Annotated in this window: 49 protein-coding genes and 1 riboswitch (1 of these 50 running past the window's edge); of the genes, 15 read left to right on the top strand and 34 right to left on the bottom strand. The window is 41.5% G+C overall.

Going from position 1 to position 57,671, the window contains the following annotated elements:
- Positions 1 to 111 precede the first annotated feature (111 nt).
- The 4 genes from ACR65F_RS02995 to ACR65F_RS03010 form a co-directional block, all read right to left on the bottom strand.
- Positions 112 to 1,806, bottom strand: a complete 1,695-nt coding sequence (locus ACR65F_RS02995; RefSeq protein WP_440503217.1) for a methyl-accepting chemotaxis protein — start codon at positions 1,804 to 1,806, stop codon at positions 112 to 114.
- A gap of 811 nt (positions 1,807 to 2,617) precedes the next feature.
- Positions 2,618 to 4,306 (bottom strand): methyl-accepting chemotaxis protein, encoded by a 1,689-nt coding sequence (locus ACR65F_RS03000; protein WP_440503218.1) that lies wholly within the window; start codon positions 4,304 to 4,306, stop codon positions 2,618 to 2,620.
- Between the two features lie 197 nt (positions 4,307 to 4,503).
- Positions 4,504 to 6,033, bottom strand: a complete 1,530-nt coding sequence (locus ACR65F_RS03005; protein WP_440503219.1) for a Na+/H+ antiporter NhaC family protein — start codon at positions 6,031 to 6,033, stop codon at positions 4,504 to 4,506.
- An 866-nt stretch (positions 6,034 to 6,899) separates the two neighbouring features.
- Positions 6,900 to 7,991 carry a CotH kinase family protein gene (locus tag ACR65F_RS03010; RefSeq protein ID WP_440503220.1) on the bottom strand — a complete coding sequence of 364 codons (1,092 nt, stop codon included), beginning with the start codon at positions 7,989 to 7,991 and terminating at the stop codon, positions 6,900 to 6,902.
- A gap of 384 nt (positions 7,992 to 8,375) precedes the next feature.
- Here ACR65F_RS03010 and ACR65F_RS03015 point away from each other — a divergent pair, with 384 nt between their 5' ends.
- The gene (locus ACR65F_RS03015; RefSeq protein ID WP_440503221.1) at positions 8,376 to 8,603 is read left to right on the top strand and encodes a hypothetical protein; all 228 of its coding nucleotides are present in this window, start codon (positions 8,376 to 8,378) and stop codon (positions 8,601 to 8,603) included.
- A 745-nt stretch (positions 8,604 to 9,348) separates the two neighbouring features.
- On the opposite strand, the gene ACR65F_RS03020 is transcribed toward ACR65F_RS03015, so the two are convergent.
- The 4 genes from ACR65F_RS03020 to ACR65F_RS03035 all read right to left on the bottom strand — a co-directional run bounded on the left by ACR65F_RS03020 (position 9,349) and on the right by ACR65F_RS03035 (position 13,052).
- A complete protein-coding gene (locus tag ACR65F_RS03020) occupies positions 9,349 to 10,248 on the bottom strand; it encodes a DMT family transporter (protein ID WP_440503222.1) in 900 nt (299 codons plus the stop codon).
- A 54-nt stretch (positions 10,249 to 10,302) separates the two neighbouring features.
- A complete protein-coding gene (locus tag ACR65F_RS03025; RefSeq protein WP_440503223.1) occupies positions 10,303 to 11,529 on the bottom strand; it encodes an amidohydrolase in 1,227 nt (408 codons plus the stop codon).
- Positions 11,522 to 12,778 carry an amidohydrolase gene (locus ACR65F_RS03030; RefSeq protein WP_440503224.1) on the bottom strand — a complete coding sequence of 419 codons (1,257 nt, stop codon included), beginning with the start codon at positions 12,776 to 12,778 and terminating at the stop codon, positions 11,522 to 11,524. Before ACR65F_RS03030 ends, ACR65F_RS03025 begins: the two co-directional genes overlap by 8 nt.
- A 67-nt stretch (positions 12,779 to 12,845) precedes the next feature.
- Positions 12,846 to 13,052: a hypothetical protein gene (locus tag ACR65F_RS03035; RefSeq protein WP_440503225.1), complete on the bottom strand. Its 207-nt coding sequence runs from the start codon at positions 13,050 to 13,052 to the stop codon at positions 12,846 to 12,848.
- Here ACR65F_RS03035 and ACR65F_RS03040 point away from each other — a divergent pair.
- A complete protein-coding gene (locus tag ACR65F_RS03040; RefSeq protein WP_440503226.1) occupies positions 13,042 to 13,494 on the top strand; it encodes a hypothetical protein in 453 nt (150 codons plus the stop codon). The genes ACR65F_RS03035 and ACR65F_RS03040 overlap by 11 nt on opposite strands.
- A 121-nt stretch (positions 13,495 to 13,615) precedes the next feature.
- On the opposite strand, the gene ehuA is transcribed toward ACR65F_RS03040, so the two are convergent.
- The 13 genes from ehuA to ACR65F_RS03105 form a co-directional block, all read right to left on the bottom strand.
- Positions 13,616 to 14,392: an ectoine/hydroxyectoine ABC transporter ATP-binding protein EhuA gene (ehuA, locus tag ACR65F_RS03045; RefSeq protein WP_440503227.1), complete on the bottom strand. Its 777-nt coding sequence runs from the start codon at positions 14,390 to 14,392 to the stop codon at positions 13,616 to 13,618.
- 41 nt (positions 14,393 to 14,433) lie between these two features.
- Positions 14,434 to 15,120: an ectoine/hydroxyectoine ABC transporter permease subunit EhuD gene (gene ehuD / locus ACR65F_RS03050; RefSeq protein ID WP_440503228.1), complete on the bottom strand. Its 687-nt coding sequence runs from the start codon at positions 15,118 to 15,120 to the stop codon at positions 14,434 to 14,436.
- A complete protein-coding gene (locus ACR65F_RS03055; protein ID WP_440503229.1) occupies positions 15,117 to 15,785 on the bottom strand; it encodes an amino acid ABC transporter permease in 669 nt (222 codons plus the stop codon). The genes ehuD and ACR65F_RS03055 overlap by 4 nt, the downstream gene beginning before the upstream one ends.
- 96 nt (positions 15,786 to 15,881) lie before the next feature.
- Positions 15,882 to 16,748, bottom strand: a complete 867-nt coding sequence (gene ehuB / locus ACR65F_RS03060; protein ID WP_440503230.1) for an ectoine/hydroxyectoine ABC transporter substrate-binding protein EhuB — start codon at positions 16,746 to 16,748, stop codon at positions 15,882 to 15,884.
- A gap of 531 nt (positions 16,749 to 17,279) precedes the next feature.
- Positions 17,280 to 18,779 (bottom strand): carboxypeptidase M32, encoded by a 1,500-nt coding sequence (locus tag ACR65F_RS03065; protein WP_440503231.1) that lies wholly within the window; start codon positions 18,777 to 18,779, stop codon positions 17,280 to 17,282.
- A 25-nt stretch (positions 18,780 to 18,804) separates the two neighbouring features.
- On the bottom strand, positions 18,805 to 19,716 hold the full coding sequence (opp4C, locus tag ACR65F_RS03070; protein ID WP_440503232.1) for an oligopeptide ABC transporter permease: 912 nt from the start codon (positions 19,714 to 19,716) through the stop codon (positions 18,805 to 18,807).
- 11 nt (positions 19,717 to 19,727) lie between these two features.
- Positions 19,728 to 20,693: an ABC transporter permease gene (locus tag ACR65F_RS03075; RefSeq protein ID WP_440503233.1), complete on the bottom strand. Its 966-nt coding sequence runs from the start codon at positions 20,691 to 20,693 to the stop codon at positions 19,728 to 19,730.
- Positions 20,694 to 20,762: 69 nt separating this feature from the next.
- Positions 20,763 to 22,526: an ABC transporter substrate-binding protein gene (locus tag ACR65F_RS03080; protein ID WP_440503234.1), complete on the bottom strand. Its 1,764-nt coding sequence runs from the start codon at positions 22,524 to 22,526 to the stop codon at positions 20,763 to 20,765.
- A gap of 27 nt (positions 22,527 to 22,553) precedes the next feature.
- Positions 22,554 to 23,582 carry an ABC transporter ATP-binding protein gene (locus ACR65F_RS03085; RefSeq protein WP_440503436.1) on the bottom strand — a complete coding sequence of 343 codons (1,029 nt, stop codon included), beginning with the start codon at positions 23,580 to 23,582 and terminating at the stop codon, positions 22,554 to 22,556.
- Positions 23,583 to 23,587: 5 nt separating this feature from the next.
- On the bottom strand, positions 23,588 to 24,568 hold the full coding sequence (locus ACR65F_RS03090; RefSeq protein ID WP_440503235.1) for an ABC transporter ATP-binding protein: 981 nt from the start codon (positions 24,566 to 24,568) through the stop codon (positions 23,588 to 23,590).
- 460 nt (positions 24,569 to 25,028) lie between these two features.
- Positions 25,029 to 25,481 carry a hypothetical protein gene (locus ACR65F_RS03095; RefSeq protein ID WP_039042488.1) on the bottom strand — a complete coding sequence of 151 codons (453 nt, stop codon included), beginning with the start codon at positions 25,479 to 25,481 and terminating at the stop codon, positions 25,029 to 25,031.
- A complete protein-coding gene (locus ACR65F_RS03100) occupies positions 25,481 to 26,278 on the bottom strand; it encodes a DUF3100 domain-containing protein (protein ID WP_440503236.1) in 798 nt (265 codons plus the stop codon). Before ACR65F_RS03100 ends, ACR65F_RS03095 begins: the two co-directional genes overlap by 1 nt.
- Positions 26,279 to 26,577: 299 nt before the next feature.
- Complete coding sequence (locus tag ACR65F_RS03105) at positions 26,578 to 26,763, bottom strand: DUF4177 domain-containing protein (protein WP_440503237.1); 186 nt, start codon at positions 26,761 to 26,763, stop codon at positions 26,578 to 26,580.
- A 136-nt stretch (positions 26,764 to 26,899) separates the two neighbouring features.
- Between ACR65F_RS03105 and ACR65F_RS03110 the strand changes: the two genes are divergently transcribed.
- The 4 genes from ACR65F_RS03110 to ACR65F_RS03125 all read left to right on the top strand — a co-directional run bounded on the left by ACR65F_RS03110 (position 26,900) and on the right by ACR65F_RS03125 (position 32,769).
- Positions 26,900 to 27,814, top strand: a complete 915-nt coding sequence (locus ACR65F_RS03110) for an NADP-dependent oxidoreductase (RefSeq protein WP_440503238.1) — start codon at positions 26,900 to 26,902, stop codon at positions 27,812 to 27,814.
- 909 nt (positions 27,815 to 28,723) lie between these two features.
- Entirely contained in the window at positions 28,724 to 29,302 is a 579-nt protein-coding gene (locus tag ACR65F_RS03115) for a hypothetical protein (RefSeq protein WP_440503239.1), read from the top strand.
- Positions 29,303 to 29,407: 105 nt separating this feature from the next.
- Positions 29,408 to 31,162 carry a sulfatase family protein gene (locus ACR65F_RS03120; protein WP_440503240.1) on the top strand — a complete coding sequence of 585 codons (1,755 nt, stop codon included), beginning with the start codon at positions 29,408 to 29,410 and terminating at the stop codon, positions 31,160 to 31,162.
- 182 nt (positions 31,163 to 31,344) lie between these two features.
- Positions 31,345 to 32,769: a VWA domain-containing protein gene (locus tag ACR65F_RS03125; RefSeq protein ID WP_440503241.1), complete on the top strand. Its 1,425-nt coding sequence runs from the start codon at positions 31,345 to 31,347 to the stop codon at positions 32,767 to 32,769.
- A gap of 148 nt (positions 32,770 to 32,917) precedes the next feature.
- On the opposite strand, the gene ACR65F_RS03130 is transcribed toward ACR65F_RS03125, so the two are convergent.
- The 3 genes from ACR65F_RS03130 to ACR65F_RS03140 all read right to left on the bottom strand — a co-directional run bounded on the left by ACR65F_RS03130 (position 32,918) and on the right by ACR65F_RS03140 (position 38,745).
- Positions 32,918 to 33,466 (bottom strand): signal peptidase I, encoded by a 549-nt coding sequence (locus ACR65F_RS03130; protein ID WP_440503242.1) that lies wholly within the window; start codon positions 33,464 to 33,466, stop codon positions 32,918 to 32,920.
- Between the two features lie 39 nt (positions 33,467 to 33,505).
- Entirely contained in the window at positions 33,506 to 34,261 is a 756-nt protein-coding gene (locus ACR65F_RS03135; protein ID WP_440503243.1) for a hypothetical protein, read from the bottom strand.
- Positions 34,262 to 34,557: 296 nt separating this feature from the next.
- Positions 34,558 to 38,745: a S8 family serine peptidase gene (locus ACR65F_RS03140; RefSeq protein WP_440503244.1), complete on the bottom strand. Its 4,188-nt coding sequence runs from the start codon at positions 38,743 to 38,745 to the stop codon at positions 34,558 to 34,560.
- A gap of 530 nt (positions 38,746 to 39,275) precedes the next feature.
- Here ACR65F_RS03140 and ACR65F_RS03145 point away from each other — a divergent pair.
- Positions 39,276 to 40,541: a helix-turn-helix domain-containing protein gene (locus tag ACR65F_RS03145; RefSeq protein WP_440503245.1), complete on the top strand. Its 1,266-nt coding sequence runs from the start codon at positions 39,276 to 39,278 to the stop codon at positions 40,539 to 40,541.
- Positions 40,542 to 40,788: 247 nt separating this feature from the next.
- On the opposite strand, the gene ACR65F_RS03150 is transcribed toward ACR65F_RS03145, so the two are convergent.
- Together ACR65F_RS03150 and ACR65F_RS03155 are read right to left on the bottom strand one after the other, a co-directional pair.
- The gene (locus ACR65F_RS03150) at positions 40,789 to 41,094 is read right to left on the bottom strand and encodes a hypothetical protein (protein WP_440503246.1); all 306 of its coding nucleotides are present in this window, start codon (positions 41,092 to 41,094) and stop codon (positions 40,789 to 40,791) included.
- A 420-nt stretch (positions 41,095 to 41,514) separates the two neighbouring features.
- Positions 41,515 to 42,066 carry a competence protein ComK gene (locus ACR65F_RS03155; RefSeq protein WP_440503247.1) on the bottom strand — a complete coding sequence of 184 codons (552 nt, stop codon included), beginning with the start codon at positions 42,064 to 42,066 and terminating at the stop codon, positions 41,515 to 41,517.
- A gap of 766 nt (positions 42,067 to 42,832) precedes the next feature.
- Between ACR65F_RS03155 and ACR65F_RS03160 the strand changes: the two genes are divergently transcribed.
- On the top strand, positions 42,833 to 43,324 hold the full coding sequence (locus ACR65F_RS03160) for a sigma-70 family RNA polymerase sigma factor (protein ID WP_440503248.1): 492 nt from the start codon (positions 42,833 to 42,835) through the stop codon (positions 43,322 to 43,324).
- Positions 43,325 to 43,831: 507 nt separating this feature from the next.
- Here the strand turns inward: ACR65F_RS03160 and ACR65F_RS03165 are convergent.
- From ACR65F_RS03165 to ACR65F_RS03195, 7 genes are all read right to left on the bottom strand, one after another.
- Positions 43,832 to 44,005 (bottom strand): hypothetical protein, encoded by a 174-nt coding sequence (locus ACR65F_RS03165; protein WP_440503249.1) that lies wholly within the window; start codon positions 44,003 to 44,005, stop codon positions 43,832 to 43,834.
- Between the two features lie 271 nt (positions 44,006 to 44,276).
- The gene (gene srtD, locus ACR65F_RS03170; protein ID WP_440503250.1) at positions 44,277 to 44,876 is read right to left on the bottom strand and encodes a class D sortase, LPxTATN-specific; all 600 of its coding nucleotides are present in this window, start codon (positions 44,874 to 44,876) and stop codon (positions 44,277 to 44,279) included.
- A gap of 182 nt (positions 44,877 to 45,058) precedes the next feature.
- Positions 45,059 to 45,718, bottom strand: a complete 660-nt coding sequence (locus ACR65F_RS03175) for a TasA family protein (protein WP_440503251.1) — start codon at positions 45,716 to 45,718, stop codon at positions 45,059 to 45,061.
- Positions 45,719 to 45,751: 33 nt separating this feature from the next.
- On the bottom strand, positions 45,752 to 46,345 hold the full coding sequence (gene sipW / locus ACR65F_RS03180; RefSeq protein WP_440503252.1) for a signal peptidase I SipW: 594 nt from the start codon (positions 46,343 to 46,345) through the stop codon (positions 45,752 to 45,754).
- A complete protein-coding gene (locus tag ACR65F_RS03185; protein WP_440503253.1) occupies positions 46,311 to 46,940 on the bottom strand; it encodes a hypothetical protein in 630 nt (209 codons plus the stop codon). Before ACR65F_RS03185 ends, sipW begins: the two co-directional genes overlap by 35 nt.
- A gap of 164 nt (positions 46,941 to 47,104) precedes the next feature.
- Positions 47,105 to 47,701 (bottom strand): TasA family protein, encoded by a 597-nt coding sequence (locus tag ACR65F_RS03190; protein WP_440503254.1) that lies wholly within the window; start codon positions 47,699 to 47,701, stop codon positions 47,105 to 47,107.
- Complete coding sequence (locus tag ACR65F_RS03195) at positions 47,691 to 47,921, bottom strand: hypothetical protein (protein ID WP_440503255.1); 231 nt, start codon at positions 47,919 to 47,921, stop codon at positions 47,691 to 47,693. The genes ACR65F_RS03190 and ACR65F_RS03195 overlap by 11 nt, the downstream gene beginning before the upstream one ends.
- Before the next feature lie 391 nt (positions 47,922 to 48,312).
- Positions 48,313 to 48,395: riboswitch (cyclic di-GMP riboswitch) on the top strand.
- 53 nt (positions 48,396 to 48,448) lie between these two features.
- Between ACR65F_RS03195 and ACR65F_RS03200 the strand changes: the two genes are divergently transcribed.
- Both ACR65F_RS03200 and ACR65F_RS03205 read left to right on the top strand, forming a co-directional pair.
- Positions 48,449 to 49,102 carry a LuxR C-terminal-related transcriptional regulator gene (locus ACR65F_RS03200; protein ID WP_440503256.1) on the top strand — a complete coding sequence of 218 codons (654 nt, stop codon included), beginning with the start codon at positions 48,449 to 48,451 and terminating at the stop codon, positions 49,100 to 49,102.
- 1,332 nt (positions 49,103 to 50,434) lie between these two features.
- The gene (locus ACR65F_RS03205) at positions 50,435 to 51,517 is read left to right on the top strand and encodes an S-layer homology domain-containing protein (protein ID WP_440503257.1); all 1,083 of its coding nucleotides are present in this window, start codon (positions 50,435 to 50,437) and stop codon (positions 51,515 to 51,517) included.
- Positions 51,518 to 51,610: 93 nt separating this feature from the next.
- On the opposite strand, the gene ACR65F_RS03210 is transcribed toward ACR65F_RS03205, so the two are convergent.
- Entirely contained in the window at positions 51,611 to 52,810 is a 1,200-nt protein-coding gene (locus tag ACR65F_RS03210) for a hypothetical protein (RefSeq protein WP_440503258.1), read from the bottom strand.
- 45 nt (positions 52,811 to 52,855) lie between these two features.
- On the opposite strand from ACR65F_RS03210, the gene ACR65F_RS03215 reads away from it, so the two are divergent.
- The 5 genes from ACR65F_RS03215 to ACR65F_RS03235 form a co-directional block, all read left to right on the top strand.
- Positions 52,856 to 53,545 (top strand): glycosyltransferase family 2 protein, encoded by a 690-nt coding sequence (locus ACR65F_RS03215; protein WP_440503259.1) that lies wholly within the window; start codon positions 52,856 to 52,858, stop codon positions 53,543 to 53,545.
- A 16-nt stretch (positions 53,546 to 53,561) separates the two neighbouring features.
- Complete coding sequence (locus ACR65F_RS03220) at positions 53,562 to 53,921, top strand: DUF2304 domain-containing protein (protein WP_440503260.1); 360 nt, start codon at positions 53,562 to 53,564, stop codon at positions 53,919 to 53,921.
- A complete protein-coding gene (locus ACR65F_RS03225; protein ID WP_440503261.1) occupies positions 53,918 to 54,289 on the top strand; it encodes an EamA family transporter in 372 nt (123 codons plus the stop codon). Before ACR65F_RS03220 ends, ACR65F_RS03225 begins: the two co-directional genes overlap by 4 nt.
- Positions 54,290 to 54,869: 580 nt before the next feature.
- Positions 54,870 to 56,414 (top strand): S-layer homology domain-containing protein, encoded by a 1,545-nt coding sequence (locus tag ACR65F_RS03230; RefSeq protein WP_440503262.1) that lies wholly within the window; start codon positions 54,870 to 54,872, stop codon positions 56,412 to 56,414.
- Between the two features lie 901 nt (positions 56,415 to 57,315).
- Positions 57,316 to 57,671: the 5' portion of an S-layer homology domain-containing protein gene (locus ACR65F_RS03235; protein ID WP_440503263.1), read on the top strand. The gene runs 1,312 nt beyond the window's last position; 356 of the gene's 1,668 nt are visible here — the first part of the coding sequence; it begins with the start codon at positions 57,316 to 57,318; its stop codon lies off the right edge, out of view.

Consider the following 57,671-nt stretch of genomic DNA (forward strand, 5'->3'; position numbering starts at 1 on the left):
GCCCTTTAGAATTCAGAGCTCAAGCCGCTTAACGATTTTTTATTATTTCCACTGTCTACTTGACAGGGAGCAGTTCATCCAGCGGATGAGCTCTTCTCCAAACTTTTTCCCTTACAACTTAAATTCTCGTACCAATCCATTCAAGTTCTCGGCAAGTTGCGCAAGTTGTGCAGAACTGCCCGCCACTTCTTCCATCGAACTGCTCGTTTGTTGCGAAGCAGCTGCCGTCTCTTGAACGCCAGCAGCCGATTGCTCGGAAATAGCTGCGATTTCTTCAACCAACTCGCTCATCTCTTCGCTTCCAGCTGCAATTTCTTCAAGGTTTTGAGAAATGATACCTATATCAGTAGTCATCTTGTTGACAGCACCACTAATTTCAGCAAACGTTTCACGTGTCGTCTTAAGTTGGGCAGTCCCTTTTTCCACTTCTTCATAACCCGACTCAAGCGACCCTGCTACGCTACTAGATTCTTGCTGAATCGTACCGACGATTCCGGTAATATCTGTCACAGATACAGCAACTTGTTCAGCCAGTTTCCGCACTTCTTCTGCAACAACGGCAAATCCTTTACCGTGTTCTCCGGCGCGCGCTGCTTCAATCGCTGCATTCAATGCCAACAGATTCGTTTGATCAGCAATATCCTTAATCACAACGACAAGCTTCGAAATCTCTTGAGACTGGACATCCAATCCTTTAATTTTCGTAACAGCCTCTTGGACGATCGCGTCAATCCGCTGCATCTGTTCAGTAGATGATTCCATCAATTTGGCACCATTCTCAGTCTGATCTAAAACATTTTTAGACGTCTGTTGGATAGCTTCACCTTTTTGGTTTGCATCCTCAACCCGTTCCACAAAACGTTCCATCATCATCGCCAAATCAGTTGCGGTATTTGCTTCACTTTCGATACCTGAAGTCAATTCTTGCATCGTCACTGCGATTTGTTGTGACGCCGCATTCACTTCCGTCGATGACTGAGTCAGCTCCTCACTATGGGCTGAAACTGATGAAGAAACATCATTGATGCTATTCAGCATTTCACGTGTATGCCCACTCATGTCATTCGTAGCAGCGGCAAGCTGGCCTACTTCGTCACGAGAAGTGACAGCCAATGGTTCATGGCTCAGATCGCCGTCAGCAATCAGTTGCATGCGTTCCATTACCCGCTTAATTGGAACCGTAATCACACGTGCCGTAAACAAGGCTGCTCCAATACTGATTACGAGGACTAGAAGTAGCACGATTGAAATCCAAACAAGTGTCTGTTTTCCACTCGCAATAATCTCTTCCCCATGTTTTTGTGTCAATTTTTCCCGTTCATTTGCAATTCTATGATACTCAGCAATCAATTCTGTGCCTTCAGCAGACAAACCATCCAAATTTTTTGCTGCACGCTCTTTACGGTTTTGGTCATACACATCAATGACATCTGACGCTAACTTCTTCCGCCAAGTAATCATTTTATCAATCAAGTCCCCAAAGTCATCTGAAGCACCTAATTTTTCAGCTTCCCCTTGCAATTCAATACCCTCGTCCGTCAAAGTGAAGAATTCTTCTTTATATTGTTCATCACCAAAAAGAACGTATGCCCGTACTGCAGACATTCGTCCCGCCATCGTATTCGCCAGCTTTAGGTCGACCGCCATTAATTGTGTGTCAAACTCTACAATCTCCTGGGTCTTTTGATTAACTTTATTGACAGAAATAATTGTATAAATCCCTAAAGCCATCACTAGCACCACTACTACACCAAACGTTGTCAACAATCTACTTTTCACGCTTTTAAAGCCCGCTCTTTTCTTCATAACGCTCTCCCTCTCATGATTCCTAAGAATCATTCAATCTTATTTCTTATGAATCAATACCATCCGTCATTATAGTCCGAACAAGGTCTAAGGTCACTCGTTTTTACGAAATTTTAATGTTTCTCATTAAATCAAACCTTGGATATCATCCATCTTGCTTACCTCCCAATAAATCAATACTAAATACCTTGTTCAAAAATATTAAATCACAAATGAAACATGATCTTATATTCTCGATTCACAAACCCCGAAATAAACACAATGACCTACTCAAAGGCATGATTATTGTAACATTCCGCTCTAAACTTCAAATGGACATCCTTTTAAAAAGTGGCGCGGATCTTCCCATACCTGATAAGTCGCAATCCAAGTAAGGGTTTGCCCACTTTTTCAAAAATTGACCAGTGCCATTTGAACCAGCTATACGAACAGTTCCGTTTGATATCACCTTATTTATCGGTTACTTTACAAGAGTTTTTAACTGATCAGCTATGGACTCCCTCTACTTAGCTGAACTCCTCAGTAAATAACTGTTATCTCTAGAATTTATTCACAAAGGAGCGTGACGCTGAATTTACTCAACGACCACGCAACTTTTTCCCATCATTTCACTACTTCACAGAATTGAATTCATCATCCAATTCCTAAAATGCAAGCAACATCAAGCAATTTAAAAATGTATCTAGTAGAAGACTTACGATTGTTCGATAAACTTATGACCAATTTGAATCAACCAAAAAGCAGCCTACTCCATACATATAGAGAGGCTGCTCTTTCTTTAATAGTATTCAAGTGAGTGAAATCAATTCTCTTACAACTTAAATTCATTGACCAGTTCATTTAAATCTTGCCCCAACACGGCAAGTTGTGCTGAACTACCCGCCAATTCTTCCATCGAGCTACTCGTCTGCTCTGAAGCAGCCGCTGTTTCTTGAACACCGGCGGCCGACTGCTCGGAAATTGCTGCGATTTCTTCTACTGACTCGCTCATCTCTTCACTGCCTGCTGCAATTTCAGATAGGTTCTCCGAAATAACGCCGATATTCGTAGCCATTTCGTTGACAGCACTACTTATCTCAGCAAATGTTTCTCGTGTCGTCAATAGTTGCACAGTTCCCTTTTCCACTTCCTCATATCCCGCCTCAAGTGAGCCTGCAACACTACTGGACTCTTGTTGAATCGTCCCGACAATACCGGTAATATCTGTCACAGAAACTGCGACTTGCTCAGCCAATTTCCGAACTTCTTCTGCGACAACCGCAAAACCTTTACCATGCTCTCCAGCGCGTGCTGCTTCAATAGCTGCATTCAAGGCCAATAGATTCGTCTGATCCGCGATATCCTTAATGACAACGACTAACTTCGAAATCTCTTGTGATTGACTATCCAACCCCTTAATCTTCGTAACGGCTTCTTGAACGATTGCGTCAATACGCTGCATCTGTTCAGTGGACGATTCCATTAAAGCCGATCCATTTTCAGTCTGTTCCATGACGTTTTCAGAAGCTTTTTGAATCGCTTCTCCCCGCTCATTCGCACTTTCTACACGTTCCACAAAACGTTCCATCGCCATCGCCAAATCGGTAGCCGTATTTGCTTCACTCTCAATTCCGGAAGTCAATTCTGACATTGTCACGGCGATTTGCGCAGATGCTTGATTCACTTCAGTGGATGACTGAGTCAACTCTTCACTATGTGCAGAAACAGAGGATGACACATCACTAATCCGATTTAACATATTACGTGTATTATCACTCATTTCATTCATCGCAACTGCAAGCTGTCCAGCTTCATCTGCCGACAAAATCTCTAGTGGTTCCTGGCTTAAATCCCCTTCTGCCATCAATTTCATGCGATCTCTTACTTGAATAAGCGGTCTAGTAATGACGCGCGTTGTCAAAGCAGAAGATAAGCCACTGACTATCAATGTCAGAAGTGAGACTGCTAGCACCCATCTTAGCGTCATTCTTCCACTGTAAATGATTTCATCACCATGTTTAACCGTTTGTTTTTCTCGCTTATTCGCGACTCTATGATACTCAGCAATCAATTCAGTACCTTCTATAGATAAACTCTCCAAGTTCTTGATAGCCCGCTCTTTCCGGTTTTGGTCGTACATATCAATAACATCTGTTGATAATCTTTCATTCCAAGTAGTAGTCTTATCTACTAAATCTCCCAAATCCCCCCCTAACTTCTCAGTCTCTCCTTGAAGATTAGTTGCATATTCCGTTAATGACTCGAATTCTTCTTTGTATTGCTCTTCTCCGAATAACATATACGCTCGTACAGCAGACATTCGACCAGCCATCGCATTCGCGAGCTTTAAATCTGCAGCAACTAACTTAGTGTCGTGTTCAATAATGTCCTTTGTTTTCTCGTTAACTCGTTGCACCGAATTCAAGGTGAAAAATCCTAATCCTAGCACTAGTAACATAACAATCCCAAAAGCCCAGTAAAGGCGTGATCTAATGCTTTTAAATCCCATTCTCTTCTTCATAATCATGTCAATCCCCTTCTCACAATTTGTAACAGTACAATAGACGCATGCACTTACAATTCATCCCAATCAACAATTATAGTCTTAAAGACTTCTAAAGTCACCATAATTATAAAAATATACCCATGAATTAAAATAGGACGTTTATATTAAAAAAACAGCCTACTCGCTGTGTTGATTGAGTAGGCTGTTTCTATTCAGGAAATCTGTGTTTGCGCTCGGACTTCCTTTATTTTATTCCTTTTCGATAAAATCCATACCGCCACCACCAGTACACCGCCAGTAAAGATGAGCGTCCATGTACTACCTGTAATTCCAGCGATAATGAAAGAAATCAGTGCAATCGTTGCATTCAACATCGCATAAGGAATCTGCGTCTTTACGTGATCGATGTGATCCGCCCCAGCACCTGTTGAAGACAAAATCGTCGTATCGGAAATCGGAGAACAATGATCCCCGAAAATTCCTCCTGACAATACGGCACCAATACAAACGAGCATATGTGCATCGAGCGCTACTGCCATCGGAATTGCGATTGGCAACATAATTGCGAATGTCCCCCACGACGTCCCGGAAGCCAGTGCCATAACGGCACCTACAACAAAAAGGATTGCCGGGATGATAAACGCAGGTACATTGCCTTGCATAATCTCTACAATAAATGCCGCTGTCCCCATCTCTTCAATCACTTTCCCAAGCGACCATGCAAGAATAAGCGTCGCTGCCACGTAGACCATCTTCTGCATACCTGTAGTATAAATATCGAAGATTTCATTGAACTTCTTCACCTTATAAATGAGCATTAGAATAATAATCGTCACTGCTGCAAACAAATAAGCAGTACTCAACGCTACCCGGAAATCTCCACCCGGGACCGGTTTCATAGGGAAACCTTTTGAGATTAATAGTCCAAATAAGGTAATAAACAATACAGTGAGTGGTAGCCAAATCAGTATCGTTTTACTCCCAGTCGTATACTCTTTGAGTTCTTCAGCCTTCCTAAGCGGTTTAGACTCTGGCCAATACAACTTCCCTGTTTGACGAACACGGTTTTCAGCATTTGCCATCGGTCCAAAATCTAGCTTTGAAAAAGCAATAAGTGGAACGAGAATTACCGTCAACAACGCATAAAATTGAAAAGGGATTACATGGACGAGCGTACTGTATTCCGAATCAGAAATTCCAATCTTATCGAACTCAGCACGAATGAGCCCCATGATATAGACCCCCCAACCTATAAACGGGATGAGGACAGCGACCGGAGATGCCGTTGAATCGATAATCCATGCGAGTTTTTCCCGAGAAATCTTAAGCTTATCAAAAATCTTCTCAAAAACAGGTCCCACAATTAACGGAGTTCCTAAATCTGAGAAAAAGATCAAAATCCCTCCGAGCCAAGCTGACACTTGCGCTTGAGCACGTGTCTTTATGTACTTTACTGAAGCCGCGGCAAGCGCTGCACCACCGCCCGATTTTTCCATCAGCGCAACAAATCCACCGATGAAAAATAGTAGGATCAGCACCGCAGCATTATAACTGTCAGTCAGTTGAGGAAATAGATAATCCCCAATCACGCCTGTTGTCGCCGTCAATGGATTCCCACCCACTAACAAAAGTACCCCCGCAAAAACTCCAGAAAATAAAGCGATGATTACATTTTTACTCACAATCGCCAACACTACCGCCACTAAAGGCGGGACTAACGAAACCAGCCCCATATGCTCCATGCATTCATCTCCATTCGTCTGCCTATACATAATAATGTATTATTATACACAACTGCGTATATCCAAGCAATGGATTTTTTTAATATTGCTTGGAGGGTAGAAGATTCTCCGCGGAGCAGGTTCTTATCCCAATCATAAAGCTGATCCCACTAAAGCCTTCAATAGCCCTCTAAATTCAAGCGAAGCGCACCCAATTAATCCCTTTATGCAGGTGAATTGTGCCTCGTTGCCGATTAATTCCCCAATGTTGCCGATTCTTCGCTTGAAATTGCCGATTCCACTCCTCATAGTTCCGATTCTTCCCCCAAAACTACCGATAAGCGCTGTCATCTTTCCGATTCCCCTTTTACCATGCATTTTCCCACTAGAATCAAGCGTAGCGCTACCAATTAATCCCTTATACCAGTTGAATTGTGTCCCGTTATCGAGAAACTTCGCTGAGTGTCGGAGAAATCTAGAGATGTGATAGAGAAAACCTTACACATGATTGGCAAAAGCTCTTGTGTGATGAACAAATCATCATAAGTGATCAACAACACAAAAAAGACCCATCTCGCCAATGTGAAGATGCACCCGCTTCTCGAATGACTCCATTCCAAAAGTATGTACACAATCCCTGCATCACGATAGCCGTGATAATAGGCAATACCGATAAGATTCGTGTACCAAGTGATTACACCGAGCCTCATTGTTTTTGAAATATGCTGAACGAGAAGTAGAAATACAGAAAACGACAACATCGTACCTGTAATCAGCCACTCTCCGGACCCAATGAAAAGAACAAATCATATACGCCCATGTGCTTGTTCTAATCAGACACGCCGTCCTTACCATTTGGTAAGGACGGCGTAAGATGATGCAGCAACTTATTCTAATGTGTTTAACTTCCCTCTTATAAATTTTGCCCGTGCTTCAATGAAATCCAATATATATTCCGGTTCCTTATCAAATAGTTGTACATCTTCTTTTTTATAAGGATCTTTTTGAATATATGGCCTTATCAAATCATACATATCTTGTATTTTCGGCTTCAAATATTCTACATTAAATTGGTTGTTTAAAATAACTTCTAGCAAGTCTTTGTATTGATGTCGAAATGTTTTTACGTCGAGAATCCTAGCGGTAAGCGTATTAAATCCTTCGATTCGTAAATAGTCTTCCTCCATCACTTTCCCATTTACATCCCTTCCCCATGTTGCATCGTAATCCCACGGGATGATTTCGAATAGCTTTGTTTCGCTATTCTGGTATAGAGCGTAATTATGAACAAAACCATCGAAATTTTGAGTGAAAATAACACCAGCCAACCAGCGTAGATACTGATCAACATTGAGGTATTTCACAATTTCATTTTCAAAATCAGTTTTTGAAATCGTATTAATTTCAATAATCATTTCTTGTAAATGAAATTCATCTTGTTCTGTCCCATATTTTTGTTCATAGCCAAACTTAAGTGATTTCTTTACTTCTTTATCAAGATCACTCATTAACGAAAAGTTAGCATCACCGTCAACCGCATAGAATATTGGTCCTTTCGGTAGTTGTCGATTCGCAAGGAAATGCTCATCAACTGATTCTAATTCCAAATAAAGCCCCTCATTTTTTCCATTCAATTTCATATTTACAAATCGGGACTTTGGCGATAAGCACCCTATTTCATTAAAAAAATCGAGTGATAATTTATTTCTTAGTAAAGAAGGATCTTTGTATTCCGCATTGATATGAATTTCTTTGGCTTTTCTATACGTACTAGGTTTATAAAATGAAATTTGATACGACTTCTTTCGTAAATCCCGGATATGGGAGCCACGATAAGCGACGTCAATATCATACTTTTTCTTGTTAATCGTTAGCTTCGCAGGGACAGGATCGTCACACCAAATATCTTTCTGAAGTTCACTTAAATCTAAAGGATGAATAAAAAGATGATATTCAGGTATTTTTATGTTGTTATCCACACGATTTCTTTCCTTTCAATTTTATATTATTCATATGAAATTAAATTGAATGATGCCACAAAGGGATTCGGAATTTTATTTTATTTTCGAAGAGTATACGATTGTCCCTAACATTTTTAGTACAACCTCATATCTTACATTAGGGGAACGGAATTTGGTGTAGCATGGGTTGAAAAAGGAATACCCATCCCCTCTTTTTCTAATAAAGATGAAAGGAGGTATGAGTATGTCACAATTTGCTTTTGACGATATTCAGAATGCAGTCCAACGGGCTAACAACAACGGTTTAAATAACTTCATGCACCAGGATCCTTTTAGCAACGAACGGCGTACGAGCAGGAAACGACGCTCTTCGCGGAACCAACGACGCACGAGCAGGAATCGTTGCTCTTCGCGAAACCAACGACGCACAAGCAGAAATCGTTGCTCTTCGCGAAACCAACGACGCACAAGCAGAAATCGTTGCTCTTCGCGGAACCAACGACGTACGAGCAGAAATCGTTGCTCTTCGCGGAACCAACGACGTACAAGCAGAAATCGTTGCTCTTCACGGAACCAACGACGTACGAGCAGAAATCGTTGCTCTTCGCGGAACCAGCGACGTTGCTGTAGAAGGAATCCATTTAATTGGAATAACTTCTTATTTTAAAACACTACGAGGTAATTTTCCTCTTACAGAAGAGTATGTCACTTTACGTTCTTTAATGAACTGTTCGGTGCATCCGTATAATAAAGTTAACTAGTTCTTACTAGTTAACTTTTATTCGGGTTATACCTGTCAAAACACAAAGTAGAAATAAAAAAGATGGGTCGACCAAGGCAGATTTCTTCTGATTTGTCCTGGTGTGTTTGCATTTTCAAAAGGCAATAAGTTATTACTTCATCGAGACATCATTCGAAAAAATATTAATAAATAGAAGGACATAACATATTTTAGCTGATGATTGTCATTTGCGACCAACCATGTCCTCGCTACTATTCGACCTCGGTAAGAAGATTAAACCTTTATTCCTATCAATTCTCTGGACTGTTTTTGTTCGTGTTGCCCATTCTCTTACTGATCTACAACTTCGATGCCCTAGAGTTCCTGTTCTTCTTCGAAACTCTGTACGCAGCCCCCGTTCCTCACACCAGTTGAATTGTGTCCCGTTATCGAGAAACTTCGCTGAGTGTCGGAGAAATCTAGAGATATGATGAAGAAAACCTCACGCGTGATTGGTAAAGCCCCATTTGTGATGAAGAAATCATCATAAGTGACCGACAACACAAAAAAGACCTATCTCGCCAATGCGAAATAAGTCTATCTAACTCTAACTAGCATGCATAAATCAAAACTCACTCCCCGCAGTTCCGTAATCTAACTCCTCTCCTGAACCGTCCGAACTTGTTGGGTCCGCAGCGACACGGTAATTCCTGTTATGATGATGAATCCACCAACTAGCTGTGGCAAGCTAATGACATCGTGCAAGATCACATAGCTAAAAATCATCGCGATGAATGGCTCCAAGTTTAGTAACAAGGAAATGTTCGATGCACCTGCTTCACGGATGACTCCATTCCACAAGTATGTACACAATCCATGCATCACGATAGCCGTGACAATAAGCAATACCCAGTAAGTCCAATCAACTTGCATAGTTGACGGAATCGCCTTCCAGGAAACAAACGGCAACAAGCCTATCATGCCAATGAGATTCGTGTACCAAGTAATCACTCTGACGCTCATTGTTTTTGACATATGCTGAACGAGAAGTAGAAATACAGAAAACGACAACATCGTTCCTGCAATCAGCAGCTCGCCGCGCCCAATGGAAGGGACAAACCAAGTTCCCTGGGTAATGACAAGCCATACTCCGCAAAGCCCTATCAGTGCACCGCCCCAAAATATTAGTCGTCTCTTCTCTTTGAAATAATAAACGGAAAGTGATACCGTCACGATCGGAGAGAGCGCTAGAATCAGTGATGCTGTCACCGGATCCGTGTACTGCAAACTTGCATAAAAGCTCCACTGATTAAACGAAACACCGATTATTCCGCCCACTGTGAGTAACAGCCAACCTCTTTTGTCAATTCGAATACCACGAACTTGCCGCCGAGTCACCGTATATAGAAACATCAATATGAACATTAAACGGATGATGGCAATGATTCCCGGATTAAACTGCTTCACTAAAATTGACCCAAAAACAAAGTTACTCCCCCACGCAGTAACACAAAACAATCCGATCAGATACATCTTCATTTGACTGCGTTCCAATAGTTTCACCTACTATCTAAAAAGGGATGGCTATACTCAGCCATCCCTTACTAATTACACTGCTAGATTTACAATTTTACCTTTCACCATCACACAGCGGTCGACCGGTTTCCTTGCTACCACTTCAGCTGTTGACGCCGCATCAAAGAATACAAAGTCAGCTTTATCTTTCACTAACGGCCACACGCGTTCACCATCTGCATTTAACGGAGTCACACCATTCGTTGCAAATCGTAGCGATTGGCGCAATGATTTTTCTTCAATTTTACGTGAGAGTTCTCCGAAACGTGTCACTTTTTCTAGCACGTCTCCTGTTCCATACGGGCTCCATGAATCATAGAATCCATCGCATCCGAATTGAACTCGCACACCAGCTGCATCTAACAATTCAATCGGTGGCAACGTTCTATTTAGATTGATTGGCACCGTGGACATAATGGAAACATCCTGTGAAGCGAGACGTTCTGCAATCTTCAACTGTTGCCCCACAGCGACATCTCCTAAACAAAACGAATGGCTCAACGCGGTTCGACCTCGATACCCTGCATCCTCCACGATATCTATCCACTTGTCCGAAGTGTAATAACCAACCATTCCTCCATCATGTAAATGGATGTCAACGTCTGCGTCAAATTCAGTCGCAATGTCCATCACCTCGTGAAGCGAGCGTTCAATGGACTGGTCAATTCCAGCAGGATCGAGTCCACCTACGATTGTCGCTCCACTTCTCATTGCTTCACGCACTAACGCGGGGACTTCATCCCGAAGCAATCCGTGTTGAGGAAATGCCACGATTTCGTGAGTCACGATGCCTTCGAATGCCTGGAGCGCTGCTTTCACACCTTCTAAGTTTTTCAACCCGATATACGGATCAACATTCACATGCGTACGGATATGTGTAACTCCATATCCAAGAAGTGTTTCGATCATTTTCTTTGCCCGCGTCTCCGTTGAACCCGCCAATTCTTTAAGCTCCGCCGCTTCATGTTGCAACCGCTCTTTCAAATTTGCAACTGGAGTAACTGCTTTCCAGTCTAAAGTCATATAGGTCTTATCCAAATGATTGTGCATTTCTTTTAACGGTGGCACTGCCAGTTTGCCCTTCATATCAATCTGTTTGCCATCCATACTGACAAGACTATTAGCATCATGGATTTCTTCAATCACACCATCCACAACTTTCAATGTATGCAACGCAGTCTCGGTTTCAACTACCCCGTTATCCATCAATCGGTTACCCGTCTCCAACTTAACATTTACAAGCCACGTTGTTTCAGTCACGTCGAACGCCCCCTATCTGAACACTGTTCTTTACGTTGCCATTTTCAGATACCACTTTCCCTTGGAAAATGACTCGTGTAATTGGTTTACGACGCGCTACTGCTTGAGCCGAACAAACTGCATCGATCAGCAGGAAGTTCGCATCGTCTCCAACCTTAGGCCAGACTGCATTCCCATCATCGTCGAGAGGCATGATTCCAGCTGTCGCATATTGCCACGAACGATTCAACGAATATTCATCCATGAATCGGAAGCGTTCTGCCAGAATGGATAACTTTTCAATGGTATCGCCGGTTCCATAAGGGGACCAGTGGTCTGTTAAACTATCATGTCCTAGCGATACATTGACACCGTTCTTCTGTAAATACTGGACAGGAATTGTTTTACGGTTCGTAGGGATTGTCGTCGTGACGTCGATTTGAGCTTCCCTTAAAATCGCTGTCATATTATCCAGTTCAGCACCCTCTAAATCGCCAAGTGCAATTGCATGGCTAATTGTAGTTTGCCCTTCCTTCCCTGCTTGTGTCGCAAGTTCAGCTAGTTTTTTAAATTCAAACGCCCCGAGAGAGTCGCCGTCATGGATATGTATATCCAATCCTTTACCAGATTCCGTCGCAATGTCCATCGTCGTTGCGAGTGAACGCTCAATATCTCTATCAATCGTTGCTGGATCTACTCCCCCCACTAGTGTTGCTCCTTTACGCATCGCTTCCCTCATTAAGGCTTGAGAATTTGAACGTAATAAGCCGTGTTGCGGGAAAGCTACAATGTCATACGTTAACATGCCTTCGAATTTCGCAAACGCTTCTAACGTAATTTCAATATGGTTTGTTCCGATTTGCGGATCAACATTACAATGCGATCGAATATGGGTATGACCTTGAGACAACAACCATTCAATCATTTTCTCTGCACGTTGCAACGCAACTGGCAACTGTTGTGGCAAGAGTTTTTCTTCCTCTTCTATACGAGTAACAATGCCATTTGTGATTGGAATGCATGCTTTCCAAGGACCGCTAAAGTAGGTTTTATCCACATGGATATGCATTTCTCGCATCGAAGGCATGAGTAAGTTTTCTCCAGCATCAATAACTGTATCTGATGTATCTGTCAGTGATTCACCGATCTTTTCAACTTTTCCATCTTTCACAAACACATCACATACGGTCGTATTTGTTGCAACTACTCGTTCCCCTTCGTAACGGAATCCAGTTTCCAACGTTACATTTTTCAATAACAAAGTCGTCAATACCATCACTCCTTCAAAAGGATAGAGTAAGGACGTGATTATCGCCCTTACTCTTTAACTTCAACGATTACTTAACCGTTGTTTCATTGATTATTAGATAATTCGATGGACTCAACCAGAAATCCTTCACATCGTTATTGTACACAGCAAGATGCTCATAGTTTCGGATTGGAATATAAACCGCATCGTCCATCTCTTGTTGCATCGCTTCTTTATAAATTTCTTCACGCTTACTTGGTTCACTAGCTCTTGTTGGAGTGCTGGTGATTGTCATTTACGATCAATCCTTTGCAGAAACGTACTCGCTATTATTCGAGCTCGTTAAGAAAATCCCACTCCTCATAGTTCCGATTCTTCTCCCGAAACTGCCGATAACCGCTGTCATTTTGCCGATTCTCTTTTCAGCAGGCATTATGTCATTAAAATCAAGCGAAGCGCTACCAATTAATCCCTTACATCTGTTGAATTGTGTCTCGTTGCCGATTAATTCCCCTATCTTGCCGATTCTTTACTTGATAATGCCGATTCCACTCGTCATAGTTCCGATTCTTCTCCCGAAACTGCCGATAACCGCTATCATCTTGCCGATTCTCTTTTCTGCAGACATTATGTCATTAAAATCAAGCGTAGCGCTACCAATTAATCCCTTAAATCGGTTAAATTATGTCTCGATATCGAGAAACCTCGCTGAGCGTCGGAGAAATCTGGAGATGTGATGGAGAAAACCTTACTAGTGATGGCAAAGTCCCCTTGTGTGATGAAGAAATCATCATAAGTGATCGACAACGCAAAAAAGACCCATCTCGCCCATGCGAAACAGGTCTCTTCTATATAATATTATCGATTCACCGTAAAGCGACTTAAGAAATCTTGCAGCCGCTCACTTTTCGGGTTCACTAAAATGTCTTCAGGATGTCCCTCTTCCTCAATCACACCGTCGTTCAAAAAGACGACGCGGTCAGCGATATCGAGTGCGAAATCCATTTCGTGCGTGACGAGAATCATCGCCATTTCGCCTTCTTTCGCGAGATCACGGATGACTTCAAGCACTTCACCGACAAGCTCAGGGTCAAGAGCAGACGTCACTTCATCAAACAACATGACTTTCGGTCGCATCATGAGTGCCCGCGCCATAGCAACACGTTGCTTTTGGCCACCTGAAAGTTGAGCAGGATACAGATCGATTTTATCTCCCAAACCAACCTTCTCCAGCATTTCGACAGCCGTCGCTTTCACTTCTTTCATACTTTCATTTTTCACAAGGACCGGCGCTAGCATACAATTCTCCAGTATGGTCATGTGGGGGAACAGGTTGAAATGTTGAAATACCATTCCAATATCCCCACGTATAGAGTGCAAGTGAGAATCATCCGCTCTCACCCACTCACCTTTTTTCTCCATTTGCCAAAGGTTTCTTCCACCTACATCGATCACGCCCATCGTTGGTTCTTCGAGCGTCATAAGCATTCGGATAATCGTCGTTTTTCCGGAACCACTTGGTCCAATCAACGCCACTTTTTCCGCAGGCTGAATGTCCAAGTCTATTCCTTTCAGCACTTCGATATCCCCAAATGATTTATGGACATCTGTATATTTCACTATTGGTTCATCCATTAGAAATCTCCTTTATTAAAAACATATTGGCTCTCATTCGCTTAAGAAGTCACTGCTTTTTTATCAAACTTACGATTATATTTCTTCTCTAATTTGCTGATCAATATCGCTGAAGGATAACTCAACAACAGGAAGAACAACGCTACGACCGTTAGCGGCTCCACGAACTTGTAATATTGTGATCCATAGTCATTGGCAATGTGCAGCATAGCTACAACACCGATCGTTGACGCTAGTGGAACTTCTTTAAACATGATAATTAAATAATTCCCAAGCATCGGGATTGTTGGGGGAATTGCTTGAGGAAGAATAATTTTTGTCCACTTTTGTCTTGTAGATAAATTCAGTGCAGTGGACGCTTCCCATTGTCCTTTATCCACAGATTCGATTCCGGATCGGTACACTTCAGACATGTACGTGCTGAAATGAATTCCGAGTCCTAAAATCGCTGCAACGAACGGATTAAGTGAAACGCCGACGACCGGGATTACTGGCCACGCGTAGAATATGAAAAACAATTGGACAAGCGGCGGCGTCGATCGGATGAATTCTGCGATCCAGCCAAAAATACCCCGCACAATCTTCGATGGAATGCGACTCATGAACACCCAGAAGAATCCGAAAATCGCTGCAAACAAATAACAAGCTAACGTTAAGCCCACTGTAATCCAAAGCCCTTTTGCAATAAGCGGAATGGTCTCAAAAAATACGGTCCAACTCCAATTCATCCGAGAGCCACCCCTTTCTTCGACATACTCTCCATTTTTTTAGTGAATGCAATGAGAGGCAACGCAATCACGAAGTACATCACGAGGAGAAGCAAATAGACTGTCGGGGAATCCGATAAATGTGTGCTTCGGTAAATATTTCCGTAGTACAGCAAATCCGTTAATCCAATCAAAGAAACGAGTGAAGTCGCCTTCAATATTTGAATCAAGTAGTTGCCGTATTCCGGGAGCATCATCCGAATTGCTTGAGGGATAATGATGTGGCGCATGCGCTGAAATTTGGTTAAGTTCAGTGCAACCGAAGCTTCTGTCTGACCTGCCGGAACTGCTTGAATCGATCCCCTGACAATTTCAGACATATATGCTCCGTAGTTTAATGAAATCGCGAGCACCGCGACCCAAATGTCACTTCCCAGATGGATATTAAATAGACCTGGGAGTGCATAGGAAAACCAAAATAATTGTACGATCAACGACGTTCCTCTAAAAATTTCAACATAGAAACCGGTCACCCCTGTAACTAACCGATTCGTTGAAACGCGCGACAGGCCTGCGACAAGTGCAATAATCGTACTACAGATAATCGAGAGTACGAGCACCAGCAGTGTCACTTTTAAGCCCTGCACGAGGGTAGAAAATATATCGGGTAAAGAACCCACAAACACCACTCCATTGTGTACGATTTAATAATCTTTACTAGTTTACAAGTTGAAGAACCAAGAAAAGGGTCATGCCGAACACGGCGTGACCCGATCGTTTTCTTAGTAATTCTCACCGCTACAAACACTTTCAGTCGTAATGTCGTTATCGACCGTGTTCATTTCTTCAGTAAAGCCAAACGGTTCGATCAATGCTGCAATTTCGCCGTTCTCCTTCATCTTTTTAAGTTCCGCATTGTATGCTTCACGTAACTCATCATCTTCGTTCAAGAATGCTGCTGCGCCATAACTAGGAACTCCTTCAATCTCTGGCTGTTCGAATTCATTTACAAACTCAAGCTTGTCGATGTTAGCAGATTCAAGTGCCATTTTAATCGTCATTTCTGTTCCAGTTGTCACAGCCGCACGACCTGATTCAACAGCTGAAAATGATGCTGGAATGTCCGGAACCATCATGATTTGGCTTTCATTGACGCCTTCCTTAATCATGAATTCCTTCTCTGTCGCACCACTCATCACTGCAACTTTTACATCAGGGTTCGCAGCAATATCTTTATAACTTTTCAAGTTCATCGGATTTCCCGTTTCAACGATCAATCCTTCACCATATTTAATTTCCGGTTCACCAAACGCTACGTTTTTACAACGGTCCGGAGTAATCGCCATTCCCGCTGTAATGACGTCAAACTTACCTGCGCCCAATCCTGGAATCAAGTTCCCGAACTCCGACAACTTCCCGTCGACTTCGTCTATCCCCAGGTTTTCAAAGACCGCTTTGGCAATAGCAACCGCAGCTCCTTGTAATTCTCCATCTTCTTCATATGCATACGGTTTCTCATTGGCAAAGCCGACTTTGACAACGCCTTTCTCCTTCAAATCTTCTAACTTACTTCCACTTTCTTCTTTCCCACATGCTGCTAAAACGACTAGCATCATGATTGCCAAAAACCCAACCAACGATTTCTTCATTATTCTCCTCCTTGATATTTTCATTCTCCTCCTTGATATTTTCATAAAGCAAATTTTCAGTACATCATTAACCGTATCATACCTGATTTTTCATTACAAACCGATTTCTGCGTTTTCCACCAATGGATATAAAAGGTAATATTCGTTTAACCTAGTGATGATAACGGTTACAAGAGATCTAAATTACTGAAAAAATAGTTTAAAAAGTTTTTTCAATAGGCTAAAAGTATTTCATTTTGAACGAAATGTGAATTTGACTTATTTTTAATTTTATAGAGAAAATAGCGACTTTTATTCGTTTTTTAATCATAAAATAAACATCTCAAAAAGAGATTTTGGGTTCTTCAGTTCCAGTTTAAAGTGGTCATCTTATAAAGATGCAGCCATGCCAATTAATCGTTTAATTCCAGTGAATTGTGCCAGTTGTCGTAAACGATTCAATGTCTCTGAGAAATCTGAAAATATGATAGAGAAAGGCAAACCAAAAGAAAACGCCTTTCTACCTCAATTGGCAGAAGGGCGCTACTCATATTAAAACTGATAAATCGCTCCATACTTTTCTGTTAAATACTGTACCAAATAGGTAGGATTCAACTCTTCCGACGTGACTTGTTTCAGAAGCTCCAGTGGTTGTTTGGTCTTGCCGTGACGGTGGATATGCTCCGTAAACCATTGGCGGATCGAGAGGAAATCATTTGTCTGCAGACACCTTTCAAACGGTATCTCTTTTTTCATTGTATTGTGCAGTTGAGCAGCATACAGATAGCCCAATGTGTACGATGGGAAGTAGCCGAAATCACCGCTTGACCAATGGATATCCTGAAGCACACCATCCCGATTGTTTTCAGGAACTACACCTAAATACTTCTGCATAAGCTCATTCCAGATATGCGGCAGTTCCTCTGCTTTCACATCACCATTAAGCAATGCTTTTTCCAACTCATAGCGAAGCATGATATGCATCGAATAAGTCAGCGGGTCTGCTTCGATTCGAATCAAGGAAGCTTTCACATCATGCAAAGCTAAATAGAAGTCTTCAAGAGAAACGGACTTAAAATGGTCTGGTGCAAATGAACGGAACCAGTCATAATTCGTTTCCCAAAATCCTTTATCCGCCGTCACAAACATCTCCCAATACAACGACTGTGACTCATGCATTCCCATCGAACTTGCAGCTGAGAGCGGCGTCCCCATTAGATTTCTACCGATATTCTGCTCATACAACGCATGTCCGCCCTCATGCACAGCACTGAACACGCTGGTCCTGAAATCATTTCCATCGTACTTAGTCGAAAGTCGGACGTCATTAGGATTAATCGCAAAACTGTAAGGATGTGCAGATGTGTCGAGGCGTCCATCCTCGAACCGATATCCAATCATCTTCAGCATTGCCTCACTTAACGCTTTTTGGCTTTCTACTGGAAATGTGGTCTTCAATAGCGGGACATCCGCCTTCACAGGACTCGCTTGAACTTGTCCTATCAATCTCGTCAACGATTTTCGAAGCTCTGGAAACACCTTATCCAACATTTCCACAGTAACCCCTGTTTCGTTATTATCGAGTAACGCATTGTATCGATCGCCTTCATATCCCCAGAGTTCCGCAAACTCTTGGTTGTATCCGACAATCTCCGTTAAATAGGGCTCAAATAAGGAAAAGTCATCTTTCTCTCGTGCTTCCTCCCAAACGGATTCCGCCTTCGAGCAGAGTGTCACATATCCTTGATAATCTGCATTGGGAATTTTTCGATTCTTATCATATACTCGCTCACACTCTTCAGCTACCTTCCGAATGAATTCATTCTCAGATGTCATTTTCATTTCATCGATGAAATCTTTCATTCGATCTGACGTTTCCACTTGCTGCAGTTTCCCTGATAGAATGCCGACCACTTCCGAACGTTGGTCCACTCCACCGTGTGGAATCTGAGTGTGTGAATCCCATTGAAGAGTCGTCAGTGCTTCCTTAAATGCATTTTGCTCTTTCAAAAATTCCAGAAACTTCTTCTCTTTACTAGTAAATTCAACCACATTATTCACCTCATTCACATACGAATTATCGTCGGTTACTCTTCGGATCGAACGCATCGCGCAAACCATCGCCAATGAAGTTAATGGACAGAACCGTCATAAGAATTCCTAGACCCGGCGGCAGCCATACTTCGGGTTGATCCCGAAGTACTCTCAGATTTTGAGCTTCCGAAAGCATATTTCCCCAAGTTGGCGTTGGCTGTGGAATTCCCATTCCGATGAAACTCATACCTGACTCAATTATAATCATCGTCGCCATCATGAGAGTTGCATTCACGATAATTGGTCCAACTGCATTTGGTAAGAAGTGCTTCCAAATGATACGCAAATCACTCGCACCTAGTGCCTTTGCTCCAGTAATGAATTCTTCCTCCCGTAGCGATAGGAATGCTCCACGAATTAGTCTCGTCAACGTTGGCCATGTCGTGATTGCGATAATCGTCACGAAGACGCCTATGGTTACATTATCCAATAACGCAATAATTGTTAACGCTAGCACGAGAAATGGAAGAGCTAATACCAAATCTGCAGCACGCATTATCACACTATCTACTTTACCGCCGTAATAGCCACTAACCGCACCCGTAACAACGCCAATTACCAGTGTAAACAGCATCGCGCTGAATCCGACAATCAATGAAATCCGACCACCGTACAGCAATCGTGCCCAGTTATCACGTCCTGAACTGTCTGTGCCAAGTAAATGTCCATTGCCCGGAGCGCTGTCGACCATCAGCAAGTCCCCTCTTTCAGGATCAAACTTCGTCAGTAACGGCGCAAACACTGTTGCTAAAATTATGAGAATCAAGCATATTACACCGATGACTGCAAGCTTATTCTTCATGAATCTTCGCAAAGAGAGCTGAAATGGACTCTTCGGCTTCGCTTTATTCCGAGCCACCCTCATGGTGGGTTGTTCATTCATAGCGTTTTGCATTCTTTCTCACCTCATTCATAGCGAATCCTCGGATCCACTGCACTATATAGCATATCTGCAAGTAAGTTTCCCAATAGAATCGTCACACCCAGCAGTAAGTTTATGGCCATGACAACTGGATAATCCCGGTTCGTAATGGACGTGATGAATAACGTACCAAGTCCCGGGTAGTTAAATACTTGCTCTGTGATGACAGCACCACTCAATAAAGCACCAAATTCAAATCCAAGCAACGTAATAATCGGAATGATGGCATTCCGTAACGTATGCTTGTATAAAATGGACGTTTCACTCATTCCTTTAGCTTTGGCTGTTTTAATATAGTCACTACCGAGAACGTCCAATACTTCCGACCGCATGTAACGCATATAGGTAGCCGTTCCAGCTAACCCAAGCGTTAGTCCTGGTAAAATCATATGATGCAGGCGGTCCATAACGAGTCCAAGTCCTGTTGCGTCAACACTTGACACTGTCCCTTGTGCAGGGAACCATCCGAAACTAATCGCAAATACAAAAATGGCAATCAATCCAAAGAAAAAGTTAGGAACTGCAAGACCTATAAATCCAAATGCGGTTGCACTATAATCAAGCATCGAGTACGGATATTTCGCCGAATATAACCCAATTGGAATAGCCACAATTAGTGTAATGGCGAGTGCAAACGTACCTAAATAAATGGTATTCATTAATCGCTCGCTAATCAGGTCTTTCACCGATCGACCATTGTAAGTAATGGATTCACCTAGATCCCCTTTTGCGACCGTACTAACCCAATGAAGGTATTGCACAGGAATGGGGTCGTTCAATCCGAGTTCTTCCTTCCGTTGTTCGTATACTTCAGGATCAATACTTGGATCTAAGATCTTTCCTGTGAATGGGTCTCCTGGGGCTGCTTTTGCCAAGCCAAATATTATAACTGTGAGCAAAAAGAGCATAGGTATAAAAACAAGAATCCTTCTTATTAAATACTGAAACATAGTTGCCCCCCTTAAATTCGCACTTTTTACGATTCACGGCCGGTTTGACTACCGGCATATTTACCTGTTTTACCGCGTGACCCACCACTCATGTGTATTATTCATAATAGTAAATGGTAACGGATCAATTCCCTCAACACGGTCACTCATAACCCATAAGTTGTCTTTCACGTATAAAAATAAGGCAGGTAAGTCTTTCGAAAATAGTACCTGCCATTCCTTATATACTTCCGCCCGATAATCTTGTTCAAAAGCGGCTGGCGCTTTCATAGCCTTCTCCAATAATGCGTCAGCTTCCGGATTGTTCCATCGTGAATAGTTATAAGGGGCTGTCGCTGACCATAAACTAGCTGGATCGGGGTCATGACTGCTCAGCGCCCAACCAAGTAGATACAGATCCCAATCGCTATCACGGTTTTCGAGTCCGTCGATATATGCTGTCATTTCTTTAGGCTGACGCATATTGATTTGGATGCCAGCTTCTTCAAGTTGCTGTTTTATGAGAGGAGCAGATCGTTCTCGAATTTTATTTCCAGTCGGAAAGTCAAGATTCAAAACCCATTTCTCTCCTTCAGGATTCTCACGGAAACCATCTCCGTCTTTATCAAGATATCCAGCTTCATCCAATAATTGAGTAGCTTTTTCAACGTCATACTCATAATCGACAACGCCATCTTCGCTATATGCCCAAAATTGCTGGGCGATTGTTGAATTTGTTTTTTGCCCTTTTCCATACAACAATCCATTGACGATTCCTTCACGGTTCACCGCATAAGCAATCGCTTGCCTCACTTTCGGATCTGCAATTTTTTCATTTACTGCCCAGTTGTCAGGGTTAATCGTACGACTTTCAATGTCACTAGAGCTTCGATGATTCATCTTGAATCCCAAGAATTGGTTTCCGAACTCAGGCTGTTCAATGATTTGCATGTTCTCTATGTTTTTAACTGTGTTGTAATCTGCTGGGGAAACACCGTTTGGATCTGCTACAAAATCGATATCTCCATTTTCTAGTAAACCTGTCATGATGGCTTCATCGACAATTTTATAGACAATCTTGTCTAAGTGAGGTTTCCCTTGCCAATAATCATCATTTCGTTCAAAAACATATTGTTGACGATCTACTATTTTCGTAAGTTTGAAGGGTCCCGTTCCGATAATAGATCCGCCTTTTAGCGAGGCGTCAGATTTTGGCATGTCGGCAATTGGAATATCAGTAAATACATGCTTAGGTATAATTTGAAAGCCCGCTGTATAGAGCGGAGTAACTTTAGGCTCTTCGAAGTTAAAAGTAACCGTGTACTTATCGTCTGCAACTACTCCTTCAAAATCATCTATTTCACCTGCGTTATACGCATCATATCCTTTTAAATCTTGTACATACTCAGTTCTGAAGCCACCTGATTTAACATAATCAGGATCTGACATCGTTTGGTATGTGAACACAACGTCTTCTGCTGTAAATTCCTCACCGTCATGCCACTTTACGTCTTCTTCCAAATGGAAAGTTATCGAAGTCTGGTCATCATTCATCTCCCAATTTTTTGCAAGCTTCGGAATGAACTCTAACTCTTCGTTTTGTCCAACCAGCCCCTCATGCGTAATACGAAGAATCGCTTCATCATAACCTTCTTCGTGAAAAATCGGATTGAACATCCCGGTTGGCGCTGTTTCCATCGCACCAACGACAATGCCCCCTTCATTGGGTTCACCTTGTGATCTTGAAATAGAAGTTGGTCCTCTATCTTCGCTATTTCCACATGCAGCAAGTATCAGAACCAAAGCCACAAACATCATCGCAAATGCTTTTTTGTTTGAACTATATTTCCTCATCCTTCGTCTCCTTTCCACTGTGCCATATTAGTAGGTTCCTTTTTTGTAATCCGTAGTGTGTAAGTGACACGCAACAAAGTGTCCGTCTTCAACCTCAGTTAGCTCTGGACGCTCTTCGCTGCAGCGGTCAAACGCAAACGGACACCTCGTGCGGAAGGCACATCCGGAAGGCGGGTTAGCAGGACTAGGCATCGTTCCTTTTAACACAATTTTTTCTCGATCCATTGTTCGATTCTCTCCACGGTCTACGACAGATACAGAGTCAAGAAGTGCTTGGGTATACGGATGTTTAGGGGTATCATAAAGGCTGTTCTTAGGTGCGATTTCCGCAACTCTTCCTAAATACATCACGACGATGCGATCACTAATATGCTTAACTACACTTAAGTCATGAGCGATGAACAAATACGTTAACCCTAGTTCATCCTGCAAATCCATCATCAAATTCAGCACTTGCGCTTGAATCGAGACATCCAGTGCAGAAACAGGCTCATCACAAACAACAAACTTGGGATTATTGACAAGTGCGCGGGCTATGCTGATTCTCTGTCGTTGCCCACCAGAGAATTCATGGGGATATTTCTGGAGATCGTCTATTCTCAGACCGACTTTCTCTACAATCGCTTCAACTTTCTTTTTCCGTTCCGCTTTCACCAATTTCGTTTGTACCACTAACGTTTCTTCGATAAGTTCATACACATTCATTTTCGAATTCAACGATGAAAACGGATCTTGAAAGATGATTTGCATATTTTTCCGATATGCTTTCATTTCTTTTTCTTTTATTTGGGTAATGTCATTCCCGTCAAACACGATTTCGCCGTCAGTCGAATTTAACAAGCGCAATATGACACGGCCTAACGTCGACTTTCCTGATCCGGACTCGCCAACGATTCCAAGGGTTTCCCCTTCACGTATATGAAAAGAAATGTCATCCACCGCTTTTACATGGCCTGTAGTGCGCTGGATGACTCCGCTTTTGATAGGAAAGTACTTCTTTAAATTCCGTACTTCCAATAAATTCTTCGTGGCAACTCCCTGATTCACTTCTTCCATTAGTTTCATAGTGTTTCCTCCCCGTATAGATGGCAGCGGACTTGGTGTCCATGACCTACTTCAATCAATTCAGGATTCGTTGCAGCACATTTTTCCATCACAAAAGGACATCGCGAAGCAAATCTGCATCCTTCAGGAAATTCGGTAGCAGCAGGTACAGTTCCAGCAACTGTTTTCAATCTATCAACGTTCGTAGACAAATCAGGCATGCTATCCAGGAGACCTTGTGTATACGGATGTTTCGTATTGCGCAGAAGCTCTTTGGTTGTACTTTGTTCAACGACCTGACCGCCATACATAACAATGACACGATCTGCATAGTCAGAAACAACACCTAAATCATGAGTAATCATTAGAATCGACATGTCCATTTTCTTTCTCATGTCTTCGAGTAGCGCGAGGATTTGTGCTTGAATGGTGACATCGAGTGCAGTAGTTGGTTCATCTGCGATGAGCAGTTTGGGTTGGCAGGAGATCGCCATCGCAATCATGACACGCTGGCGCATACCGCCTGAAAGTCTATGGGGATATTCATCAACAATTTGGTCAGGACGGGAAATACCCACTACTTCAAGTAAATGTATCGCCTGTTCCCTCGCAATTTTCTTACTCATTTTCTTGTGTTTTCTTAACATTTCTATTATCTGGTTCCCGACTGTGAAAACTGGATTCAGGGCAGTCATCGGCTCCTGGAAAATCATCGCCATTTCCTTACCACGAATGGACGTCATCTGCTTTTCAGTCAAACTAGTTAATTCACGCCCATTTAACTCGATTCCCCCTTCGACGATCTTACCCGGTTTGCTGATGAGCCCCATGACAGAGTTTGCCGTCATACTCTTTCCACTTCCAGATTCACCAACAATCGACACAGTTTCACCCGGACGAATCGAAAACGAGACATCATCCACTGCCTTCGCGACCTTTTCATCATCTAAATAAAAATATGTCTTCAGTTTCTTCACATCTAAAATTGGAATCCCCATTAGTTCACCTCATTCAATATGTAATAATCATAATCACTTTATAATCATGATTACATGATGGCATTTATCTTAACATATCGAAAATGAGATAACAATGAGTTTTCTGAACTAAGAAAGCGCTTTCACACCATCCAAAACCTAATAGTAAATTGTGTCCGTCTGCCAGTTTTACACTATTATTCCTGTTTCATCTGCACTATAGAAATCCCCACAAGAATCACTCGCAGCGCTACCAGTTAATCCCTTCACCCTTTTGAATTGTGTCCCGATTCCGATTAATTCTCTTATATTGCCGATTCTTCGCTCGAACGTTCCGATTCAACCCAGGATCTTTCTGATTCCCCTCGCCAAACTGCCGATTCCAACTCTCATCTTTCCGATTCACTCGGCGCCAAAGAAATCACCCACGCAAAAAAAGACCCAGCCGCTCACATGCGACTGGGTCATCTCTATCCTCTATTTAAATAATGCCTTGGAATCGCAATATAATCTCCGCAATGACTGCCGAACCGAGGAACGTTCCGATCATGACCAAGCTTGCGACGATCAGCGTACGCCAGCCGAGCTTGACGAAATCAGACCATGAACGTCCGATGGCAATCCCAGCATACGCTAGAATTGGTGTCGTCAACGCCAACAACTGAACTTGGGTTGTCCATTCTACAACTTTATCAGAACCTGGGAACCATGGCATCGACACGACCACTCCAATGATGGAAATGTAGGCGATACTCGGGAAATTCAAAGGGATAATCTCTTTTAAGATGAACCCTGCCAAGCAGATACCAATTAGAATTGCCATACCCGGAAGTGCAGAAAGTGGGAAGATATCGTAACCGATCCAGTTTCCGATTAGTCCACTGACGCCTACTATAACTAATAACAATACCCATTCTTGAATATTTTTCAGCATCAATACCCCTCCTTCTTCCGAGTCATCCACCCATATAATTTTTCAGTGAGTGGCAGTGCGATGAAGATACTGACCCAAAGACCGCTTGATAAGGAGAGTAAGTTACTCGCTCCTGAAAGCGCAACGATTTGTGTCTCAAGATCCGGAAAAGCTGCGATCAGCGACCCACTTGCCGCAGCCATCATACTTCCGCTTCCTACTCCTGAAGCCAAAGCAAATGATAGCGGGCTAAGTGGTGTAATTGTCGCAAGCAGTCCTGACAACAAGCCTAAGAACACTGCACCGAAAACTGTACCGAAAATGTACATCGCCATGACTCCGCGACCTTCCGGAGAACCCATTCCGTATTTATCCATTATCAAGCCCACGTTCGGCTCACGTCCAATCGAGTGTGTCATCCCGATTGCTTCGCGTTTCATCCCAAGCCAAATCGCAACAGGCAGTGCAATCAAAATTGTAACAAGGTGACCGAGTTCTTGAAGCAAAAGTGCAGGTCCTGCTGCAATTACTTCTGGCAACGACGGACCGATAATGACTCCGATTTTCGCTAGTAACAACGAAACCCCCAGTACAATAATTGGCTCCGCATTGACCGACTGACGTTCTTTCACAGCCGGTGTAAAGTACAAAATAATTCCTATTCCGAGCGCATACAACATCGGAAGCAATAACACGACCCCAGGGCCGACTTTAATGCTAAACGTTCCGATCAATTCCGTAACGATTACTATCGCTAAAACAATTACGTGTAAACGCCAATCTTTCCATAATCCCATTGCCGCATTCCCATCCTGCATGTTAGTTCTTCCCCCTTCACCTATTGGAAGTTGAATCACTACCTCGCTGATTCATTATCCACCTATAATTTCTGATTAAACTGATTTCAAAAAACGCCATCAATTTACCTCTCATGACGCACTCCATAAATTCTCTGTGAACATCCACAAAAATCTATGTTATGCAGTATACAAGATAATTCAGTTAAAGGGAAGAGATATTTTAGCCTAGTAAAGCGTTAACAAAAAATGTTATTCAAAACGACATAAAAAGCTTATCTACCAACCAGCAGATAAGCTCCTCAAAATTCATATGTCTATTACATTTTGGATTCTTTTTCAAATACAAGTTTTAAATCCGTTGTACCACCTGTAGTTGTGGAGAACGGTATGATTGAATGCAACCGCCATCCTTTCGCAGCATACTCATTCATAACCTGCTCCTCATCCTCTTTAGGCGTTCCCTTCCAACTACTCTTGATTGTCACGACTTTATACGTGTACATTGTGACTCCTCCTTTTTTTAGAACAGAGAGATTTAGTGATTCATTAGAAATAACCTTGCAATCCCCTATTACTACTTCAGCAATAACGTTATGATATACTGAATTTACTAAAATCTCAAAAGGAGTTGCATCCTATATGAAGGCATTTGTTAAAAGGAGTGCCGCACCAGATGATATCGCGTTAGAAGAAGTGGAGATTCCAACCCTCAATGATGATGAATTGCTCGTCCGTGTAAAAGCTGTCGGCGTCGGAATCCATGACTCCTATTTTCTCCCTCAGGAAATCAGCTACCCGTATCCAATTGGAATCGAAGCCGCTGGTATTATCGAAGAAACCGGGAGTCTAGTAACGCACTATCAAAAAGGGGATCGCATCGCTTTCGTCAGTATGATGCAACCTAAAGGGGGCACGTGGGCTGAATACGCAGTGGTCCAGCAAGACTCGCTCATCCTTCCCATTCCTGAAAATATGGAATTTGCAGAGGCCGCTGCAGTACCAGTCGCAGGCAACACCGTTTTGCGTGCGCTTACTGCACTCCATTTGAAAGAAGGCAATTCCGTATTCATCGCCGGCGCTTCAGGTGCAATCGGTACATTCGCAATCCAGTTTGCCAAAACGCGTGGCTGGAATGTGGCAGGATCGGCTTCCCCTAAAAATCATGAGTACATGAAATCGCTCGGTGCTGATAAAACCGTAGACTATAATGATCCGAATTGGGCAAATCAGATCCGCGAGTGGATGCCTAACGGCGTCGACGCAGCGATAGCGATCCAACCTGGCACGGGAACTGAAAGTATGCACGTCGTAAAAGACGGTGGCACCGTCATCACAATTTCTGGCGATCGCATCGAGCCAGAACGCGGCATCACCGCTGCATTCGTCCCTCATAAGGCGGATGTTCAGAATGAAGTCAAACAGCTCATTCAAGAAATTGCTGCGGGTACATACAAGCTCGTCATTGAACAAACTTATCCATTCGAACAAGGACTCGAAGCACTGCAGAAAACACAAACTCGCCACGCACGCGGAAAGTTAGTATTGACGTTGTAATGAATTCACTCCCCCTGTTTGCTCTGCGGAACAGGGGTTTTCTTATGTCTAATCAAGGCATGAATTGTTTCCCGATTCCGATTAATTCACCCATATTGCCGATTCTTCGCTCGAAAGTGCTGATTCACGCGCGAATCTTTCCGATTCCCATCACCAAAGTGCCGATAACCAGATGCATCTTTCCGATTTCTATCTTCAGCGTCCCTAGCCCCTCCCCAAACAAGCGAAGCGCACCCAATTAATCCCTTAAAAGCACTTGAATTGTGTCTCGATTCCGATTAATTCACCCATATTGCCGATTCTACACTCGATAGTTCCGATTCACGCGCGGATCTTTCCGATTTCTATCACCAAAGTGCCGATAACCAGCATCATCCATCCGATTTCCATAGTCAGCGCCCCTAGCCCATCCCCAAAACAAGCGAAGCGCACCCAATTAATCCCTTTAAGCACTTGAATTGTGTCCCGTTATCGAGAAATTCCACTATGTGATGGAGAAATTGACAGATGTGATTGAGAATCCCCACCAAGTGTCACAGAAACTACTCGCAGTGTCGGTCAACCCGCTCCAAGTGATCGACAACACAAAAACCCTCGATCCACCTCCGACTAAGCCACCCCCCCATCTCATCTATACAATTCCTTTCTATTCTCCATCCCTCACACATACCATTTACTAAAGCGAACTTTACTGCCCGATGCCATGCAACGAGCACTATCCAACACAAAAAAGGAGTGACACCCATTAAAACTTGTCCAGTTTGCAACCACACGCAACTTGACGGAAATTTTTGCGGGGAATGTGGGAACTCGTTTTCCGCCATACGCAAGCGAACGACAGCCGTAGAAGTATCGACCTCGTCCACAAACGAACCCCTTGAAAAGTTAAAATCAGACGCAAAGAATTTCATGCAATTCCTATTTCAACAACTCAAAACACCATCTGCCCACTTTCACACGAATAACACTTCAGTACAAAACAGCATACTCAGTATCATCTTATTCATCCTTCTAACGTCCGCTACCTTCTACGCTGCATTCCCGACAAGTCTAAACACTCTCAGCCCATCCTTTTTCCAAGTCGTTCTCTACTTGAGTATCTTCTTTCTTCTAGTCGTCGTCGTAAATCTCATCGCAATCACAAGCACGGTCAAACTGTTTTCAATCTCCGAATCCGTCTCAGAACTCACCCGAAAACTAGGGGGATTCTATGCCATTCCAATCGCACTTTCCGCAATAAGCCTGCTACTCACACTCGTTCATTCCTTCACTCTATCCACCATTCTCCTAGCTATCGCCATCTTCATCGCATTCATCCTCATTCCTTTATTCACGATCACAAAACTCTTATTCAAGGAACCTACATCCATCGATAGCTTTTACGGTATCCTCTTTTATATCGCCGTCACAACAGTCGCGTCCATTCTTCTCGCAACATTCATTGCCGATACGGCTATTGGAGAAATCCTTAGATTCCTGAAATTCTAATGCCAATCAACCTCCTTTCACCTTCCTCCCTAAACGAATTACACGCTCGTTCGAACTCGTCCGTCATACACTAGAGGGTACTTACAAATTAGGAAGGTGAAACTTATGAAAGAACATCATACAAATCCCAATAGTGGTTCGGGGAACAAACAGCCGAATATTCTTTTCCTAATGGTCGACCAAGATCGATTTCCCCCAGTATACGAGACAGAAGAACTGAAAAAGTGGACCCGTGAAAACTTAATTGCGCAGCAGCTGTTGATGAAAAACGGAATGACATTTCTTAACCATTATGCCGGTTGCACAGCTTGTGCACCGAGTCGGACGACATTATATACTGGGCACTATCCTTCCTTGCATGGAGTCACACAAACACCTGGCGCTGCAAAAGGATCCTATGACGCAGACCAGTTCTGGTTAGATCCGAACACAGTTCCTACAGTAGGTGACTACTTCCGTGCTGCCGGTTATGACACGTTTTGGAAAGGAAAGTGGCACGCTTCTGAGGAAGACATCGTAATTCCCGGCACGAAAAATGCGTTGCCGAGTTACAACACAATCACTGGCGCGCCAGATAAGAAAAACGAGAGGATTTATCGCCAAGGAGATCGTCTTGACACGTTCGGGTTTTCAGATTGGATTGGACCGGATCCCCACGGAACAGACCCTCGAAATTCTGGGTCATCTGCAGGTTTTGGAACGAGTGGACGGGACGAAGTGTATGCAGCGGAAACGGTAGAATTGATAGAAGCATTGGAACGAACTTCGAAATGCGAGGAAGAAGCAACGCCATGGTTCATCCAATGCTCGTTCGTGAACCCACATGACATTGCGCTATTCGGGATATTTTCAGCTCTTCTGCCCTCATATAATTTCGAAGTAGATCCGACACTTCCGCACATCCCACCCGCTCCGACTACTCACGAGTCACTAGCAACTAAGCCATCTGTGCAAGACAGCTATCGCCTCACCTATCCAAAAGGATTGCAGCCAATCATTAACACCAATTTTTATCGTCAACTGTATTACAGCTTGCAGAAAAAAGTGGACGACGAAATGATGAAAGTACTCACTGCGCTTCAACAATCAAGCTTTTCAGAGAACACAATCATCGTCTTCACATCCGACCACGGCGAACAACTCGGCGCGCAAGGCGGACTTTATCAAAAATGGTATTCGATGTACGAAGAATCCATCCATGTCCCCTTCGTCATCCACAGCCCTCAGTTATTCCCTCAAGCAAAACAGACAACTACCCTTACAAGTCACGTCGACATCTTACCGACACTGCTCGGTTTGGCAGGAATTGACGCAGCTGAGATCCAGCACAAATTAGCTATCGATCATACGGAAGCTCGCCCTCTTGTCGGAAGGGATTTAACACCACTCATAGAAGGACGTCAAACCTTCTTCCGTGTGGATGAACCGCTGTATTTCATGACGGACGACAACGTATTCAAAGGACTTCATCAAACGAACCTCATTACAGGAAAACCTTATGAATCCGTCATCCAACCAAGTTCAATCGAAGCCATAATTGTCTCTCTTAAAACTGGTCCTGCCGGCAAATCAGAAATTTGGAAGTTCGCCCGCTACTTCGACAATCCCCAGTTTTGGACAGATCCCGGCGTCAGTGATACGTCGTTTGTGGATGAAGACGGGTGTATCGTCGAAGTCGTCAAAACCGAACCCGTTCCTGACCAATTTGAAATGTACAATCTAGCACATGACCCGCTTGAAACGAAAAACTTGGCGGATCCAGGTTGCTGTTCCCCTGAAACCGAAGCGATTCAACGTACGCTTCTGAATATGCTCGAAGGTCAGCGCTATCAGAAGCGCTTGAAACCGAAAAAGGGTTGAGATGGCTATGGAGATTCAGAATAAAAATATGTCTATCTACTGAATAATCCTCTTCCCGAATTATAAAGGGCGAGGATTTTCTTCTTTAGCAGTCAAGACGACACGCTTAATTTATTTTGATGAAACTATCATTGAGAATTTCCGTATACATAGTAAACCTTTCACAAGGGGGCTGTTTATGTATGAAGACGAAGTTCGCTATGATTATACTCTCTGCTTGCATCGTGTTGGCAGGATGTTCAAAAGATGCAGAACCTAGTGATGAAAAAGTGACGGCCGTCGTACATGAAGACGACAAGAAAACCGGAGAAAAAGAAGTGGAAGATGAGAAAAAGGAAACTGAAGCTTTCACCAAGGGGTCGCAGGCAACTACCCCTGAAGAACTGGCGCAGCTCTCACCCGGAACGTTAACAAAGGATTTTACGATTGAACAGGAAACCTCCATGTGGAGCAAACGGGAGGTCCCTTCCGAAATCAAGGAACACTTTTTATCAGAGATGAAATCCATAACGGAATCCACTAAAGATCCTGAAGAATTGCATGGTGCACTCATCCACTTACTCGGTGGTGCACAGTATGGAGAACTCGTTCAACCACTCATCGACTTCTCGCCTTCGTTCAAGGAACCAATTTTACCGGAACCTCGAGAAATTCAAGGAGATGAGGAACAAAAACCTGTTCCTACTAATGGCATCATCCTATTGGACGCAAGCTCTAGCATGCTTCTCCAAGCCGACGGGAAACTGAAAATGGATACCGCAAAAAGTGCAGTGAAAGGATTCGCCTCCATGATAGGAAAGGAAAGCGACCTATCCCTTTATGTATATGGACACGCGGGAACTCAAAACAAATCAGACAAGGCGTTATCGTGTGGCACAATTGACGAAATCTACCCGCTAGCAAGCTATGACGAGAAAAAATTCGACGAAGCGGTCGATCAAGTTAAAGCGAGCGGTTGGACGCCACTAGCTGGAGCCATCAAACAAGCTCGGCTTGATCATGAAGGGGAGGATTCCGACATCACTCTATATATCGTCAGTGACGGAGCCGAAACGTGTGATGGGGATCCAATTGCAGAAGCCAAAAGCTTCGCTGAACTCGCAAATGACCGTCATGTCAATGTCATTGGATTCCAAGTGGATCAAACTGCAGAAGACCAATTGAAAAAGGTAGCTGAAGCAGGAAACGGGACGTATATGGCCGCAAATTCATTGGAAGAAATGACTTCCAACATCGCAAAAGTCTGGCTCCCTTCCGACCTAGACCTCGCTACGCTCGTCTATCAAAAACCGGTCGGATGGCCAGAAGCCATGGCTTACGAAACGGTACGACGCTCAAGCGACAAAATCACTTTCGCCATCAACACGGAAAGTGATCGCTTTGCCGGAGCAACAACCCTTCTTGAAGAGGAAGAGTTGATTGACGAACAAACTGCTCAGGAATTGCTTGATATAATTGAAAACACTCGAACAAAATACCGTGACATGATGGATGCAAAGGAAGAGGAAAAACGTTCATTGATCCAGAACGAAGTCGATCGCATCACTACGTTGGTGGATGATTATAAGGAACGAATGGAAAACTTGAAGAACGAGCAGGGGAAATGAGGAACTGTATCACGCCGCTGAGTTGTAAATGTGATTCCATAATCAAGCAAGCAATCCATCCACTCTAACTTCAAACTTAAAAATCCCTCATCACCGATTTCTCGGGTATGAGGGATTTCTCATTTACAAATTAATTAACTGAGCAAATTCAGTTCCCTTCCATAGGAACTCCATCTACATCATCTCTTTTACGACTAAAAATTCCTATCGCAAAATAACCTATCGTCGGTAGAATTACAACCAACAACATTCCCAACGGACTTTGGATCGCCTTCACCAAATACCCAGCATTCGGAATAAAGAATGACTGCTTTCCGAGCAGATTTCCTGCTTGGACCAATTCTTCATCCATCATATTGTTATTATCCCCTTTGGTCGCAAAACTGATTTCACCGGAATTGTTGATGACTTCGACGACTCTATGGGTAATTAAATTACCGCCACTTTCTTTGAAAGTAATAATGTCATCTACTTTAACATTCGACGCATCCACTTTTTTGACAAATAGCATATCCCCCGTCTCGAAGATGGGATTCATACTATTGGATAGTACGGTTAACGGTTGATAGCCGAAAAAGGAAGTGGGCTCTCCTTTGTTGTTGAACTTTTGGTATGCAGTCATCAAAACCAGACCAATTACGGCAATGATGAATAGACGAAACACTAGCGTACTGATTTTCTTAATGCCATTCTTCAAAGACTCACCCCATCTCCCTATTTTATTTAGGACAAGTTATTATTTACTTTCTTCTTTGTTTCCTTCCTTATTTACAACTTCACTTTCTTTTTCTTTCTTAGCTTCATTCTCATATGTTGAATCAGTATCCGTTTGCTTCGCGATTACATTCAGACCAGCTTTGTAAGAGGCTCCTTGGTATTCGTTCCCCGCACTTTCATCCAGTTTGATGCCCATCATGATGTCGATATACTGGCCTTCATCCAACTCCCAGAACTGTTCGTTTTCCCCGTCACCTACTAAGATTTCACCAGATTCAATCTGCTTTGCAGATAAAAGGGTGCCCATCATTTCAATGCCATTTTTGCCTTCATTTTCAGAAGACAAGACTTCATTTGTCGTACCGTTAAATAGGTTGTCTAGTTTGATTTTCGAATCTTCGTAAGCATCTTGACCGGGTTTAACAGTATATTTCATCGCAATAAATCCTACTTCATATCCTTCTAGAGATGCTTTATCAACAGAGTGTGTATACGTCGCTTTTATATGCGCATCCATATCGCCCGTGTTTGAAATCGATAGCCACTCTCCATAGTGAAGTTGGGAGGGCGCAAATTGCTCAGCTGCGAAGATTGGTGTATCGATATTACCTCCACCGTTGATCTGCAGAATTCCGTTTTTCATTTCCGCTTGCGCATTTGACTCTGAAGTGAACCAAGAATACGTTCCAAATCCAGTGGATACAATCAAAGCTCCCGCAAGTGCCGTTCCTAGTAAGACGTTCTTGGACTTCTTCATCCCTTGAGTTTTAACCATTTCGCATTCCCCCATATTCTTATAGTTAGTTTTGTTCGAATAAATTCAGATTGGACGGCGTTGATTTACGCTTCAGGCGGACGCGTTCCGAGGGGCTCGATTTCAGCCTCGGGCCAACAGGACGTTGGTCATGCAACCGTTGCGACAGGACGTCGCGACCTTAGGTTGTCCCGGTCGCTAACGCTTCCTGCGGGGTCTTCAACCTTCGCTGATCCCTCCGGAGTCGCCACCTTCGGCTTCAATCAACGGTTATTCTAATAGATTGTGTGGACATTACACTAAAACAAACCTTAAAATCACTCAGCAGGCTCCAGTCCAATCGACTTCAAAAGGTCATTGATGCCTTTGTTGCCTAACTTCTCCACTGGCTTTTTCTTTGAATCTTTTGCAACTCTTAAGAAGTTCTTCTCGACTAGGCGGATGTCAAGTTCGTCTACTATGCCATCGATGTTGATGTCCGCCGCTTTGTCTTTCTTGCCGTATAGACCGACAATTCGCATGACGTCCATGATGTCAATGACGCCGTCGTTATTAACATCCCCAGCGTAATTGGATGGTGGATACGAACGGGACCACATGCCTCTCCAATCGCCATCGACGTTTTTCGAGAGATCTACTGTGCTTACTGAATTCAAATGACCTGGAACTTCTACTACGACTTTGTAATCTCCTTTTAGTGCTGGGATGTCTTCGATGAAGAATGCGCCTGAAGACTCAATTGCTCCTTTATACTTTTCACCATCTGGGGCTTTGACGTAAATTTCCGCACCGATTTTACTTAAATCGACGTCATAGAAAATTTCACCTGTTTCTTCCAATAAACCTTCTGGTGAAATATAGCCTTCTAATTTAGAAGTAGAAGGGACAATGTCAAACAGGTCATGTCGCAAGGCTTCGATTTTAGTTGGCGTATTACTTCCTACAGCTGTGTACGAAGTATTCATAAAGCCAAATGCAGATTTACCTCCGTAGTAATCATCGCTAATGACTTCAAATGTGACATCTATGAACGGCTGATTACCGCTTAAACCTTTCACATTCTCCCCTTCTAGAGAAGCACTAATTGTAGCTGTTGTATCTCTGAACTCTTCCTTGAATATTGGTTTAGAGATTTCGATATCTAGATCATTTTCATCTGCATACTCTTCAAATGCTTCGTTTGGCTCGACATCTTTCAACTTGAAAAACCCGTTCATGAATGAAATATCGAATTTGCCGCTTTGCATATCTTTCACATTTTTCAATGTCAATGTTGCTGTAATTTCATCGCCTTTTTTCACTTTGGATTTGTCATAAGAATGCGTTGCGTACTCTGTCCCTTTTTTCACAAATACATAGTCGTCGTATCTCGCAGAAGTTCCCATTTCAACTGTCTGCAATCTAAGCTTCAATGCCTTTGTAGCAATGTCCTCAGGGAGAACTCCGAATTTCATGTCCCCATTTCCTTCGATTGGAAACAATCCACTTGGGAACGCTGAATTCTCATAGTAGACGCTCATATTAGCGGACTGATCGTAGTTCAAGCCTTTTGACTGTAGGTAGTCAATCGACTCATCATACACATTCGTATGGACCCATACTGCGTGGTGACCATCTTCATCTGTATACATAGAGTCGTCCACTTCGATAATTCCTGGCTTTAAATCGTTAAACTTCATTTCAGGTGCTGTATTATCAACAACCGCAACGCTTTCGTCTACATACGTTTTGCCTTCTTTGTCTTTTGCGATCATCAAGAACTTATAATCGCCTTCTGGTAAATAGGTATTCTCTTCTGAGATTGGGTACTTTGGATTTCCAGTAAATTCATTGACAACACCTGTGAACCCTTGTGTGATGTAGAGTTCACTACCTGGCAAGATATCCGAAGCTCCGTAAAGCGATCCTACATACCCAATCGGCTCGCCGGATTCGCCATCTGCAATGACAATGTCGACAGTTTCCATAGGACTCTTGAAGCTAAATGTAACTGGCGTAAACGGAATCAAGAACGTATGGAATTCTTCCCATGTATTCGTAATGACAGGTCTTTCCAGTTCTACGAAGTCAATCCCTTTGCTAGTCACTCGAATCGCAAACGGTACTTGGTAACTTTCACTCAGGTTATCTTCATTCACAAAGCGAACGTACCCTTCATAAGTTCCTTCCGCAGCCGTTTTAGGTACTTGAAGTACTGGGTTTACTGTCTTTTCACCGTTTGCTGCAACTGTAACCGTCTGATCCGCTGCGAAAGTCACACCGTTTTTCTCAGCATCTTGTCTACCGTCTTTTGCACCCAAGAATTCAACGTCCACTGCAAACTTCTTGCTTTCTTTGCTGCTATTTTGAATGACAACAGGTCGTGATACTTCGATTGCTTTGCCGTCTTCCGTTAGATAATGAGAGCGGAATGACAACGACGCTGTTTCGTTATTAATCGTAACCACTTCGCCGTCCTGAACCGTTTCCGTTTGGTCTAACACCTTTACGGAAGTATCTGCGTGAACTGCGCCATATGCATTAATGCGCCCAGCACCCATTTCATACACGGAGTACTCTTCTTTTAAGTCTACAGATGTATTCATCAATGCTGCTTTCACGTCAAATGGTGTGTAGTCAGGATTTTCTTGCAAAATAAGTGCTGCAGCTCCTGCAACGTGTGGTGCCGCCATCGATGTCCCTTGAATTCGGGCATACGCTGAATCGTAACTATTGCCTTCCGGATCGTTCATGTAAGATGGATACGTTGAATAGATGGCAACACCCGGTGCAACGACATCTGGTTTAATGTCGTACGATTGCGCAACTGGTCCCCGTGAACTGAAATCGGCTAAGTGGTCACCTTCAGATTTCGTATTGCGAAGTTCCCCGAACTTGAATGTCGCTTCGCCTGCTTCAGCCATCGCCTTCAGTTGTTCCCCATCCTTTTTCGATAAACGGAAGGATGGAATATAGCCTGTACTTTCACCGACGTAATGAGGAATTTGCCCCTCTTCATTGTTATAAACAATGACAGCCGCCGCTCCTGCCTTTTTAGCGTTTTTGATTTTATCATCAAACGCAATGACTCCGCGTTCGATCAATGCAATCTTTCCAGCTAGTTCCTTGCCCTCAAAATCAGTAGCGTTTCCCAGCCCTGCAAACACGACAGGAAATTCCTGATTCTGTAGCTCCTCAATTTTGTCTGAGAAGTTTTTAGCAAGTAGTTGAACATCCGTAAATGCATCGTCATTCGCACCCGCTGTATAAGTTGGAATGGTTTGTGATACGTCGCTTGCGCCAACTGTAATTGCGAGCGCACTCGTTCCAGGCGAACCGATTGTCATCGCACCATCACCAGCGTTTCCTGCAGCTACTGTCGCAACTACCCCTGATAACATCGCATTGTTCACCGCAACAGATAGTGGTGAAAGTGCACTATTAACGTTCGCACCAAGAGATAGGTTAATGACATCCATCTCATCTTTTACTGACTTGTCCACCCCTGCAAGAATCCCACTAGTTGACCCACTCCCGTACGGTCCAAGCACGCGATAGTTATACAAGTCAACTTCAGGAGCGACGCCTTTGACAGCACTATCTACGTCATTTTCTTGTTTACCTGCGACTGTTCCCGAAACATGAGTTCCATGGGACGTGTAATAGACATTTCCATAATTATCTCTCTCGGGTTTGCCCGACTTCTTCCAAGTTTCATACGTTTCTTCCATAGGATCCGCATCATTGTCTATGAAATCCCATCCTTTTACAGTGTCCGGATTTACCGAACTCGGATCTACACCGTCTTTCGCTGTATATCCTTTATATGCTCCCTGCAAGTCCGGGTGATTGTAGTCAATCCCTGTGTCAAGGACGCCTACTTTGATACCTTGTCCCTCTATTTTTTCATCGTGTAGCTTGTCAACACCGATTTGGGGAACACTGTCAATCATTTTAGGTTCCATTGGATATTCTTTCGGATCTGGTAAATCCAGTTGTACGACATCATCTTTCCAAACACGTTTTACTTCCCCGATACGTGCTAAGTCTTCCACTTGATTTCCAGGTAACGTTATAGACACTCCATTAAATGCATCGCGGTATTCATGTGTGATTTCCACATCAACTGATAAATTTAGCTTCGATTGTCCTTGAATGGCTTCTTTAAATTTCCTATGGGACGCTTCGACCTTGTCTTCAGCTTCGTACAGTGTAAGCTGATTTGGATTATTAGCTTGTTGCACTTTAGCTGGTTCTTGCTTGAATTCTACAATCACATTCACTGGTTGCTCACCCGTAGTATTAATGCCCGGTTGAATTGTAAAGCCCGTCTCCGTTCGGATTTCATTGAGCGATCGTCGTTGCTCATCGGTCAGTTTGCTTAGCATTTCTTTAACATCATTGACGTTTGTCGCAGCACCTACTGTTTGTGTCGGTTGGAATGCTGCTGCCGGTAATAGCATGGCAGCCAGCATCACTTTTGCCACTTTCGACTGGACTTGGTTCCCCTTTTTACGTTTTCCCATTACGTACACCCCCGTAATTTTAGTAGTTTCACCTTCGAATTCTCGATGCAGACTAGGCGATTGTCCCCCCATCTCGCATCCGTAACGTTAACGCTACATTACTTTTAAACAAACTAGTATTGGGGTAATTTCAGTATTCAGATTATTTTAAAATGTATATTGAACTACCTTTCCTATATGAAGGCATTACAAAAGGTCCTTACTGAAGGAAAATAGTAAGGAATAAGGTTTCATTTGTTATAGTTTAATAGCTAAAGGTAATTACATCTCTTAAAATATTGTGTATAATTACATTCAACTCCGAATAGTCCAACATATGAAACAGCTTATTGTGAATTTGCATTCCCCCCATTAGATTAAGAGAAAATCGACCCCGACTAAACTTATTAACGTCCATAACTTCGAATTCCCCCAATTATTCGGAGAGAGACTCATGTATTTCTATGAACTGTGTTTATTTTCAGAAAAACAAGTCTTTTGGTTTATATTCAATTTAAGCAAATAAAATGTTACGAATGGAGGGATTAGTGATGTATGAAGGCAAAATCATTAAATTTTACCGTCAGAAAGCGAAGATCACTCAAGAAGAGTTAGGTAGGGGAATTTGTTCAGTTACGCATATTAGTAAAATTGAACGTGGTTTAACGGAATACTCTCCCGAAATAACAATGCTCTTGTCACAACGACTCAAAATTGATATGAAACAAGAGCTAACTAGTTTGGAGAACTTGAAAAGTAAACTCGATATTTGGCATGAGTTCATGATTTCTCAAAACCGACAAGCCGCCACGATTCTTCACAATGAGATGAAAGAATACAAACTTCTTGAACTCTCAGAACACGCGACCTATTACAAGCTACTTGTTGCAAATTACTATCTCACGCAAGGCTGTACGAAAAAAGCAAAAAAACGGATTGATGAGATTCAACGAACTGTAGAAGCGTTGTCTGTTTACGAGGCGAACTTATTCAAACACGTACTCGCTCTGTACTATATTTCGGTAGATGAATATACAAAATCCATTGATATTTTCAATACAGTAGATTTCAAATTTTATTCCAATCCTTCTATCTACTACGATTTGGCAGTGGCTTATCAAAATGTGCATTCGCCAGTCCTAGCGTACCACTATGCAGAAAAAGCTTTAAACCACTTTAAAAAGACCAACCAATTCCTCCGTATCATTGACACAGAAAACTTGATGCTCATACAAGTCGAGTCCGATCAGTATCGGAATTTCAACGATACGATTGAACAATATGAAAACTTGATAAAACTATGTGACCTTTGTAATTCCTTAGAGAAAAAAGCAAAGGTACTACATAACTTTGCCTACGAACATTTTAGAAGACAGAATTACGAGACTGCTGGACAGCTCTATAAAGATTCCATGGCTTTGAAAGACAATGATTCTCCGCTCTACTTATTATCCTTGGAAGGTTATACGCGTAGCGCACTTATAGGAAAATTCTTATCTCAAGAAGAACTTATCGGACTGATTGAAGAAGGTTTGAGCATTGCAGATTTGTGCAATGAAACCTTGTATCGCCTCATCTTTACCCTTCATAAGTATTCGGCTTTTCAACAGAAGGATGAGTACCATACGTATTTATTCGACAGTGTTCTTCCTTATTTGAAATCACACGGATATACATTAACAGCGCAAACTTATGATCGAGATTTGTTCAACTATTATACGGATAAAGGAAATCCCGGTAAGGCGTTGGAAGTGGCGGAGCGGTTTATCAATGAGGATTATGTGAAGCAGGATGAGGGTGTTGAGTTGGTGAAGTGATAGAGATTTTAAAATGTTATACAAAAAACGAGGGCAGCTTTGTGAATTGCTGACCTCGTTTTTATAGTTATCAAGATTGCTCTACCTTCTTTCTCAATAAAATCGACCCTACATTCTCAGCTCGATACATCACCTGGACTTGATAGTCACCAAATTCATAAGAGAGAATATCGTCAATATCATAATTTGTGCCTACTAACCATTCATCTTCTTCAGATACTGAATCATTTTTAGAATCATGAAGTGGTTATCCCAACATCTCTTTCAACTCAGAAGTGGTTTCTTTATAATTCCCACCAGACAATCCAACCGCTTGAATGTTATCGTCTTCACGATCGAAATAGAACGATTGACCATCAGGACGGGCATAATACCAGCCACCTTCTGTGTCATACTCCCCTAAATGATACGGGTTTTGTTCTAAATACTTTTTAAGGGAAGAACTTACCGTCCCTTCTTCATCTAATATATATTTTTTTCCAATAGACTTGGTAAATCCTCTGGATAGGTTAGAAGAGGAAATGGATACGTATACTCCACGATTCGATTCCAATTATCTATCATACTTTGATAGTACTCCCGAATATCCTCTTCCATCTTTTCATGGTGAAACGGTCTCTCTACCAATAACTCGGTTTCATCGAAAAGTGTCATTTCCACTTTCTTAGGATCCCATTCAGAGACGTACGAGAGGAAAGCAAATTCGCAATCTTCCAGTTTCTGAACGGTATCAACATCTTACTCAACAAATTGTGCGAACTCATGGGCAGGGTTCAGAATGATGTACGCATCTACACATTCCAGGTTCATATTTAAAATTCTGTTTATCTAAATACTTTAATGTCTTAACCTTGGATGTACGCCAATGAATACAGCATGTAATTTTAAGTAATATCAAAGCGCGTCACACTCAAGAATTCGAGTGTCACACGCTTACACTTTTCATGACATCTTTACACAACTTTCTCCTAGCTTACTCCTCTGAATAGTTTAATCCTCTTCCATTTTTCTTAATAACATAGGAATGCGTGTACTTCTCGCGTACCTTCATGGCATGTTCTGTATTCATTTCAATTCGATATTGCAACTTGCATGTACGTAAATATCGATTCTCAAATATATTATAACTGATGGGCAAATCCACTCGACTGCCGTTATTCAAGGTAACTGATACTTGCCCGTCATCATTTTCCACATATTCTCTCACATGTTCAATCGCTACCCAAGTACACTCCGGGTCTTTTGTAGAACAAGTAGGTGTCATGTAGATACCATGTTTCTTGCTAATCGCAACCGGAGAGTAGGTGCGGCTGCCCAAAATTTCATTCGCACCTTCTATTGCTCCTTTCAAGCTAGAACCCGCACGACGCAAATTAAAATCGACGATCTCCGTAGGCCTTTCATTGACAATCAAAATTTGATCGCCTTCCGAAATCATCGAGAGCAAGCGACCATACTCATTAAAGTATGGAAAAATTAAGCATGTTTCAGTTGTAATGATGTACTTGTGTTTAGTTTTCAACATCCTATCCCCTTTTTTTGGATTTCACTTTATTTTTCGTTAAAAAAGGGTATACTAGCATATAAGCTGGTACACCCAGCTGCACTGCCTTAAGTGATTGGGTCTAGTCGGACTATTATCACTTAAGGCTTTTTTGTGCCCCATTCCCACCTGCTCCTCACCTCCTTAAATGAGCACCTCTTCGATACCACTTCTCTTATGCTTCGGACATATGATTAAGAGAATTCCGGTTTTTTAAAAATACTAGCTGTTGGTGTTGTCCCATACTTTTCTATAAAAGCTATACTCAGCGTGTTGACTGTGCAAACTCATAGTCTATTTAGGTTTCCCACAGCAAATAATCGATACATTCTAACGACAATTAACAGAATTTACTTAATTAATTTTATTATATTATAATTTGAGTAAATAGCAATAGATAATTTGCAATATATAGGAGTATTTGTAGTATTATTGTCTATTCTGGTCGAACGAAACCTAAAGAGTACCTAATCTGTACACAAATCGTTGTTTACGCATTAAAATAACTGTATTACGCAGGAAAGGTACTACAAAAATCCAAGGATTCCATGGATTCATTTATTCTCTATATCAAAACTACTTTTCTTCAAAGACTCCTAGGAGAAACTCGAAGTCCCCCGTACACTTCTTCTAGATTTACCTAGTCAAAACTTTAAAAACCATGATTCGTTTTCTTCTTCCGTCCCCTCTATGATGAAGTCACCCAGGGAATAAAACGCGTCGTGCACGGCCTTAAAGGCTGTTTGAATTGAACACATTTGAAGAAGTACTCGAACAATACACACCTATGTTATCTGCAGTTATTAGAAAATTGCACATCTACCGAGATTTTGAACACTTCCGCCAAGCTGGTCGAGTTGCCCTATGGCATGCGTGGCAACGGTTTGATGAAACGAAAGGAGACTTTGCGCCATATGCCTACCGCTCCATTTACGGGGCTATGCTCGATGAGCTCAAGCGCGAAACCCGTTTCAGTGACATGCATATGCCAGCAGAAGATGATCTCTTGGAATATGTAGGAACTGATCCGCGAATTGAGAAGGATTTTGGGGGATTGGAGGATCTTCTATCTGAACTCACCTTTCAAGAACGTGAACTGATCGTCCTATTATTCGTGGATCGTTTTTCGCAAGCAGCATGCGCCACTCATTTCGGGATATCCGTGCCAGGTGTGAAAAAACGGAAAGAACGACTTCTGTTGAAATTGAGACACAGACTAACTGACAGGAATACGTTTTGAAACTAGAAGAGAAAACAAACAGCGGTCTCTTATACAAGTAGAGACCGCTGTTTTACATATTCAGAATAGACAATGAAATCTCGCTACTTTAACTGCTCTCCATCCCTACAAGCACAAAGATTCGAACCGCGTCACCTAACTCTTTATAAAGGGATAAAAGGGGGTGCTCACATGACACACTTACTATCTCGCTATGCAAGTTTCAGCCCTTATGAAGAAATACACATTTCCTCAGCTCATTGCATCTATATCTTTTGAAATGTCTGACTATTGAAGTCATGGAAAACACCTGCGTGACACGCACCTTTAAAAATATTCCTAGTAGCAAATAATTTCCGTAGGACACTTTTCAGCTTTCGGCGGCGAGGGGTTCTGAATTTTGTAATGCGCGCACTTTCAAAAATAAGATTGGTCGTGACAATGACCTCTTACCGAAACTTATAAAAGACACACAGAAATAGCCCTCCAATCGATCGTTCGACCTTGAGTACTTTCTCTTTCACACATTTACCGAATTGTCAGAATAGCATCTGAGGTGTACGGTGCACAGCTTGTTTCCTTCACCATTCGCAAGGATACAATGTCGACTCGCTTGGATGAATGTGACTTGGATTGTGTAGATTGTGTGAGTGATGTTTCTGATGCGTGTTGAGTATTCGGATAGTGGTTAGTTTCTTTCATGGTTTCTCCTAAATTAAAAAACGTCCTCGCCCGGTTGAATGGATGAAGACGCTTCGTGTATTCAGGATTATCATATCTACTTGTAATTCCCATCAATACGGTTGTGAAAGTAAAAAAAGCCCTCTAACCGATTGCTCGATTAGAGGACTTATACATTCATACACTCATTAAATTGTCAGATTGGTGTATGAATTCCACGGTGCACAGGTACACTTTTTCCATTTTTTCTATTTATTTTGATGTAATAAGCAACAGGCATATATCACTATTATTACATCAATTTCGCAAAAACAATATAACGTTTTGAAGCATTTCCAATATACCTAAACGGATAGCATGTGGATAAGGTAAGCATTTCTTCTGGAGCTGTAGAACGGATGACTGTTGTATCATTTTCATCTACGATTTTCGTATCTACAATGGCATATGTAAAGGTGCCATGCTGCATTTTCACAACGATTGTATCGCCATTTTTTAATTTGTCCAATCCGGTAAACACGGTGTCCCTATGTCCAGATAATAGAACTTGATCTTTTTGTCCGGGATAGACGGTGCCTGTATAGTGACCAACGCCTTGCTTTAACGCATCCTCATCTGTCCCTTCAACTATCGGGAGCTCTTTATGGATACTAGGGATTTGCAAGATACCGATTGTTTGCCCCTGATGAAAAGACAACTCGCCTTGGGATGTTTCTATTCCTGGTTTTCCCATCCCCTCCTTTTCTTGATAAAGTGCGATTTTTTCCATACTCTTCTTTACCTCGGCCAATGCAGTTTTTTCGGACTGATGCGCTGACTTTAACTGCACACTAGCGTATCCAATGAACATCAGTCCAACCACCAACAAACTCAATGCCACTTTTTTCAGCAAAATGCTACTCCTCCTGTAAACCAAGTGCCCAACAACAATAACCAATAACCAATAACAGTTATCCTTATGCATGTCCTTTTCACTGCTGATTGCACAAAAACTGAAAAGCTGCCAAGGCATGTTATGCCATGCTCGGGCAGCTTGCCATATGTTTCTCTTCAATCAATTCATCATCTCGGTATCTATTGAGCAATTTTTGTCCGTTTGTAATGCCTGATGATCATCAACACAATTCCACCTAATACAAGCACAGAACCGACTAACATCAGATTAAATAAGTTTGTCGAGGTAGCAGGTAGTTTGAGCCCAGCTGAAGCTACACCGCCACTTTCAATCTGTCCTTTTGTTACGGCTTGGATTGCAGTGCTATTTTTTCTTTCTACTGAAAAAATGAAATCAAATACTGCATCAAGGCCTTGAAATTCATTTCCAAGATGCTCTGGAAAACGAATAGTGATGTCCAGGTTCTCGTCGCTGCGATTTGTGAGTTTTCTTGCAGGCAGAGATTTAAATGCAGCCAATTTTCCCTGATACAATTCCTTGTCATCTGATTTTATTTCCAGCAGCAGCTCATTGTATAACTTTTTTTCTCCATTGTTTTGTAAGTGCATATAGTAGTTAAAATCTTTACTCCCGGAATTTTTGACTGTAAGGGTACGGGGTGCCCAGTCACCAGGCTTCATATTACTGATATCAAATAACGTATCTTTTGGTGAAAGACTAATATCTAACTCTTTCTTGTCTGTGTCATTTTCACTATCTGCAAATACACTCACTACAGGAAGAAAATACAATCCGCCAATTAATAAAAAGAACTGAAAAACTGAGCGCAGCCTTTTCATGGAGATTCCTCCTTTTATTTCTCAACAACCTACTCAGGAAGAACTTTTCCCGCCATCTTCCCCCAGTAATTCTGCTTGTTTTTTAGGGGACACTTCTATTTCAGACAGCGCTCTCCATACCACAAACCCCGAGTAGATAAGCAATAGAAATCCAGGTATTAGCAGAAAAAATGCACCGTTCTTTGATTGGGAAAAGTTAATGAGGTACCCAGCGTAAGGAACTGTAATACCTGTGTACTCTGCTACGACATTTTCAGATAGAACCGGATTCATGTCTTCTGCATTGTTGTTGTCGCCTTTTGTGCGGTAAAGTACAGAATCTCCACTTTTGATTACCTCTGTAATTCGGTGTGTAATTAAAATTCCATTTTCTTCCTGAAACGTGATGACATCGCCTTCCTTATATTTGGTCTTATCTGTTGCTTGTTTTACAGTAATAATTGATCCAGTTTTAATTCCAGGCTCCATTGAACCCGACAAAACTGTCTTAATTTGGTTACCCAAAAGCTGGGGTTCACCTCCAGATATCTTCGTGACACCCACCAGCGAGGCTATGCTAATTAATAGTATTATCAATATGCCTGTGATGAGACTATTTATCCATTTCATTACTTTCAGTTTTTTCATTTGTATTCCCCTCCGAATTCTTTGTATTTAATTTTTGTTCTACTGTATCACTCGTTTCTTCATCCTTTTTCTCAACTGGTTTTTCTTCTGATGCTTTATTTTCTGTGGAATTCTTATCATCTGGACTCTTTTCTTCTGATTTGTTTACTGAATTTCCCGTTCCGTCTGGCTTTATTTGATCCTCACTGTTAGGTGTCTGCGAATCCTTTTCTTCATCAGCACCTGAATCCACTTTGTCTTCTAATTCACTTGACTCCATATTTTCCGGATCGGTTACTTTTTCGTCTTCATGTACCTCATCCTTTTCCACTTCAGATTTATCCTCACTGCCCTTACAATCATCGTCGGCTCCTTCACTTGGCATTTCGTCATTTTCATTTTCCTCATCACATTCACTCTCTTCCGACTCTTCCTCCCATGTACCTGCAGTAATCACCTGTGAAACTTTCGATTGGTCGCCTAAATATGCAGACGTTTCAGACGACATGTAACTAATGCTGAAAATAGATAAATAGAAAATGGCTGTTATCTTTAAAAGCAGAAAAAGACCTTTATACGTTTCCCGGGCAGTACGTTTTCGGTTGTTTCTCAGCACTATCACTCCTTTATAATAGTAATAGGTAAACGGTCATTATATATATTCCTCAAAACACAAGGCACTATTATATGTTGAGAAATATACATAAGGGAGAGCATGGATGATCAATTGAAGTGAAAGAAGGGAGGAGAAATGCTCTCCTCCCTTGATATAGAAAGAATTTATTTTGAAGTGCCTGCTGTCTGTTGTGCATCAAATTTCCACTTTAATTCTAAGGATGCTTTTTGGTATGCATTTTGGTCTGCGCCATTATCATTAAATCTGAATTTCACATACATATTGTCCGTTGTACCAGCTTTGATACCGCTTTTCTCACCGCCCTGCCATCCAAAAAACTTCGGGGATTCATTTTTAACGGCATCCGCTGACATACTCTTCAATTCGTTCAATGTCTTACTTACAATGACATTGCTTTCCCCAAGAATGCTACCTTTATCTTCATTTTTAAGAAAATCCACCACAATATGATCGCCAAAACCTGCAACTGATTCAGTGTAGTCAGTCGTTAGAAAAATTTTAGAAATATCCAGACTCCCCGTATTTTCTAACTTAAATGTACGATTCATCCAATCACCAGGTTTAATATTATCAACCTTGATAATTTCCACAGGATTGAGTGTTAAATCCAATGTCCCTGCAGCAAATGTGTTAGTAGATGTTTCTACATCGTTAAAATAAGCATATGTTCCTCCACCAATCATACTAATAGCCAACACTCCAGTTGCAACACCCATACCTAATTTCGCTTTAATACCCATTTTTTTGTTCCCCCTCAGATTTGTTTTTAAATTTGTCATTACGTTTACTAACTTGGACAATACTTTTTTTAAGTATCGTTTCGAAGTCTTGACCATTTTCGATGTCATTACTTCTTCTTTTTGTGTAGGCTCCGAAACTCTTCCTATCAAGATGTTTCTTGTTTCTGGAAATGTCTTGTAAGATTAGTTCTTTCTTAGCCGCTGCAAACAACTTGATCATTCCTCACACCTTCAGTTTCGCTCATAGCGATGTACCTTCAATGATGTACTTTAATTAATGATTCTTATTTATGAAAGCCCCCCTTATTCTGCAACCAACCGCTATGATATTGGAACTAGCTTTAGTATAAACACAGGGAAATTAATTCTCGTCCCTCTAAGGTGTAATATTTAAAATGTTCACACACCACTTAAGGATAATTCCAATGGTATTATTTAGTGCCATTCACTTTTACATTTCTGATGGTAGAATATTTTTATTGGTTGGTTTGTAGCATCTAAAAGAGACAAAACGACTAAACAAGAAATAATCTTACAAAAAAGGTTCTTTATCTCCCTTAAAAATCGACAGTCTTTTCAGAAATCATCATGTATACTATTAGTATGTAATTACTAAATTGGAGACTATGAACTACATCCTCTATCTGGGCACCTTGGATGTATGGAGTCAGTGGTGCAACCGGCCTCATATCATTTGTACGTATTATATGAGACACACTCTTTAGTGAGTGAGGAGGCTATATATTGATGAAAATAGTATTAGTGGATGATCAAACACTCATTCGCAAAGGGCTGATCTCGTTTTTATCACTGCAGGATATGATGGAGGTGTCCGGAGAAGCCAGAAACAAGCAAGAAGCACTTTCTCTGATTCAAAGAGAAAATCCGGATTTGGTGATTGTTGCATTCCACTTAGGAGAAGAATGGGGATTAGAAGTGATAACCGAAGCGAGAAAGCGAGGGGCTACCTGCAAATTCGTCATCCTGATCTATTCAAAGGACCCGATGTCTTTCCAATACGCAACAGTCATGGATGTAGAAGGTTATATATCACTGGAAGCACACCCCGAAGAACTCATATATGCACTTCAAATGATTCAAAGAGGAAGAAAATATTATGACCCGGACATAATAGATCAATTGATACAGTCACAGAACAGCCCACATATGGATAACAGCCATGTAAATCTTCTTACCTCGAAGGAAAAAGAGATCTTACAAAAACTCGGTCAGGGATTTTCGAATAAACAAATAGCCGAGAACCTATACATCACCGAAAACACAGTGAAAAAGCATGTAAGCCAGGTCTTATCAAAATTGGATCTTGGTGATCGGACACAAGCAGCGCTCTATGCGAATGTAACAGGATTGGTGCAATATAAGCATGAAGTGCTGGTATGATCATCCCAAAACTCAGATACTCAGACGGGCCCCCTTGCCATGGCAAGGGGGCCCGTCTGGTTTGTATATTTTGTCACATTGCTCTTTTAGTAATGATTCAACTCCCTGAAAGCTCATCATTTCCTTCTTTAACACCACTTTCAAAATTTCATATGCAGCAGTATCTAGCAGTCCATAGGAACAATATCCTTATACATCACGCGTGTTGATTAAACATAATTATACAGCTCCAACATGACAGATTTTCTTTAGACGTTTCATTGGTAAAGCTCTCGTGCAATTTAATTCTTGCACGTTCTTCATGAAAAGGCGCCCGAGGTAAGTATGTTTTTCCTACCATAACTATCGTTTAGTCAATGGAAAGAAGCGTTTTTGACTTCTTTAGTTTACGAAGTGCAGCGCGGCTCAATTTACCCACAATTATTTAAGAAACACGCTTAATGATTGCATAATCAAGCTGTTTCAAATGCTTTGAAAGAGACAAATAATAGACGAGAAATAAGCCAACACTGGCACCTAAATTAGCTGAGTACCTTAATTTGCTGCGTTTGGTACGAGATAGGAAATGAGCACAGAATTCGTGCATTTAATGGCTGTTTCCACGTATTCGAATTCATTTAAAATCGCTTGTAGTTCATCTTAATAATGAAAATTTCGAATCTGTTTTTGAAGCGTGGCATTCTTGTTCATGAAAAATAGAAGATGAAGGTTTAGAAGACTTACTATCATCATTATCATTAGAAGAGCGCGAGTTAATGTTTCTCTTATAATCTGATTGTATATCACAGTCAATATGTGCCTAGCATTTTGGAATTTCAGTTGTGAGAGTAAAAAAAACGGAAAGTGCGGTTGCTTAAAAAGCTTAGAAAACAGCTGATAAAAAGTAAGGATTAACAAGCTATCATTCAATAGGATGTAAGTAGCTGCTATTCGGCTACATTCAAACATACATTAACCTGAATGATTGATTGTTTGACAAAAAAGGTTGAACCTTTACCCAAATGCTTTCTAATCCAATTAACTTTTGTGAAACTAAGGGAAACTTTACTCCTGAGACCTATCGTTTCCTTAATGGAGAGATGCTCGATAAACTTATAGATAAAATTATCATAAGCGATGTTCATATGTCTGCAGTCGTTGATTATTTGAAATTTGCAGTGCTGGTATAAAAAAGGGAAAGTGCGGTTATTTGTAACCTTCAAAACTGACTCAATGCTACTCGATTATAAGAAGAATAAAGTAGTCCTAAAGATCTATTTAACCTGGATATAATAGTAAATACAATAAAATTATGGTATACTGAATTCACAAAAAATAAAGAGGAGCGATGTAATGAAACGATTAGTAACCGCAGTTTTATCACTTACACTCGCAGTTGGTTTAACTGCGACTCCAGCTTATGCAGCTGCAAAAACCGACTTCACAGATGTCCCCAAGTCCAATCAATTTCATGATGAAATTCAATACTTAGTTGGTGAGAAAGTAATTAGCGGATTTACAAACGGACAGTTCAAACCAAAAGAAAATTTGACTCGCGGCGAAGCCACTATGATGATTGGTCGTATGCTTAAATTGGATAGCACCCAGCGGACAACAAAGTTCAAAGACGTTACCAAAAGCTACGCAGGTAGCGGTTACATTGCATCTGCTACAAAAGATGGAATCATTAGTGGTTACTCGGATGGCACCTTCCGCCCAAACCAAGAGGTTACACGCGGTGACATGGCGCTGATCATTGCAAAAGCATTCAAACTACATTATCAAGCTCACTATAGCTTCACCGATATTAACTATCAAATGAAGGCGTATGACTCTATTCGCTACTTAGCAGGTGCTTCTATTACAACTGGTTATGCAGATGGAAGCTTCAAACCCTACGGCAAAGTCACACGCGAACAATTTTCAGCTTTCTTAGCACGCGGTATGAGTCCAGTGTACAAACAGAAAACTGCTATGGCTGGAAGCTATGCTGCGAACATGACCAAACAGTATACCTACACAGGGGCAGATGGAGAGATTGTACACACTTATAAGTATGTAGAGAAAACTACTTCTGGTGCTAACCTTGGATATGTTTGGGAAGCTAATAACTTAACAGACGGAAGTATCAACTATTACTTACAAAGTGAAAATAGCGATTCTCTTTCTTCAGGGCAGCCTGAATCCCATTCGTATATCGATATGAAATATCCGGTTACAGTAGGTAAATCTTGGCCATTGGAACTGACCGGGAATCACGAATCCAAAATCACCAAAATACAGGCCACCGTTAAAACTCCTTACAAGACATTTAACAATGCGGTCGAAGTTTCCAATACCCGAGGATATAAAACTTACTACGTTCAAGGTATCGGAAATATAAAAACTATCGATCCTTCTGGTACGGTAATCAGCGAATTGAAATCCATTAAATAAGCTTGATTTCCATAATGTCTACGAAAACGTCAGCAACTGCTGGCGTTTTTTTATTCCCTACTCACATACCAAAAAGTCTGTAACCTGAATCGGTTACAGACTTTTCACGTTCCCTCTCCGTAGGAAATCACGAATAAGTACTGGCAAATATCCAATGTATATCAAATAGACTGGAGTTAACGGCGCACGATACCGTTGTCCACCTATCAATAAGCCGAGTGCAGTCAACGAAGTGAAGCCAATCATGTAAATGAGCATGGATATATGAAGCAATCTACGTTTCTGATCAAAAACAATCGCTGCTAGCAAGCCAATTGCGCTAATCACCATAGAAAGTAAATCCAGATTATCTAGCGGCTTAAAGAATAGCGCCATCTTCCCCAAGACATTTTTCAATGTTGTAATTGGATGACTTATCATATAATCCACTGCACGTTGTTTCAAAATAACGCTGCGCTCAGGTAGAGACTTTTCACTGAGTGTATAGAAATAAGGCTCTACAAACTCTTCCTGAATCGTAGTTGCAAAGAAACCCACTTTCGTTTCAGGGTTATTCGCGATATATAAATTTTGACCGCTATAGTTTTCCAATGAAACAAATTCTCCGTGCAGGTGCTTGTTGTATGTCCCATTCAAAAAGAGCAGAATGAGAGGTACTACACCAAAAAGAACAATCAGGAATTTCTTTTTGTCTTTCCATCCAAAATACATAATTAGCATCCCCAGCAATACAAACATAAACATGAGGTGCGGTCGGAAGAGTAATGTAAAACTGATGAAAACAATTAAATACCCCGCTCGTTTAGGTTTCCCATCTGTATCGATCCATTTTTTCAGCAAAATCACCGAAATCAGAACCAATGTGACGAAAATGGTTTCCGTCAGTAAGAACTGTGGACCATTGCGTATTAGAACCGTTTGCACTGCATACGCCAATCCTACGAGTAACGCTGACCAGTTACTTTTGAAAAAGTTTTTTGTAATCATCGCAACTAGCACTGCGTTACATGCATAGAGTATGTATTGAAATACAAAGAATGAGGTTTCCGTCTTAAAGAAAAATGCGAAAACAGCTAAAAATACTGCGAAAAAGGGCGGAACAATGATCTCTTCTACACGTACTTGGTTAATTAGACCATTACCTTCCAACAAGTTCTCCGCCATGTTATAATACAGTTGCCCGTCTGGCGTGATTGTCATTAATGGAATGTGCAGCTTTAGTAAGAAAGCAAAAAGCGCAGCAAGTGACGCAACGAAAATCGTACTGTACATTAATACCAACTTCCAGTTCATACAAAACACCTCTCTAGCGGCCAAATTCACGTAAGGAGCTCCTCCATGACTTCACCTGTTCTAATAATCATTCCCGCATATAACGAAGAAGCAACGATTTTACATACAGTGGAAACGATTGAGACTTCCACCCTTTATGATTATATAGTAATCAATGACGGTTCAACAGACCGCACGCTAAGTATTTTGAAAGAACATCAAAAACCCTATATCTCGCTCCCTATAAATCTTGGAATCGGCGGTGCCATGCAAACGGGTTATCAATATGCACATCGTCAGGGATACGACTACGCCATGCAGCTTGATGCAGATGGTCAGCACAATCCTGCTGATATTGAGCATTTACTACAAAGCATTCAAGAAGGTGACTACGATATGGTCATCGGATCCCGATTTCTCGAGAAGACTTCTTACAAGGGTTCTATTGTACGAAGAGCTGGGATCTTATACTTTTACTACCTTCTCAAGTGGATTGCGAAAATCGAGGTATACGATCCTACATCCGGCTACCGGATTGTGAACAAACCTGTCATTGCCTTATTTGCAAAGGACTACCCTGTGGACTATCCAGAAGTCGAAGTGTTAGTCACACTTTCCCGCAAAAAGTTCCGTATTAAAGAAATTAAAACAGAAATGAAGGACCGCCAAGGGGGCGCTTCCAGCATTACAAACGTAAAAGGATTGTACTATATGGTAAAAGTGACATTCTTTTCGGTGATTCGATCATTTCTATAAGAAGGAGTTACATTTCATGTCCGCAACGATTCAACTCATTACATTCTTAGCAGCGTTTCTCTTCTTTATGCAAGTGGTCTATCTCACTTCAAAGAACAAGCTCCATGACAAATATGCCTTTTTATGGATCATGTTTGCGCTCGTTGGCATTGCCGCTTCATTTTGTTTGCCATTGTTGAACAGATTCGCAAAACAAATCGGAATTACTTACATGCCATCACTCGTATTCATGTCTGCATTCCTAGTCGTTCTAGTGTTGTTAACATACCAGACAGTCGTCATCTCTAGACACGAAAAACTCATCAAACAGTTGGTTCAAGAAATCGCTTTTTTAGATCAACGTACAGAAAAATCCGAAATGAGAAATGAAAAATGACTATTAATCATATCCTCTTAATCGCTTTGAACACAACGATTCTTGTAATAGGACAGTTCCTATGGAAAATCGGCATGACTAAAAAAGAAGCCGACTTCTCATCTGTCTTCGGAATTTTAAAGCTCTTATTTTCTCCTTATATCTTTTCCGGCCTCGTGATGTATGGCTTTGCAACTGTTCTTTGGCTCTTCATCTTATCAAAGGTCCAGCTCAGTGTTGCGTACCCCCTTCAGTCATTCGCCTATCTGTTCACTGTGATAGGAGCTTACTTTGTATTCGGTGAACCCATCACACTTTGGAAAGTTGTGGGTGTATTATGCATAATGCTGGGTGTCTCCATTATCGGGATATCCGAAGCCCATTTGTAGAATTCCTTTTAATAGAAAATCAAAAGAAGTACCCTTGATAACTTACTCAAAGGATACTTCTTTTTCATATATTACTTCAACTCCTCACTAATTCAGTGTCAATTGACTATGAAGCCCTTAAGTTCCCCGTATTATCACTTTATTTCATTTTCATAAAGGTTCCTGAAATAATTATGTAATTTATACTGCTTGGTTCTCATAAACCTATGTAGTATCACCCTTCTATATCTAGATTTACATATACGTGGAACATAGAACTATTTAATTATTAATATCCCTAGTTTTTATTTAACAATAGTTATAAAAACCCATTTTATCTAAAAATAAAAATAGGTCCTTATACTAAATAACTATTGTGAAATAGCTGAATTTTAGTTAATATAACGAAGAGTCCTAAGAAGTAGTAATCTTTCTACTCTTTGTGATTTACTATCATTTCTCAAAGGAGTGTTTTAACATCAAAAAACTCACATTTAATTTACTCATCCTCGGCATCTCCCTAACAGGGCTATTCCTAGGTAGCAATTCAGTATCTGCTCAAACTGCAGGCATCCTTCCATTCGATCAGACGAGCACAATTATGCTTACTCCAGAAAACCCGAAAGTTATTTACACCCTTGATCTAAAAGAACCAGGTAAGATATCGACAACTATTCGCTCTTATTTTCCATACGCAGACTATCAAATTCTAGATGAAGATGGTACCCGTATTGTGGATGGAAGCATGTATTCTGGGTCTCCAAATACACCAGATACAGAAATGTATTCTACCCATTTAGAAAAGGGTCGCTATACAATTCATTTTAGTACTTCACGTAGCTTTCCAGAGGGTGTTTCATCCAAAAAGTTCACTATTCTTCCAGAGTTTTCTGCCACAAAGAATAATGAAATAGAACCAAATGACGGTACTGAGCTAGCCGAATTACTACCGTTAGATAATCAGCCTGTCCGAGGCTTAATCAGTTGGTCGGAAACGAGTGATTATTTTAAGATTGAGTTAAAAGAAGCAGGTAAAGTATCCTTTGATTACAATGGCTACTTTAAATCTAGTTCAATTACTCTTCTCGACAAAAACGGAGAATCAATCTTTAATGAGACGCTTTATAGCGGTCAAGAATTCACCCCTCAGAAATATTCTAATTCTACCTATTTGGAAGCAGGAACATACTACTTTAAAATCTCTAAATACGCATGGCAAAATCTTACTGGCGTTTATACACTACAAGCTTCCTTCCAAGCTGCTTCTAGCGATGACGTAGAACCGAACAACGGAACCGAAATCGCGCAGGACCTACTTTTAGGAGAAGCAAATCAAGGTTTAATCAGTTGGAACGATCAAATCGACTACTATCAATTCGATGTACCTAACGCTATGAAGCTTAACCTTTCTGCTCATTCATATTTCAAGTATTTCAATATCGAAGTGTTTAACAAAAATGGTGATAATCTTCTCAATAAAAGCCTTTACGACGGTGCGGAAAACAATCCTGAAAAATTCTCTACCGAAATCGAGCTCGCTAAAGGAACGTATTTCGTGAAAATCTCAAAAAGTACTTGGTATTCAAATCACGGTCTCTACCGAATTCTAATCAGTGATCCCTCCGCAAATAAAAACTTTATAGACGTAACTCCTGCATATAAGGATGCAGTAGACTACTTAGTCAAGAACAAAATTACACAAGGAACTTCGAGCACAACTTTCGGAATCTCCACCAAAATCAAACGTATTGATGCTGCAATAATGCTTGCTAAAGCGCTTGGTATCGAAGGATTTGAGACAAGTTCTTCAGTATATAAAGATGTTCCTAGCCGTGGATTCGGTGCAGTAAATGCGCTATCTAAGCGCGGAATTATGAAAGGAAAGTCAGATACGTTATTTGGAGCAGATTCTTATTTAACACGAGGCGAAGTTGCCCTCATTTTGACACGTGCTTATTCACTGGATGGAACTGGGACAACTACTAACTTTGCAGACGTTTCTTCCAGCTATAAAAATGCAGTGAATGCATTAGTAAAGAATAACATTACTCAAGGCAAATCCCCTTCTCTATTTGGGACAACTTCATCTATTACTCGTGGTGAAATTGCAATTTTCTTATATCGTGCGAGTCTTCTTTCAAAATAAGTAGCAATACCCAGTAGATGTAAACTAAAAGCGGCACAGAGAATTTCTCTGTGCCGCTTTTCTATTTATTTCAGTAGCATAGTCATTCATAATAACAATCCTATTATATATCTCTCATCTACAGTACTCTATCGAGGAAGAAAACATTTTCGACTCCCTAATTACCTTACATGATTTCATAAAAACTTACTTTCTCATTTATACAGCAAGACAGTTTCGCTATCGTCCCACATACTAGCAATAAGCGTTCCTCCCCAACAGGAATATGCTTTTTTATACAATATTCGATTTGTCCTATCAATGGAGTAAATAGCCTGTCTGTCTCTCTCCCCAGCGAACTTAGATTCACGTTTTCGTTAAAGTTTACCTTCACTTATTCGACAATCGTGCGCTGTTGATTGTTTACCGCTAGATAGTCCTCGAATGAGTCTACAACTAAGACCAACATTACATTGGGTTCAACCATACTATCTATAACGTAGCCCGTATATTTTTTAATACCATCTCAGAATAAGAGTTGGCTAAGTGTAATCAGGATTTCGTTTGCTAAAATGAGTCTTTTTCTACTTTTCCACGTTTTTCTCCTCCTTATCGACTTAAACTCCATAACCTAAATTTTATTAATCTTCGTAAGTAAAGCTCATTTACTTCTTTTTAAATCCACTACTCGCTACAGTTTTGCAACATCGTATTTTTACAAATACTAGTTCAAGGAAATTAATGAATTCTTACTTCTACCTTGACTGCTCAATATATCTATTTAACTATTGTACAGTTCTGATAATCCATATACTATAAAAAGGTAACTCACACGAGCTGCATGGATCCTATCTGATGAAATAGGTGGACTATCCACTCATTAATAGACCCCTGCATGCATCAACGAAAAGGAGCAACACCTATGGAGAAACTTAAATTTGCTGCAATTATTTTAGCACTCTCTTTAATCGGGCTATTCTTCAATACACATTCGGTATTTGCTGAAACGAATGGAAATCTGCAGTTCGATGAAAAGACCACGATTTCTTTAACACCTGAAAATCCAACAGCCACATATACTATTAATTTGCCAGAACCAGGAAAGCTAACTGGAATAATAGAAGCCTATTTCGAGCATGCTCCCTACCAGATAAAGGATGAAAATGGAGTCGATGTTGTCAATGATTTTCTATATCTAGGAACCTCATCCACACCCACAATTAAAAACCTGGACATTCATTTAGAAGCGGGCCAATACACTGTCGAATTCCAAACTTC

This window comes from Sporosarcina sp. SAFN-010, from assembly GCF_059415065.1.

Bases quoted from the DNA above. Each gene is read 5' to 3' on its own strand.
- ACR65F_RS03000 (WP_440503218.1), bottom strand. From the start codon at position 4,306: ATGAAGAAGAGAATGGGATTTAAAAGCATTAGATCACGCCTTTACTGG.
- sipW (WP_440503252.1), bottom strand. From the start codon at position 46,345: ATGAAAAAACTGAAAGTAATGAAATGGATAAATAGTCTCATCACAGGC.
- ehuB (WP_440503230.1), bottom strand. From the start codon at position 16,748: ATGAAGAAATCGTTGGTTGGGTTTTTGGCAATCATGATGCTAGTCGTT.
- ACR65F_RS03195 (WP_440503255.1), bottom strand. From the start codon at position 47,921: ATGATCAAGTTGTTTGCAGCGGCTAAGAAAGAACTAATCTTACAAGAC.
- ACR65F_RS03215 (WP_440503259.1), top strand. From the start codon at position 52,856: ATGACTTCACCTGTTCTAATAATCATTCCCGCATATAACGAAGAAGCA.
- ACR65F_RS03135 (WP_440503243.1), bottom strand. From the start codon at position 34,261: ATGGTTAAAACTCAAGGGATGAAGAAGTCCAAGAACGTCTTACTAGGA.
- ACR65F_RS02995 (WP_440503217.1), bottom strand. From the start codon at position 1,806: ATGAAGAAAAGAGCGGGCTTTAAAAGCGTGAAAAGTAGATTGTTGACA.
- ACR65F_RS03175 (WP_440503251.1), bottom strand. From the start codon at position 45,718: ATGAAAAGGCTGCGCTCAGTTTTTCAGTTCTTTTTATTAATTGGCGGA.
- ACR65F_RS03105 (WP_440503237.1), bottom strand. From the start codon at position 26,763: ATGTACACGTATAAAGTCGTGACAATCAAGAGTAGTTGGAAGGGAACG.
- ACR65F_RS03230 (WP_440503262.1), top strand. From the start codon at position 54,870: ATGCTTACTCCAGAAAACCCGAAAGTTATTTACACCCTTGATCTAAAA.
- ACR65F_RS03155 (WP_440503247.1), bottom strand. From the start codon at position 42,066: ATGTTGAAAACTAAACACAAGTACATCATTACAACTGAAACATGCTTA.
- ACR65F_RS03095 (WP_039042488.1), bottom strand. From the start codon at position 25,481: ATGCTGAAAAATATTCAAGAATGGGTATTGTTATTAGTTATAGTAGGC.
- ACR65F_RS03085 (WP_440503436.1), bottom strand. From the start codon at position 23,582: ATGGAAGAAGTGAATCAGGGAGTTGCCACGAAGAATTTATTGGAAGTA.
- ACR65F_RS03200 (WP_440503256.1), top strand. From the start codon at position 48,449: ATGAAAATAGTATTAGTGGATGATCAAACACTCATTCGCAAAGGGCTG.
- ACR65F_RS03125 (WP_440503241.1), top strand. From the start codon at position 31,345: ATGAAGACGAAGTTCGCTATGATTATACTCTCTGCTTGCATCGTGTTG.
- ACR65F_RS03205 (WP_440503257.1), top strand. From the start codon at position 50,435: ATGAAACGATTAGTAACCGCAGTTTTATCACTTACACTCGCAGTTGGT.
- ACR65F_RS03075 (WP_440503233.1), bottom strand. From the start codon at position 20,693: ATGTTTCAGTATTTAATAAGAAGGATTCTTGTTTTTATACCTATGCTC.
- opp4C (WP_440503232.1), bottom strand. From the start codon at position 19,716: ATGCAAAACGCTATGAATGAACAACCCACCATGAGGGTGGCTCGGAAT.
- ACR65F_RS03190 (WP_440503254.1), bottom strand. From the start codon at position 47,701: ATGGGTATTAAAGCGAAATTAGGTATGGGTGTTGCAACTGGAGTGTTG.
- ACR65F_RS03140 (WP_440503244.1), bottom strand. From the start codon at position 38,745: ATGGGAAAACGTAAAAAGGGGAACCAAGTCCAGTCGAAAGTGGCAAAA.
- ACR65F_RS03100 (WP_440503236.1), bottom strand. From the start codon at position 26,278: ATGCAGGATGGGAATGCGGCAATGGGATTATGGAAAGATTGGCGTTTA.
- ehuA (WP_440503227.1), bottom strand. From the start codon at position 14,392: ATGGATGAACCAATAGTGAAATATACAGATGTCCATAAATCATTTGGG.
- ACR65F_RS03225 (WP_440503261.1), top strand. From the start codon at position 53,918: ATGACTATTAATCATATCCTCTTAATCGCTTTGAACACAACGATTCTT.
- ehuD (WP_440503228.1), bottom strand. From the start codon at position 15,120: ATGAATTGGAGTTGGACCGTATTTTTTGAGACCATTCCGCTTATTGCA.
- ACR65F_RS03220 (WP_440503260.1), top strand. From the start codon at position 53,562: ATGTCCGCAACGATTCAACTCATTACATTCTTAGCAGCGTTTCTCTTC.
- ACR65F_RS03120 (WP_440503240.1), top strand. From the start codon at position 29,408: ATGAAAGAACATCATACAAATCCCAATAGTGGTTCGGGGAACAAACAG.
- ACR65F_RS03165 (WP_440503249.1), bottom strand. From the start codon at position 44,005: ATGAAAGAAACTAACCACTATCCGAATACTCAACACGCATCAGAAACA.
- ACR65F_RS03210 (WP_440503258.1), bottom strand. From the start codon at position 52,810: ATGAACTGGAAGTTGGTATTAATGTACAGTACGATTTTCGTTGCGTCA.
- ACR65F_RS03090 (WP_440503235.1), bottom strand. From the start codon at position 24,568: ATGGGGATTCCAATTTTAGATGTGAAGAAACTGAAGACATATTTTTAT.
- ACR65F_RS03005 (WP_440503219.1), bottom strand. From the start codon at position 6,033: ATGGAGCATATGGGGCTGGTTTCGTTAGTCCCGCCTTTAGTGGCGGTA.
- ACR65F_RS03080 (WP_440503234.1), bottom strand. From the start codon at position 22,526: ATGAGGAAATATAGTTCAAACAAAAAAGCATTTGCGATGATGTTTGTG.
- ACR65F_RS03145 (WP_440503245.1), top strand. From the start codon at position 39,276: ATGTATGAAGGCAAAATCATTAAATTTTACCGTCAGAAAGCGAAGATC.
- ACR65F_RS03035 (WP_440503225.1), bottom strand. From the start codon at position 13,052: ATGACAATCACCAGCACTCCAACAAGAGCTAGTGAACCAAGTAAGCGT.
- ACR65F_RS03110 (WP_440503238.1), top strand. From the start codon at position 26,900: ATGAAGGCATTTGTTAAAAGGAGTGCCGCACCAGATGATATCGCGTTA.
- ACR65F_RS03115 (WP_440503239.1), top strand. From the start codon at position 28,724: ATGCAATTCCTATTTCAACAACTCAAAACACCATCTGCCCACTTTCAC.